The organism is Desulfobacterales bacterium, from assembly GCA_030066985.1.
Lineage (GTDB): Bacteria > Desulfobacterota > Desulfobacteria > Desulfobacterales > JAHEIW01 > JAHEIW01.
This window is the reverse complement of the sequence record JASJAN010000022.1, coordinates 1-57671: the sequence shown is the minus strand read 5'-3', so window position 1 is coordinate 57671 and position 57671 is coordinate 1. Positions and strand designations below refer to the sequence as shown.

The window sequence follows — 57671 nt, the reverse complement described above, 5'->3', positions numbered from 1 at the left end:
GATCGCTCCCACTGTGCCAGATATTCTATTCCGATCTGTGCGTGAGCATCAGGCGTATCCTGCAAACCCATTAGCTCTAATTGACCGCCGTGCCAGTGCAATAGTGTTTCGGCGATTTCAGCGGGAAATTCAGTCAGTCCATTTAACGAAATCCAGTTGCCATCCCATTGAAATAGATAATGGGCCACCCGTGGTGACAGGGCCTTGATTCCGTTCATGCAGATCCAGCTACCTTTCCACTGGCACAGTTGCCTGGCAGCGCCTGGAGAGATTTCGCTGATCTGATTCAAGAAAAGATCTGAACCCTGCATCTCTGTGATGCATTCTGCCGTTGCTGCTGAAATTACGGATAGCTCTCCGATACGAGAAAAATCACCTGCACAAATTTCGGCGGATATAATCTGGTTTTTAGAATAAACCGGTTGGGGTGACACTTTATCCTGCTTGTTTTGGATCTGCTCCCAAATCGTTTCAATGGATTCCAGGCGTGCGTCTGTTGGATCAATAGCAAGTTTGTCAGCAGTGGGCCGGTATTTCTGAAGCGCCCGATGCATCTCCTGTACGTGCTGATCCATATCAATGCCACTGGCAACTGCAGACAGCTGAAGATCCATCATCACGCGCCGTTTTATGAACAACAGGTCCTCACAGGCGCCTGATACCCATGCGAGAGGCCTTTCCAACTGGCCAATATAGGCTTGACGCCGCTGGATGGTCTTTAGACTGAAAACGATTCGATGATGAGCGGTGGCTTCAAGAAAGGTCTGTATATCGGTGTTATGTTGTGCATCTAAAATTTCTTTTTCCTGTTCCTCAATGCTTTGCTGATATCTTTTTTTAAGTGCCAGTATTTCAGCTTTTTTTTTGAGCAAGGTGTCTCTGAGGGTGCTGATCTCATTTATCGAGTCGTCGTATATACTGGGCGTTACCAGCGATTGAATTTCACGAATTTCTTTTCTTTCGACCTTTGCCGGCTGAGGGTGTATCGTTTGCATCTGTTGCGCATCTTTTGGGCTCGTTTTGGGTTTTGATTTATTATCGAAAATAAAAAAGCCTGAAAAAAGAGCAATAATTAAAACTGCGGATACCGCTATTTTCACCAATGATGTTCTGGCATCAGGTGTCTGCAGATCATTTTCTTCCGCGTCATCTTCAAGCGTTTCGTCATCAGTTGCGGATTGGTTTTCGGGTGCTGTTGCGGCTGTTTCCTCTTCAACGTTTTCGTCTGATGATTCCGTTTTCGTTTTTGGGTCGCCCCCCTCATCTTGCGCGGCTTCCTGTTCTGCTGCGACATCTTCCCCTTCTGTATCCAACATTGTAAGTTCATCAGCTGTTTCTGTAGGCGCTTTAATTGTATCATCCGTTTCGGGGATATTTTCTGCAGAATCCGGATCATTTTCTTTTTCATTTGTACCCGTTTGATGTTCTTCGTCATCTTTGGCCGGGTCGGCTGGGGCATCATCTGTGTTTTCGCTGGGTAACGGTTCAATTGGGTGGTCTGATTCTGTTTCTTCCGCCGACGATCCCTGCGCCTCATCGGTCTTATTCGCCTCCTGATCAACTGCTTCGGATGTTGCAGACACCGCTTCTTCAACATTACTGGTATCGGTTGCTTCAGCTTTTAATTCCGTATTTTCAACGTCCGCTTCTGGTGCGCTCTCATGTTTGACATCCGATTCTTCTTGATTGGGATCGTTGAGGTCATCGACACTGACCTGCTCTTCCGGCGCCTCAACGATATCGATCTCATCTGCTTTTTCGTCACCGGACGCTTCAGCCGGGGAGGCAGTGGCATCTTCTGGCGCTTGATCTGGAATGTCAGTCTTTTCAGGAACCGGGTCTGTTGCGATTGAATCGGCTGCATTGGCAACTGTTGCAGTCTCATTGGTTTGGTTGCTTGAATCGGTCGCGTCTTTTTCATGATCGTCTGCGGCCAACTCAGCGTTTTGACCTTCTGAACCGTCGCCAGTTTCTTGATTTGATTCAAGCGGCTGTTCTTGAACCAGAGTTTGGTCAGCGTTTTCAGCCGGATTTTTTGTGGTTGGTATTGGTTCAGAATCCGGCCCTGAATTATCTAAACCATTACTTTCATGATCTGCTGATTCATCATCAAATGGTTCAATTTTTCCATTATCAAAGTCTTGGACAGATTCCTCTGTTTTGGCCTCAGATGGGTCAGATTGTTGGATGTCTTCGGATGTTTTTTCAGTTCTATCCATTTTCATTTTCCTGTTTGCAGTCTGGTCTGCGGATTCCAAAAGGTATTATCGGCAATTTATGGATATTCTTAAGCCAATTTGCTGATATCACTTGATTTTGATAATGAAAAAAATCTTGCGCGATCCGGATCGATTCATACAAAAAAGTGCAGAGAAGCGTAAAGTGGGATTAATTACAGGGATCTAACTTGACATATACCACAATGTAGGATATTTTAAACGTGCGCAAGGAAGCCGGCTACCGCAAGGCGCCGGGGGGTGTTCCAGCCTTTCCATACTTCCTTGTGCGTTTCTGTTTTCGGTGATGCTTATTGACTGTTGACCGTTTTTTATATCTTCACCCTATTCCGCTTTCAAATTTTCGACCAAGCGATTAAATTGGGTAAAATACGCCTCCCAGTTCCGCCAGGCCGTAAAATCATAAATTTCATGGGTTTTTTGAAGATTTTCTAGCCATTCCTTTTCAGCATCCATGCGGCCATTATCCAAACGCAACGGAAATAAAACAGACCGGTTGCGATTGTGTTCTTCCTCGATGGCTGCTTCCACCTCTTTTTGAATCCACTGACTTTCGACTGAAAATTTTGAGAGTACCACTATCAGTTTATCCTGAATGCGGATTAACTGATCGACCTGTTGCCGAATGGCATCTCCCATCTTCATTTCTTCGGGCGCATACCAGCAGCGGATACCTTCGCGTTGCAAGTCGTCACCGATTTTATCGATAAAATTGCGATCGTTACCCGAAAAACTGATAAAACAGCTGTTATACTTAAAGGCTTTTTCATTCAAATAACTGGTATAGGAAATAAAATGTTCCGGCACACCGGCCCCCTGGAGAAATTCCTTAGGAATGTTACCTCGCGAACGATAAACCGTGTCGATTCCGATGGTTGAAGGCCCGAAATGCTTGACCGCATTCAGACCGATCGTCTCACTCAGATTGTTATCACCGAAACAGCTCCAAGCAACAAAAACTTCACTGAGGTTGCTGCGTTTTAGTTCAGCTTTCGTCAGATTGGCTTCGATCAAATTGGCACCCGTGAGATTGGCGTTGTTAAAAATGGCCTTAATAAGATAGGCCCATCTGAAGTCGGCCCGCTGGCAATCCGCGTTGCTGAGGTCTGCGCTGGCCAAATCCGAGCGTATAAATATCGCTCGTTTTAAGTCAGCCTCACTTAAGTCAGCCCCGCTGAGGTACGTTTCACTAAGGTTGGCTTCGCTCAAATTGGCCATATTAAAAATTGCACGACTGAGGTTTGCTCGCCGCAAGTCAGCACGATTGAGGTTGGCGCCACCCAAATTGGCCCAGGTCAAATCTGCCCACCTTAAATCGGTTTCGCTTAAATTGGCGCCTTTCAGATCCGCTTTGCTCAAGTTGGAACCCGCCAAATCGGGTTCGGTATCGGCATTTTCTGTGCGCCATTGATTCCAAGCTGAGACGCCCTTGTTGAGGACTTCCAGATGCTGGGGAATTGCCATTGCCGTTCTCCTTACGCAGCCTAATAGATTTAGCAGCCGTCACTCGGTTGATGAACTGTTTCATCTAGCACGAACATATAACTGCTGAATTGAATTATCGGTCATTTTGATCCATAGCTTTAGCCATGAAACTATTCATATTGAAATCTATATAACCCTTTAAAAATATGAAAAATCCTGCCCATTTTTATTTCGTTTAGTTCTCAAAATCATCTGAGTAAAAGGGTTCCTATTATTCGTAACAGCCCATGATCGCATCAGATATAATTTATTCGGGTATTGGCATGATTTCTGCAAAATTCAAATCTAGGGGAATTCAAACGCTAATCAATTCGTCAGAGGTGGGTCTCATGGAAGCCAAAAAATTAAAAACCGATGAGGCGTCGGTGCTGGATGTCGAACCCGGGGTGGCCTCAGAAGAGAGGTCTTTGATCCTTATAGAGGGTAAGCCTCAAAAAAAAATTGATCAAACCATCAGCACACCGCATCAATATGTCAGTCGATACCATTATGAAACCCGGGATCTGGGCAGCTTCCTGGAGTTATGCCCGCACTGCAGAAAACCATCCATTCTCGCGCTGCGCAAAACAGTGATCGATACCGCTATCGGTTATCTGAATGAGAAAGAGCAGATCAGGGAACGCCGCGCCAATCGTCGCCGCATTTTATCTCTCATAATAGGATTGATTGGTGTCGCCGGTGGTCTTTACTATGTATTTTTTCATTTAATCTCCGGTTTCAGATTCTAATCGGTTTCGTTCTACGCTCAAGCCATTCATCAACGCGTTCAATAGCGCCAGCGTGCAGCATTCTAAGGTGACGCGCCGTCATGGATAGGTGCGCAACAAAATTTTTGTTAGCTATACTCGCGCCGTTATCCGATTTTCCCACATTATGCAAAGAATATGATATGATTGAAAAAGGGTTTTGAGACCAACCATTTAGGATGGGATGCAGGGCTGGCACGCTGCCCTGTCTAACGCGCCGGGCTTTGCAACCGGATGGGATATGGGAAAATGGAATCTGTCAAAGACATCTGTGAGCGCATCGTCACCAATATTGAGAAAGTCATCCGCGGACAATCTGACGCCATTCGAATAATTATCAGTGCCTTTGCCAGTGGTGGTCATATCCTGATAGAAGACTATCCTGGAACCGGTAAAACAACACTGGCAAAAGCAATAGCGAAATCGATGGCGGTTAAGTTTAAGCGCATTCAGTTTACACCGGACTTGTTGCCGTCTGACATTCTGGGCGTTTCGATTTTTAATCAGAAAGATCAAAATTTTACTTTTCACGAGGGGCCTGTTTTTACCAATGTCTTGCTAGCCGATGAAATCAATCGTGCATCCCCACGCACCCAATCAGCGTTGCTTGAGGCAATGGCTGAATCTCAGGTCAGCATCGATGGACAACTCAAACCATTGGAAGAGCCTTTTTTTGTGATTGCCACCCAAAATCCGGTTGAAACCAGCGGAACCTACCCTTTGCCTGAAGCCCAGATGGATCGATTCGCGTTGCGGTTTTCTTTGGGCTATATCCCGCTGGAAGAAGAAATGGAAGTACTGTCAGATCAACGCCAAAGCCATCCCATTCATGACCTTGCGCCCTGTATATCCAAAGAAGACGTCGTGTTGTTAAGAAACCAGGTCAAGCAGGTTCGCATCAGCGATGAGCTTAGAGAATATGCCGTCAAAATTGTGCGCGCAACTCGATCGGCGGAGCATGTCGCCATGGGTGCCAGCCCACGGGCATCCTTGGCACTTATGAAAACCGCACAAGCGCTGGCTCTTTTCGATGGCAGCGAATTTGTCGTTCCGGAGCATATTCAGGAAATTGCAGTGCCGGTCATTGCTCACCGGATTGTGATGCATCCTCAGGCGCGCTTTGCTGGGTTGACCGCCGAGCAGCTAGTTGATGATACGGTTAAAAAAATCAACGTACCGGCTTAACTCTCAATATCGATTCGACATCAGAATGACGCCATAGCAGACGCTAAATGAAAAGAATCACATATTGGTTCTACCATTCACTCTTTAAAACGAAGCGGTACCTGTCAAAACGCTTTACCCGCGCCGGTATTTTTTTGCTTGCCCTGTTGGTGTTTGCAGCCATCTTGGGGGCCGACACCACCCTGTCCATGGTTTTTCAGATCTTTACGTTTATTGCGGTCTTAATTTTGATATCCTTTGTGCTGAGCCTTAAAATACGCACCCACTTTGACGCACAACGAAAATTACCACGTTTTGTCACAGCCGGCATACCCTTTGAGTATGACCTCAGCATCCAAAACCTCTACCGCCGGCACTATGACAAGTTATATCTAATTGATGAATTTGCCGGTTCAGCTCTCACATATCAGGAATTTCTTCAGATCAAGCCTTTCTTTCAGACTGGCAAACCCAATGCAGCGCGAAAAAAAAGAACTCAGCCTTGGTCTCAGCTGGTGGCCCACAAACAAGGGGCGCTCAAAGAGCCGCAAAGGCATCTTGCTTTGGCTCCCAATGAGGTTAAAAATCTGCGTCTGGAAGTGATGCCATTGCGCAGAGGCCGCATCCAGCTCGCCGGTATTTCAGTGGCCCGACCGGATCCTTTGGGGCTTTGTTATACGCGGCAATTTAAAAGACTGCCACAATCCATTCTGGTACTGCCCAAACGATATTCCCTACCACCGATCCAAATGCCTGGCGGTCGCAAACACCATTCCGGCGGTATTGCTTTAACAATGTCTGTGGGTGAATCTGAAGAATTTGTTTCGTTGCGTGATTACCGACCCGGGGATCCCTTACGAAAAATTCATTGGAAAAGCTGGGCCAGAACCGGCAAGCCGATTGTCAAAGAATACCAGGAAGAATATTATGTGCGGCATGTTTTAATTTTAGATACCTTTGTCGGACAGCGCTATGCAGAGGCTTTTGAAGAGGCGGTCTCGCTAGCGGCTTCGTTTGCCTGCACCGTCCAGAGTCAAGAGTCATTGCTTGATCTGATTTTTGTAGGACTTGAGGTATATTGTTTTACCGCTGGCCGAGGACTTGGACAAACCGATAAAATTCTAGAAGCACTGGCAGATGTCCAACCCTGTGAAAGCAAGCCCTTTGAAACGCTGTTGCCAAACGTCATGTCCAGAGCGGCGTTCTGTTCCGGCTGTATTTGCATTTTTCTCAACTGGGACGAGCAGCGGCAGCAGCTGGTGCAGCTTCTACGAAACTTGGATATACCTGTTTTCGTGTTGATCATTTTGCAACCCGATGACGCGGTCATCCCAGAACCCGGTCCCTTGAGCGATGTGGCTGATACTTTTCATGTGCTGCGGGCCGGTGAAATCGAAATGGGGCTCAGTCAGATATGAAAACACCTCCCCTGCTCATTGGTGCCGCTATTTTATTTTGGGGATTGACGATGCACCAACTCGTGCTGGCAGCGCTAATGGCGTTTGGTGTTGAAGCATCGCGATGGATTAAGCACCGCTGGGAGCTTAACGAATCTGACTTTAAAAGAGCTTCGACACTTTGTACAATGGCGCTCATCGGTCTGGCCTTTTATCAGTTTCTAACCGGCTGGCTTAATCATCCGGCCTGGATGGTGTTTCAATGGTTGCCCGCAGTCTTGCTGCCCTTGCTTCTGGCGCAGGTATACAGTACTGCCGGACGCATTGATCCGCGTGTTCTTTTTTTGCTTCGCAAAAAACAGATCTTGAGCGCGCACAGCAAAAATCAACCGATCGATTTTTCATTCATTTATCTGGCGGCTTGTGTCTTCAGTACCGGCTTTGTCAACCAACGCAGTGGGCTGTTTTATATCGGCCTGTTGGGCTTGAGCGTCTGGGCGTTGTGGTCATACCGACCCCGCCATTCACCTTGGGCATTTTGGATGATTCTGCTATTGATCGCTGGCGGTGCCGGTTATTTGGGGCAAATTGGTTTAGCAAAACTTCAAACCGTGGTGGAACAAAAAACCACTCATTTTTTTTCTCCCAGCGGTGATTCTTATCGAAAATACACCCAAATCGGCGACGTTCCGAATGAGAAATTGTCCAGTCGTATCGTTTTTCGTGCCCGGCCGGGTGGATCGGATCAACGTTCCCTGCTGCTGCGAGAAGCCACATATGATACCTTCAGGTCGTTTCCGTCCATCTGGAGCGTGTCTCGCAAGTATTTCAACCGGCTACACAAAAGCGCCGATTCGTATGACTGGCAACTGGCGACCCCAGCAGGGCCTGCAAGGTCCTGCACGATTGCACAGCAATTAAAGGGTAAAGACGCCTTGCTAAAAATACCTAGTGGTTCATTTCAGATCGACAATCTCAGGGCCGAACGGGCCGAAAAAAATGATTTTGGGGCCGTTAAAGTCCGCGGAGACGGCCTGATATCGTATACGGTCCAATATGGTCTGGGATCTTCTCTGATCTCTCCGCCTGGAAGCCGCGATTTAGCCATTCCCAAGCACGAACTAAAGGTCATTACGCAAATCGCCGAGCAATTGAATTTGCGGACATTGCCACCCGCAGAAATCCTGAAAACGATAAAAACTCATTTTGAAACCGAATTCACCTATTCCCTGAAAGCAAAATCGAAACATAAAAAATCAACCCCGATTAGCAATTTCTTAACCCAAACCCGATCGGGCCATTGTGAATATTTTGCGACGGCAACGGTGTTGTTACTGAGGCAGGCCGGCATTCCCGCACGTTATGTCCGCGGATATTCTGTCAATCCATCCGACACCATGGGGGGCTGGAGTCTGGTGCGTTCGCGCTATGCGCATGCCTGGACTGTGGCTTATGTTGACGGTAGGTGGATCAATTTGGATACAACGCCGGCAACCTGGCAGGAGACCGAAGGCCAACAGCTGCCCCGATGGCAGCATTACTGGCAAAAAATCAGGGATGTCACATCCGGGGTTATATTTTGGCTGTCCCAATGGCGCCTAAAGATACAGGGCAGTAGATATCTTAAATATTTTCCCCTGTTGCTGTTGCCGCTGTTTATCTGGGCGGGTTGGCGGATGATGGCTAGGTTCTTGAAAGGCCGCAAATTCAAAAGAACTGTTCGTTGTACGCCGAAAAAGGGATTACCGGTGGCTGGTGCTGATTCAGCCTTTTACCCTATCGAGCAAAGGTTAAACCAGCTGGGTTTCACGCGCTATCCGTGGGAAACCCTGTCAAAATGGCTGAAACGAATTGAGGGGGTTGTGGGTCAGCGGGTTTCACTAGACGTTCCCCGCCAAGTGTTGGCATTTCACTACCGCTACCGCTTTGACCCCCAGGGGCTGAGCGCTGCCGATAAATCGCATATGATTGCGCTGAGCGCAACCTGGTTGGATGAACATCAAGCAGATAGAGGATCCTAAAAATCAACCGTGAACACCAATGGTTTCAGTAGCCGGATCGTGCCAAGCCCGCTGCCAGAGAGCGTTTCTTTGTACCCAAATTTAATGCGCTGGCTTTAAAATAGGGTTATAGTTTATCGGCTCGGAATGTATTACAATCCAGAACACTACCACTTTTCAGACCCTGTTTAAACCATCTTACACGTTGGGCTGAGCTGCCGTGGGTAAAAGAATCCGGCGTCACATACCCTCTGGTTTTGCGTTGCAGACGATCATCACCGATGGCACTGGCTGCTCCCAGAGCCTCTTCGATATCCCCTTTTTCCAGAACCTGACGGGCCCGATCAGCATGATGGGCCCAGAGCCCTGCAAAACAATCCGCCTGCAATTCCTGCATGACGGAAAGCCTATTGCCTTCCACCTGACTGACGCGCATGCGGGCCGAGTGAACTTTTTCCGATATCCCCAGCAAGGTTTGAACATGGTGTCCAATTTCATGGGCGATGACATAGGCCTGGGCAAAATCACCCGGTGCACCGTGCCGATTTTTAAGATCTCGATAAAAACTCAGATCAATGTAGACTTTTTGATCAGCCGGGCAATAAAACGGCCCCATGGCCGCCTGGGCAAAGCCACAGGCGGATTGCACCGCACCGGAAAACAAAACCAGCTTGGGCTCCCGATAGGTTTTGCCCATCTGGCTGAACAAGCCCTTCCAGGTATCCTCGGTATCGGCCAATACCACAGATACGAATTCGGCCAGCTCGTTTTCAGCCGCGGGAATTTGTCGCGTGGTTTGCTGGGTGTTGATGCTGCTGGTGGGCCCCTGCTGGCTTAAAAAGATGCTGGGATCGATGCCAAAGTACATGGCGATCAGCGCGATCACAACAATCCCTATACCGCCCCCCGCGGCTTTGCGGCTCACACGTACCCGGCGTCGATCCTCTATATTGGTGCTTCTCCTGCCACTTCTCCATCGCATAGCGTACCTCCGGAATGTTGGGATATCTCGATAAAAGTTCTTTTATATTATTTGCACTTTTATACGGAAGACAAGTTCTGTGCCAAAATACGGATTCCATCCTGTTAGATAGTCAAACTATTTAAAATGATAAAGTATTTGAAATAGTTGGGTTAATTAACCGATATTTTGCCAAAAAAATTTGTCGGGAAATCCCCCAGAAGCAGGGCATTCAACCCAAAGGAAAAGGGGCGGCAAACCATTTTGGGTCAGCGCTGATGATACCTTTTTTAACGGCTTTTGGCTAAACGCCAATACCTAAGTGACCGATCTTTAATGACATGACGAAGAAAATGCCCCCCGACGGGATCATCAGCTTAAAAGATACTGCCAAAGACATTTGTCGAACCGTATTTCGCATCGCCTTTTGTGTTGGCGCCTTGTTTGGCATCACAGGTGGTATGTATGCCTATGTGGCCCATTCCGAGTCACAGAAATCGTTTGTCGCCTATGATACGGATAATTGGCCAAATTCATTTCCAATTTTGATCGAACGTGCTCAAGAGGACGGTCATCCGGCAGTTCAGATAGATTTTTGTTATCTAACAGAGGACGGGACTGTCGAACAAGAATTATATCAGATTCCCGGTAACGGTCAGGTGCAGATTGATGAATATGACAGCGGCTATTACACCGTCGAAGCGATCTCAGCTAGCCGCACACAGGTAACCCTGAATTTTTGGACGGGCGGTGGTGATGGAAAAGTCCGCTATATTTATGAAATTGAGAACAGTCGCGTCCATCCGCAATCCTATCAATTAATGGCGTATTTCGGTTGGATGTTTAAAGCGCTACCGCTGGGTTTTCTGGCGACTGGCGTTTTCATCTTTATTTGCAAACTAATTTATAATTTGATCAGCGCAAAAATGGCTGTTCGCAGGCTCGAACACCTGAACTAGCACGTTACCATTTCTTGGCCGTGTAATGCATCAGGTCTCACAAAATGGTGACCCCAACTATCCACCTTATTTGAGCGCCCGAATCAGCGCATCAGCAACGACATCCGGCTGAGTAAACAGGGCTTCATGACTGCCGTCAACTTCAATCAAATGCACATCCCCCAAGCCTTGCGCCATCTCCGTGTAAGCCCCCGGTGGCAAAGAAACATCGTCTTTGCACAAAACGACACTTATGGGTAATGTCAGGTTGTCAAAATCTTTGGTGTCAACCGGAGTTGTAAAAAGCGCCAGGGGTTGCGGCACCAATTGAGCGATCAACGCATCCTGCATGGCCCTGGACTCGCCGCCCATGAGTTGATAGCGAACAAAATCTTCCATAACCGGAACACAATTATCGGGCGAGGCTTTGGCGGCAGCTGCCATGCCTTCGGCGGCTTCCGGGGGCACCAAATCAAATTGCCGTTGCCCATCGGGTAGCACAAATGCATTCAGGAAAATGAGTTGTGCAATTTTATCAGGCGCCAGGGGCGCTGATGACTGCAGCAAAAAACCGGCACTGGAATGACCGACCAGCACCACCGGAGTGGGTTGCCGATTCAAGGTAGCGATGATTTTCTTGACATAATCATCAAATTTGATTTGAGAGCGTTTCTCCTCCGGGCGATGCCCTGGCATCGCAGGCGCTTCGGCCGTATGCCCCGCCTTCTCGAGTGCTTTGATAACGCCCTTCCAGCACCATGGTCCATGCCAAGCTCCATGAATCAATACAAAATGCTGTCCCACAGCCGACTCCTTTGACTAGCGGTAAAAACCAAAAACCCCATCTCTCACCTTGAGAAATGGGGTTTGATCATCAACTCATGATACCCTCCGCGGGTTATCCGTTGTCGTGACGCGGCATCGTAGGATTGAGCCACTCATTACTTATCAATCATCTGGTGTGCTGTCAAAAGTATTCTGTTGGCGTTGTATCACAGAGCATTGAATCGTGAATTCAACATCTAAAAAGACCCTCATTTTCCCAGACTGGGAATTGGCCCCAGTGTTCAAGCTCATTTTAAAGTGTGCCGAGGTGCGCAACAGAGCTGGCGGATTTCGCCTGCGACTTACCCGACATGCCAGTTCGCAAGGTATGATTTTAAGCAGGATCAGCTATGAATTGAAATTGGGCAAAAAGGAAGCGTGAATATTAAGGCAGGCTTTCTGTTCTATTTCTGCCATTTTTTTTCGCAAGATAAAGGGCCTGGTCAGCCTTGTCGATCAACTCATTTAGCATCGTCTCGGTATCACTTTTTCCAATCTCAATTATATGAAAACCAAGAGAGATGGTTATTCTGACAGATGCATCCTCAAAGCAGAACTCAAAATTTTTAATCGCCTTACGGATACGCTCGCACTGCTCAAGCATCCCTTCGTGGCCAATCTCACCGCGCGGTAAAATAATAAATTCATCGCCACCATAGCGGCCGAAAAGATCTTCAGTGCGTTTATTTTCAATGACAGTGTTGGCAAACTGCGCCAAGACGAAATCACCACTTTGATGACCGTATATGTCGTTTACCTGCTTAAAGTTGTCTACATCCATCAGGATAACGCCAACCGGCAGCTGGTGCCTTCTGGCATAAGCCATTTCCATTAAGGCAAGTTTGGTAAAGTGATAGCGGTTAAATATTTCCGTAAGCGCATCAAAAGAAGCTCGGTGTAAAAGGCTTTCCTCCGATCGGATTTCAGTTTCAGTCTTATATTCAATTTTCATTATTGAATAGCCCAGCTGAAGGGGAACACCGGGCGGCAGAGCAGCGCGACTTACTTTGCGAGCATCAACGTATGTACCGTTGGTTGAACCTTTATCCTCAATCGTAATCGTATCTCCGGTCCATTCGATGACGCAGTGAATACGGGATATCCGTTCATCTTCAATGCAAATATCCGCCTGCGACGATCGGCCAATTGTCGTAGAACCGTTTTTGAGCTTATAGCGGCTACCACTGTTGTTGCCAATGTAAATCACCAAATGGGGATGGCGGTCCTCAGCGTGAAGAAAAGATTTTTCTTCAAGCGTGGCTGTTTTAGCCAGATCTAAAATATGGCTCTTTTCCATAGACAATGACTACCGGCACAAAGTTATGCGCGTTGCCGCACAGCTGTTTATAAATTATTAGAGAATCAAAAATTGTTATAATTGTAATAACTTAAAGCAAGACTCGTTTTTTTATTTATCGGGATCTTGAAAGCAAACTTTAGAAATTGATGAATTAAATGAAGCTTTTAAGATGAAATTTAGTATATGGTGGAAATCCGGATACTTTCCCCATAGATGCTAAAATAAAAGCCTTCAGATGGATTTTCTGAAGGCTGTGGTATGTGGTGCCCGGGGCCGGAATCGAACCGGCACGGTACTTTGTACCGAGGGATTTTAAGTCCCTTGCGTCTACCATTTCCGCCACCCGGGCGCTTGAGCGCGTTTTCTTGTAAAACGCCAAAATGATAAAAGGTCTGATACCTGAATAAAGGCGGGTTTTCAAGATCTAATTGGGCGCAAGCGCTCATTTAGCGTTATTTCTTATTGGTTATTGGAATTTGGAATCTAAGATCCCATCAGAGCAGATCTTTTCCCGCTTAAACGATGCGTCGATATCGACAAAATAAGATTTTTTATAGAGACGGGATAATATTTTATGGATTTGGATTTAGTGCATGCTGGGGTTTGGAGAATTCGAAACCTTTTTCATTAAACAGCGTCAAACAGGCATTGACCACCTGTTCATCATAAAGCTTGCCCTTGTTCTTGAAAATTTCATCCAGGGCTTTATCCAATCCGATCGAGGGACGGTAGGGCCGGTGCGATGCCATGGTCTCAACCACATCGGATACCCCCACAATGCGTGCTCCAATCAAGATTTCTTTGTGCCCGAGCCCATGAGGGTAGCCAGAACCGTCCAAACGTTCATGGTGCTGTAAGAGGGTCTGGGCAATCGGCCACGAAAAATCGATGCCTTTTAAGATATCATAGCCCACTTTTGAATGCGCCTGTATCATTTTCCTTTCGATTTCTGTAAGCTGTACCGGCTTGCTCAGAATTTCAGCAGGAAGTGATATTTTACCGATATCATGGATTGATGCCGCCATGTATATCCCCTCAACATCACCACGGGGCAAATTGATCTCTTTAGCAATGGCCTGAGCCAGCTCGGCCACCCGGTGCTGGTGACCGGATGTGTAAGGATCCCGCATCTCAACTGCCAGGGCCATGGCTCGGATGGTTCCGTCCATTACTTTTTTGATATGATCCAGACTCAGCTGCAGTTGCTGCTGCATGCCTTTACGATTGGTAATATCCCTCAGGGAAGCCAGATAGGCTTTTTTCCCTTTCCACTCAGTCTCAATAACGCGCATTTCAGCCACCATGGTAGTGCCATCACCAATAGTGATATCCAGCTCGGTGGGTTCTTCAGGAGAAATCAAATGCTCGAAGGTCTGACCCACAAAGTGCTCTGCTTTGGTTCCGAAAATGGATTCCGCCGCCGGATTCATGAATCTCACAATTGCGTTCTCATCCAGGATTAAAATACCATCCGCATTGGCATAAATCATACTGCGGAAATTGATTTCGCTCGTATGCAAGGCTTTTTCAGTTTCGCGACGGCTGACAACTTCCTTACGCAGCTTTATATTGGTTTTAAACAAGGCATCCGTGCGCTCCTCCACCAAATTTTCCATTTCCAGGTGAAGTTTGCGCAAATCCAATTCTGCCTGCCATTTGGCGCTCAAGGCAGTTGCGAATTGTATAATTTCCTGGCGATGAAACGGTTTTTGCAAATACAGCAGCTTATCAGGCGCATCGGGTTGCTTTTCTGTTGAACCCGGATGGGTGCGGATAAAACCGCTAACCAGCACAATATTGGTATGCGGGTCCAGTTTGAGGATTTCTTTTGCCGCCCATTCTCCATCCCGGCCAGGAGGCATTTTTAAATCAAGAAAAACAACTGCATAAGACTGCTTGAATTCCATGGAAAGTCTGACAGCTTCCACCGCCTCTTCACCCTGAGAGCAGCAATCAAGTTCGAAAACAGCGGTGCTGTTATTTTTTTTGGCATCTGAGTTTAAGATTTGCTGATAGAGGTCCAAAATGGCCGGATCGTCGTCAACAGCCAGGATACGGTATTTTTTGGGGGGCATATCTGTCATGGCAACGGGTTGGCTTGGCGTTTAATGACATCAGATAATAACGGCCGAAACTGAGCGTAAATATATTTAATATCAAAAATAACTATTAATTACAATACCTTTTCCCTGGGTTGAACGTTTCAAATTTTAAAAGATGACATCATATAAAGGATTATGATCTTTCTTTTATTTAAAATTTGAAATCCTGCGGACATGCCCATCTTACCGCATCTACTGTGTCAAATGCCGTTTGGCATAGTCAACTATAGCCAAACAACATTTTCCTTGTATATGCGGCAACCTAAACAAGCGTTCAACCCAGGTTTCTTGGTTGAACGTTTCAAATTTTAAAAGATGACATTATATAAAGGAATACGATCTTTCTTATATTTAAAATTTGAAACCCTGTGGGCTTATCGATCTTTATCCTCCACCTGTATGGCGGACTAGCGCATCTGCAGTGTCAAATGCCATTCCGCATAGAAAACTATATTGGTCTTCGCTTTCAGCTACGCCCCAACAAGGCGGAACGACATCTGCAGTGTAGCTTTGGGCTTCGCTTTCAGCTTCGCCCCAACAGGGCGGCAATCCTCCAGAGGCGGATCTTCGACCTCGACAAGCGCTCAGCAATTGTACCATGGCTGAGCGTTTCAAAATTTTAATAAAGGGATGACGGGCAACAGCTTGTCAAAAATCAATGGATTTGTTAATCATCTGGGATGCATAAAGCGGTACAACATAACAAGCTAATTCTTGCTTCCAATTCTCCGCGGCGACGAGATCTATTAGCACAGGCGGGGCTTACTTTTTCTGTCATCCCCAGTGACGTCGACGAGCAACGGGTGACAATATCTGATCCGGATGATTTTGTCAGAACACTGGCTGAATCCAAAGCAACCGATATATCTGAAAAACACCCGGATAGCTGGATCATCGGGGCCGACACCATTGTGTGCACCGAGCAGCAGATTCTGGGCAAACCGGATTCTAAAGAAGCTGCCAGAGATATGCTCAGACGCCTGAGCGGCAAAACCCATCAAGTTTATACTGGATATTGTATTTGTTGCAAAAGCACCGGACGGCTTTTTACGGATGTCGTCAAAACGGACGTGCGCTTTAAAATTATCTGCGATGCGGAAATCGAATGGTATATTCAAACCGGTGAACCGTTTGACAAAGCCGGTGGCTATGGAATCCAGGGCATTGGGTCTGTTCTGGTAAAAAGTATCAATGGATCCTATACCAATGTGGTTGGACTGCCTGTTTGCGAGGTCATGAGCTTTCTGATTGAAGAAGGTGTGATTGCTTTAGATTTTTAACCTTCATGCTTATGTTTAGAATCTAAAATGAAAGAGAGACTGGATCAAATAATAGAGCGTATCCAACGAGCGGCGGAGGGCTGTGGACGGGATGCGGGGTCCGTGCAACTGGTTGCGGTCAGCAAAACCATTGCGCCTGACAGGGTTCGAGAGGCGCTGGAGGCCGGCGTCACTATTTTGGGCGAAAACTATGTCCAAGAAGCGCGCGATAAATTTCAGGCCCTGGTTCAATACCCTGTTTCATGGCATTTTATCGGTCATTTGCAATCCAACAAGGCCAAATATGCGGTGCGGCTTTTTGATCTGATTCATTCGGTGGATTCGCTTAAACTGGCTCGTGAACTCGACAAGCAGGCCGCTAAAGTGGATAAAATTCAACCGATCCTGATTCAGGTCAATATCAGCGGAGAAGATACAAAATCCGGAATTGCAACAGAAGAGACAGCTCATTTGATCACAGCGGTCAGCGAATTAAAAAACCTGTCCATCAGGGGGCTGATGACCATGCCGCCCTACTTTTACCAGCCGGAAAAAGTCCAGCCATTTTTTGCCGCCTTGCGCCGACTGCGCGATGACATCCAAGATCACTGCATCTCGAATGTGTCCATGGAAGAGCTGTCCATGGGGATGACAGGTGATTTTGAAGTAGCCATCCAAGAAGGCGCGACACTGGTGCGAATCGGCACGGCCATCTTTGGAGAAAGACAATGAAAGTTTTGTTGCATATCTGCTGCGCAAATTGCGCTGTATACCCTGTTAAAACAATGCGGAAAGAGGGCCTGGCGGTGATGGGTTTTTTTTACCGCCATAATATCCACCCTTATACCGAATGCCAGAAGCGTCAGGAGGCCCTGGAAGTCTTCGCCGAACAGATGGATGTGAAAGTCATTTATCAGGAAGGGTACGATCTGGAAGGGTTTATTCAAAATGTCGCTTTTCGGGAGTCCGAGCGCTGTCAGTATTGCTATCATGACCGCCTGCGCTCAACCGCCCTGGTCGCCAAGCGCGGGAAATTTGATTATTACTCATCCACATTGCTATACAGCAAAAAGCAGCAGCACGACTTGATTCGGTCGATGGGCGAATCCATCGGCAAATCGGTGGGGGTGCCCTTTCTTTATCAGGACTTTCGCGCCGGCTGGAAAGAAGGCATTGACTGTTCCAAGGAAATGGGGCTTTACCGCCAGCAGTACTGTGGGTGTATATATAGTGAAAAAGAACGGTATTACAGAGAATAAAAATGGATCTTTTTCCGCTGAGCTGCGTACTCCGCGGGTTTCTGCCTTCGACGTACTCAAAGTACGCCTCAGGCAAAAACCCTTGTGCGGCCTTGCTCAACGAAAAAATCTCTCATTTTAAAAATTGTTTTTTACCTTTATACAGACTTTAACAACTAATAAATTAAAAGACGCCATTCTATACCAGTCAAGATTATAATATAAACTTGCGGAATGCGAAATTAAAGTTTCAGAGTAGTTTCAAAGTCTGTTTCGTCTTATTGGTTTGATTGCTTGAATTGAGTCATATGTTTAATGACGAATCCAACCAATTAAACATACAAAACCAATCGAACGAATTGAGCAATTCTGAAAATATATGTTTGGAAATTTTCTATACTTCATCGTTGTCCTGCTGATTTATCTGACCTATCAACCGTCAGAAGAGACCAACTTTAGCGGCCTTGAAACCGTCACGCTTTTCATTGGTTTTATTGTCCTATTCTTTTATTTCACCACATTTTTGTTTCGCAGACTCGAAAAGCGAATTACGAGTAACGATTTTGCTGCGCTGGACGCGCAATTTCATTCTACTTTAATGCGGCAGTCCATCATGGCGGTTCTGATTTTCGCTGTTGATATTTACGGCCTCAGTCTGCCATCTTTTTTCATCGACATCCCCATATTTTCAACCATTCCAACCCTTGAAGCGTTGCTGTTTCTGGGTCTTTTTGTGTTTTATCTCGCGCTCGTTTGGACTTGCGCCTATGGACCTTACAAAAAGCTTTACCGCAGCGACATCTCCCAAAAATCATATGTTCTTTCCAATATTACCTTTTCCATACCGGTATTGCTGCCCTGGCTGATTCTTTCCGGCTTCGCTGACTTGATTAAGGCCCTGCCTTTTGAATGGCCGGCTCATTTTCTTGAGACTACCGAAGGTGAGATCATTTACTTTCTTCTTTTTCTAGTTGCAGTGGCGGTGGTCGGCCCGGCAATGATCCAAAAATTTTGGCGATGCAAACCGCTCGAAAGCGGCGAGCATCGCCAGCGCATTGAACGCCTATGTCGTAAAGCAGGCATTGCCTATGCTGACATTCTATACTGGCCAATATTCGGCGGTAAAATGATTACAGCCGGCGTAATGGGTTTAATCAAAAAGTTTCGCTACATCCTGGTTACCCCTTCCCTGCTGCGACTACTCGAACCCGAAGAAATTGACGCTGTCATCGCTCATGAAATCGGACATGTTAAAAGAAAACACCTCATGTTTTACCTGATGTTTTTTGTCGGCTATATGCTTTTGTCTTACGTGACCTTTGATATCATTCTTTTTGGTATGGTTTATGCTGAGCCCGTTTACTGGTTGATTAATAAAACCGGTTTTGACCAGACCACCATCTTCTCAGCCCTTTTCAGCCTTGTGATTATCGTTGTTTTTTTGGTTTATTTTCGCTTCATTTTCGGATTCTATATGCGCAATTTCGAACGCCAGGCAGATACGTATGTATATTCTCTTTTTGATTCAGCAAAACCGCTCATCTCTACACTTGAAAAAATTGTGACCACCAGCGGGCAATCTGCCGACCGACCCAACTGGCACCATTTCTCTATTCGGCAACGTATCCAGTATTTACAAAAATGCGAATTCGACAGACGCTGGATTCGACGCCACGATCAGAAGGTGAAAAAGAGTATAGGTGTTTACCTTGTCGCCATATTGCTGATTGGTCTTGTGGGATATCAACTCAATATGGGGGTTATCGGCAGCAAGATGAATCAAAATGTGTTGGAAAAAGTGATTGTCAGAGAATTGCAAAAGTCACCGGATAATCCAAATTTGTACCGGCTCATGGGAGATCTGCACTACGAGCGTGAAGATTACCAGGGTGTAAAAGAAGCTTACGAGAAATCCCTTGCGCTGCGATCAGATGATGCGCATGTGCTCAACAACCTGGCGTGGTTTTATGCGACCTGCGAAGATATATCGCTTCGCGATCCTGAAAGATCTTTGCTGCTGGCCAAAATGGCGATTGGGCTCAACCCATCATCCCATGTGTATGACACTTTGGCGGAAAGCTATTTTGTCAATGGATTGCACGCTGAAGCCATTGAAGCCGGTGAACAGGCGTTAAAGCTGGCGAAAGGAAATCGGTCTTACTACAGAAAACAACTTGAAAAGTTTCGAAGTAAATCTAAAACCCCTTAAATCGCATGTCAAAAGCACTTATTCTGTATTTTCTCCAGTGCTTTCTGCTTTTGTTGTTTTTAGATAATTAAATACTTTTTTCCCGCCGCCGACCACCAGCAGAATACCAACTAAATAAAAACAAAAATAGATAAAGACCATATAGGGGCCAAAGTGCTCAATCTTCTTTATTTCCGGCATAATCTGGGGAATCCGAAAGAAAACTCCGATACCGGCCATCAGCAGCAAAAGACCCCAGATCAATTGAAATGTGGATTTTTGTTTATTTTCCATGAGCAAATCTTCTGGTCACTGGCGACTGCCAGCAGCCGGGTTTGCTTAATCCTTCAAACTGCCTTTGAAATCTGCTTTGCGCTTTTCAAGAAATGCGGCTGTGCCCTCTTTGGCGTCGGCGCTGCCATAACACATGCCAAAGCCCTCGACCTCAATGTGAATGCCGGTGGCCAAATCCGTATTTAAACCGTGGTTAATGGCCTGTTTTGCAGCCCTTAGAGAGACTTTTCCTTTGGCGGCAATCTCCCTGGCGGTTTGCATGACTTCAGCCATCAATTGATCTGCAGGAACCACTTTATTGGCCAACCCGATTTTTTCGGCTTCGGCCGCAGAGATCATTTTACCGGTGAAGACCAACTCTTTGGCCCGATTGGCGCCAATTAAACGCGGCAGACGCTGCGTGCCGCCAAACCCCGGAATTAGCCCTAAATTGATTTCCGGTTGACCGAATTTAGCGTTTTCCGAGGCATAAATAAAATCACAGGCAATCGCGATTTCTGTGCCGCCACCCAAGGCAAACCCATTGACAGCTGCGATCACAGCGATTGGCAACGCCTGCAGTCTGGCGAAAATGGCATGCCCGTTTTGAGCAAAAAGCTTGGCTGTCAATGAATTATAAGTAGCCAGTTCGGAAATATCGGCCCCGGCCACAAACGCTTTGTCACCAGCACCGGTAAGGATCAAAACCCGAATCGTTTCATCAGTCTCAATGACGTCCAGGGCCTGTGATAATTCTTCCAAAAGGGCGGCATTCAAAGCATTGAGGGCTTTAGGTCGATTAAAGGTAATGGTCGCAATCCCTTCGTCAACCTGATAGATGATATTTTCGTATGCCATAAGATATCTCCTTCCCTTGCATTAATATAAGTAAGTCTCAGATAAAGTACTAAACAAACTTTGTCAAATTTTAAATCGAAAGGATTTATTTTTGGTTGCTGCGGCTTTCGCTGGAGGCTGCTATATAAATGGCTGATAGAATGATAACACCACCGACCACTTTATAAACCGTCAGGCCTTCGTCAAAAAGAAAATAAGCCATAATCGTGCTGCCGATGGGCTCGCCCAGCAGGCTGACGGCGATGAGGCCGGCACTGAGCCACCTCAAAGCCCAATTATAGGTGCTGTGCCCCATAATTTGGGCAATGAGCGCCATGCCCAAAAAAGCAGCTACTGTACCGTGACTAAAGCCGGTTATCGGCATTCTTAAAACCAGCACGATAGCCCACAGAATAACTGCTGCACTGCCATAACAAATGAAGATATAAGCCAACAAAGACAGCTTACGCCGCAAACTGCGGCCTAAAAGTAAATAAATGGCAGCACAGATACTGCCGGCCAGCGCAAGTCCGTCGCCCAATAGCGCTTTTCCGCCAGTGGCAAAATCACCGTAACCAATGATGGCGCCGCCGATCACACTGATGCAAATGCTGTACACTGCCGCCCGTTGAACCCGTTCTTTGGCAATAAGAGGCGTTAACAGGCCAACCCAGAGCGGGTTGGTATTGACCAGCACGACGCTGTTGGCCACCGATGTGTAATCCAGCGAGGATATCCAGGTTGCAAAATGAAGGGCCAGAAAAAAACCGGAGATGACTGCCAGTTTTAGATCCTGTTTTGATAGACTTTTAATTTCCTCACGGGCTTTCCACCAGGTAATGGGCGTTAGGATAAGCGTTGCCAGACCCACACGGTAGGCAGCGATGACCAGCGCGGGCGCATCTGCCAGGCGCGCGAAAATGGCGCCGGTAGACACAGCCAAAGTGCCCACGATCAGGGCCAGATAAGGATTAAAAGGCGGAGCCATATCGGATGGTTTGTCCGTCATTGAAGGCTATCCCCGGGGTTGGATCTGGTGAGATTGTTTTTGAAATGCAGTCGGGCTGGTGGCTTTGATATAGTTTCGAATTCCTTTAACGATACCTTCTGCGATGCGGTCTTGGTATTTGGGATTGACCAGACGTTTGCATTCGCGAGGGTTGCTGATAAAAGCCGTTTCAACTAGAATAGACGGCATCTGCGCACCTAAAAGGACATAAAAAGGTGCCTGTTTGACACCTTTGCTTTTTACACGCGTGTAGCGCTTGTTACGCAGATGTCCAACCATGGAAGTTTGCACAAATGAAGCCAGACGGCTGGATTCGTTAATTTTCGCGTTTTGCATCAGATCAAATAGTATCTTTTGCAGATCGCTAATATTCTTTGTGGATGTGGCGTTTTCCATGGCGGCCACCCGAATGGCCTCTTCATCCGTGGCCAGGTTCAAAAAGTAGGTTTCAAGACCGTAAGCTCTGCGGTCTCGCGATGCATTGGTATGAATTGATATAAACAGATCGGCATTTCTGGTATTGGCAAATGCCGTGCGTTCCTCCAAGGTTAAAAAACGATCAGAATTACGGGTGAGAATGACTTCCAAACCCAGTTCTGTTTTGATCTTTTTTGCCAGTCGTTTGGAAATCTGCAGGACCACGTTTTTTTCGTGAACGCCTCTAAGGTAACCGGGTGCGCCGTAATCTTTGCCGCCATGCCCCGGATCAATGACGACGCGTTGAACTCCCAGCGCCAGTTGTTTAGCCAGCGAGCCGGGTGGGATTTTGCCGCCCTTTTTAACAGTGGGCGCCAGGCCGGTTTTGGGTGATTTTTTGGCGGTTTTGGAGCCCCACACGTCAATGACGATGCGAAACGGGTCTTTGAGTGAAAAAATCTTATAGGTTTCAAAAGATTTAATATCAACCACTACCCTGACAGAGTCTTTTGAATACTGACCAGCACGCGCATCACTCAGCAAATTGTCATGAATCCGAATGCTTTTGCGGATATCTTTGCTCAGTCGGCTGTTGCTTAAATCAACATAAAGACGCTGGGGCTTGTTGATGGAAGGATCTTTCTTAAGCAAATGGTGGTAATAAGTGGTTTCTCTATCAACATCAACCACAACCCGGGTATAGTTGGGATTTGACCAGTGACGCAGGTTGGTGACTGTCACCATTCCGCCGGGCGCAGCCCGGACTGCAGGCTTGCGCTCAGCCGGGGGAGCTGTCTTGCGCGCCTCACTGGTCTTGATTTTTTCCCCAATGGGATCTGATGGGCCTCTTGGCGACTTTTTTGCAACGTACGGCATTTTCTTGATTTCAGCACGGGCTTTGGCTTTATAGCGGCTTTCAGGAAATTGCGAGATAATCTGATGGTATGTATCGGATGCGGTCGCAAGGTCATTTGAAGATTTTGAATAGGAATATAGCCGCTGATGAAGGGTCGCCACCATAAAAAGGCCGGCTGCTGCCCAGGGACCTTGCGGATCCTGATTGAAAACGGACTGGAATTGATCGATGCAGCGCTGCCAGTTGCTGCGGTATTTCATTTTCTGATTGCTTTTTCGCAGGTTACGGTAGCAAGCCTCGGCGCTGATATAGGTATCTTTTGGCGTTGTCTTTTTTACTGTTGTCGCTTTTTGGGGTGCTGGCGCTTTTTTCGCAACGACGGGTTTGCCCATCTGGCGCAGCTCAAAGCTGGCTTTTTGCCGGTAACGGCTTTTTGGATAGCGCTGGACCACTCTTTCAAAAAGGTCCCGGGCTTCAGTCAAATCTGATGCTTGCCCTGAATATTTGGCCAGACCCTGATACAGCTTGGCCGACATGTAAAGACCGGCTGCTGCCCATGGCCCGTCAGGATCCTGTTTATAGACTGATTGAAATTTTTTAATGCACCGCATCCAGTTGTGGCGGTATTTTATTTTTTTAGGATCCTGACGCAAACTGCGGTAGCAAGTTTCGGCTTCATAATACACGTCGCGCGGGGCCGCCAACGAAATACCGGAATAAAGCACCACAGCAGCCAGAAACCACAGAGCAATAAAGCGTGTGCCACATTTTGCAGTAAGCAGATCGGATTTTCGGTGTGCATTCAGCAGCATTGCATCATTCCATCAAGTCAGAAACATGGTGCACTTTCGATTTAGGCGCGATCCATACACGATTTGTTCACTGGTTCTATTCCGCAACATCTTTGGCTTTTTGCTGGAGCTCGTTGAGGTAGTTGAGTGCCTCCAGCGGTGTCATTTTGCCAATATCCACCTTGGCCAGCTTATCCACAAACCAATTTTTTTTATGGTGAAACAAGTCCATCTGTACCGAACCTTGCGAGGGTTCTTTTAGATCAGAAAAGGAGTCGGCCATTTCCTGTTCCTGGTTCTCGATGCGGTATAGAATTTTTTTGGATCGGTTGATGACCTTTTCCGGTATACCAGCCAAACGGGCCACCTGAATACCATAGCTGCGATTGGTGGCGCCTTCTACCAATTTTCGCAAGAAGATAATTTCGTCGTTCCATTCCTTCACTGCGATGTTATAGTTTTTAACCCGCGGTTTTTGCTGGGCCAGCTCCGTTAATTCATGATAGTGGGTCGCAAACAGGGTTTTCACGCCGGTCTTATGCAAATCGTGTAGATACTCGACAACAGCCCAGGCAATACTGAGCCCATCATAGGTGCTGGTTCCACGGCCGATTTCATCCATTATAATCAAACTGCGCTCACCGGCATTGTTGAGAATGTTGGCTGTTTCCTGCATCTCAACCATAAAGGTGCTCTGTCCGTGGGACAGATTGTCCAACGCGCCGACTCTTGTGAAAATCCGATCAACGACACCGATCGTCGCCTTGCGGGCCGGAATAAACGATCCCATTTGGGCCATAATGACCAACAGGGCCACCTGTCTCAGCACTGTTGATTTTCCAGCCATATTGGGCCCTGTGATCAGCAGGATCTGGTTGGTTTCATTGTCCAGCGAAACCGTATTGGGTACAAACCGTTCGGCGGTGATCATTTTTTCAATCACCGGATGCCGCCCGTCCTCGATATCGATTAGACCATCAAGGGTCATTTCTGGTTGACAATAATCATTTTGATCGGCAACCTCAGCCAGATTTAGCAAGCAATCCAAGCGCGCCAAAAATTGAGCCGCGCTTTCAAGATGTTTATACTGCTGAACCACTTCCTGTCTGATTTGATTGAAAATCTCAAGCTCAAGGGCGGCGCGCTGATCTTCTGCATTTATAACCTTTGTTTCAAAGGTTTTCAACTCGTCAGTGATATAGCGCTCGGCATTGACCAGGGTTTGCTTGCGCACATAGTTGGCCGGCACTTCAGAGGAGCGACTTTTGGGCACTTCGATATAGTAACCGAAAACCTTGTTATACCGTACCTTTAAGGCAGTGATCCCGGTCGCTTTGCGTTCCTGGATTTCCAGATTGGCCAGCCAGCCTTTTCCATCCTGACTGATTTTAACAAGTTCATCCAGAGCATCATCATAGCCCGCTTTGATCATACCGCCTTCGCTGGTGGTCGGCGGCGCATCCTCCCGGATCGCCTTTTCGATTAAATCTGACAATTGATATAAGGGGTTGAGATTATCGTCCCAGCTGAAAAGGGCCGATGCCAGCTTTGACACTAGGGTGTGAATGTGCGGCAGGGTCATCAGTGATCGTTTAAGCGCAATTAAATCCCGGGCATTGGCGTGCCCCATAACGATTTTGGTACTAACCCGTTCGATATCAAACACTGATTTTAACAGATCACGCAGGCTCTGACGGCTGTGGATATTTTCTTTTGCTTCAGCAACCGCTTGGTGTCGGGCCCGGATGTCGTTGATGTCAATGAGCGGATATCGCAGCCATGTTTTTAGCAAACGCGCGCCCATGGCTGATCGCGTATGGTCAATAACCCCCATTAATGTGCCGCGTCGCTTATTGGTATGCAGGTTCTTTTCAAGTTCCAGATTGCGGCAACTGGCGTCATCCACCAGCAAATAATGGCCCAGAGAGTAAGTTTCCAGATGGGTCAGATGCTCAATTGTTTGTTTCTGGGTCTCGCGGACATAGAAAACAAGCGCGCCGGCAGCCTGTATCCCGGCAGACATTCCTTCACATCCGAAACCCTCTAACGAAATCGTTTTAAACTGTTCGGTGAGTCGGTTGTAGCATCGTTTGGTGTCAAATGCCCGATCCTCCAGATAGGTCAGCGCACGGTCCATTTGAGCAGTCCGAACGGTGGCCATATAGGGGTCGTTTTTGACCGATTCGGCCAGTAAAATTTCACGAGCGGATAATCGCAACGATTCATCCACAATGGCCGCTTGATCATCAGACTCCACCAGACGGAAAAGACCGGTGGAGATATCCAAGTAGGACAACCCGAAATTTCCGCCATGACGTGACAGTGCCATAACAAAATTATGTGAACGTTTGTCCAAAAAGGCGTCATCGATAATCATTCCTGGTGTAATGACGCGCACAACATCCCGCTTAACCAGCCCTTTGGCGCTGGCGGGATCTTCAATCTGATCACAAACAGCCACTTTGTACCCGTGGTCGATCATTCGGGCGATATAGCCGGAAACTGCTCGGTGGGGCACACCACACATGGGCACCGGAGATTCATCTTTTTTATTTCTGGAGGTCAGTGTGATATCCAGTACGCGTGAAGCCACCTGGGCATCCTCAAAAAACATCTCGTAAAAATCACCCATGCGATAAAAAAGGATCGTATCTGGATACGCCTCTTTTATCGAGAGGTATTGCTTTAGCATGGGGGTTAATTTGGGTGGGCTCATCAGTCCATCAAAACGGCACAGCTTGTTCGCTTTTATTTTTATGGCCAGTATTGCACCAAAGTGGGGACTATGACAAACTTTTGACTCAAGTGCAAGTCGTGGGCTTTTATTCCAAATAATATAAATTTATAAATATATTATTTTTTATTGCTTATACTTAATTTATCAAAGTGTGGCTTTAAGTTTTTAAAAGTGGCTTTAATGTGCTCTGGAATTACCCGCACTTCACCAAATACTGTTAAGGCATTGGTGTCTCCAAACCAGCGCGGCACGATGTGAAAATGCAGATGTTCCTCGACCCCGGCCCCGGCCACTTTGCCCAGGTTAAGGCCGACATTGAACCCATCGGGTTGCATGCTGGTTTTCAAGATCGCAACCGATTGTTCAACGGTTGCCAGCAAATCGCCCATTTCTGACTTAGCGAGCTGATCGAGGCTGGCAACATGCCTCACGGGTGCAACCAGAAGGTGTCCGTTTATGTACGGGAATTTATTCATCGTCACCATGGTCACCTGGCCTTTATAAAGTGTCAATTCATCCTGATCCGCCAATGCGGCACAGAAGATACACTGTTTTTCTTTGTCACCTAAAATATACTCGATCCGCCAGGGAGCCCACATGGTTTTCATGATACAAACCTCAATTTGTTTGTTATATCGAGCAATTATATTTATATCTAATTTACGGGTTTTGGGTTTGAAACTCAAGCGCTTTTTCTAAAATTTACATGTGCTGGATGGATGGGCGCATGTCAATCGGGCACTGGTTTAGGAAATACGCATCTGTCATACCGGCGATAAAATCGCGCACAATTTCTGCGCTGCTGTGGGTTTCTGTGTACGCCTCTGACATGCCATTGAGGAATTGCCGAAAAATAACAGATGCCATGTCTTTGTGTTTGAGATCGGACAGATATTTCTCAAAAAGGAAACCAAAGAGTTTCTTGAGCTTTTCGGAATGCGCCTTTATTTTGGGATTAAGATAGATGCGCTCCAGATTGAAATTTTTCAAGCGCTGTAATGCCTGCGATACATCTGAACTAAAGGCCACAACATCTTTTTGGAAGCTGGTTTGGATGATATCGGTCACCAGGTTAAAAACAATCGTGCCATTGGTGTTGCCCAGGCATTCGACACTGGTACGCGGCAAATCAGAGCGATCAATTAGATCCAGCCGAATGGCATCTTCAATATCACGGCCAATATAGGCAATGGTGTCAGCAATTCGAACCACACATCCTTCATATGTCATTGGAACCAGACCGGTTGCGGGGTCTTTTATTTTGCACGCCATTTCACGATCCAGCGTGTCAAAGTCTTTTTCGGATTTGGGTTGCAGCATTTGATTGTGCACCTCGCCATCGTGACACAAAATGCCATCGAGTGTCTGTAGGCATAGATTCCAGCCGAGGCCCTTGCGTTCAACCTTGTCTAAAAACTGTACACTTTGCACATTGTGTTGAAATGTGCCGATTCCATAGTTTTGACACAAATCGGAAAGGTAACGTTCACCATCGTGGCCAAAAGGTGCATGACCGATGTCATGCCCAAGGGCAACCGCCTCAATTAAATCCTCGTTTAAGCTTAAATATCGCCCGATGGTGCGTGCAATTTTAGAAACCAACTGGACATGCAGCACCCGGTGCGTAATATGATCATTTTGAACCAAGGAAAACACCTGGGTTTTGTCAATATAACGTGCATAAGCGTGGGCGTGTAAAATACGATCAACGTCTATCGAAAAAGCCTGTCGATAATCGGTATCCCGGTGTTTTTCCGGAGCACGCCTAAGGGCCTCGGTATTGCGAGCGGCCCGATCAGACAATCTTTTGGCTTCCGATTCATCCAGAACGCAACGGGCAAATCCCATTATATCATCATCATATTTCTTCATTGGCTATCATGGTTTCCATTAATCGATGGTAATCAAGACCTGCTTCCCTGAAGCCCTCTCTACCATATTTCATATTGGCTTCCAAAATGTAAAACTGGTCGTTGTGTTCACAGATATCAATGCCCACATCGTCCCAGCGACAGGCCCGGGCCACGCGCAGCGCCAAATCCAGGGCTCCTTTGGGAATGGACTCCAGACTGATTCGGCCGCCAAGTGCCAGATTGCTGCGAAATTCATTTGGCGGTGCGATACGCCAGTAAGCGTGCACAATGTGGCTGCCAATGACCACAACACGAATATCGCGATCAATGGGCAGATATTCCTGGACGTAGGCGGGGCTCACTTGTTCAAGGTAGTCGCGAAGATCTGCATCGTTGTGGATCAGGTAAACACCGCGCCCAAGGGCAGAGCCCCGCGGAACTTTTGCAATAAACGGAAAGGTGAAATGATGGGGTATCGATTTTTTCTGGCGCTTTCCGTAAAATACGCGCGTGCGCGGGTGTGGCACATCCAGCAGTTGGAATAATGCCGTTTGTTTAATTTTATCCTGGACGCATTTGTAGGTATGATAGCTTGGAAATGTCGCTTTGCCGATGCTATCGAATAAGTCGGCATAAAATGGGGTCGGGTAATAGATTTTTTTGGCCTCTCGGATAAGGGCGGCTTCCTGCGGGCTGTAATCGGAAAAATTTGATCGTACCCCTAACGTGCGAACATTCTTACAGTTTTTTAATCGTGCCTCGAGGGCGATAACTTTTTTTGGCATTTAGGATCGCTCGGTCGCTAAAAGTTGACGTATTGTTTCAAGACTTCTGCGGGTGTGGCTACCGGGCCAGTAAATGCGTTCGCATTGGGGGCATTGATTAAATTGCTCTTGGGTTTCATAAATAAAATCCGGCACGCGGCCCCACAGCTCGGTCTTGGCAACAGATACAATCAGCACATTGCACTGCAGACATCTTGTAAATGGCCGTGTTTGCTTTGCCGTCAAACCCAGCTCATGGAAAACTTGCCTGAGTTGCTGCTCAAAGTGGTCTGATTCAATGAAAATCAGTTTGCGATCTGCGAATTGATTGCGCATTTTACGGGTGCGGGTCAGCAGGATACGATCCTTTTCCAGCGTGTCGATGAATTTATCCCCCGCCGGTGCAGATTCATACACGGTATCAAAGCCCAGCATGCGCAACCATTTGGTCAGTTTGCCGAGTGTTTTTTCAGCTGCAAAGCGAGGGATCATCGATGTTCATTCCCTGTTTTTTGCATTTACCCCCTCTTGGCCGTCAACTCCTGGTAGGCTTGCTGAATTTCTTTAAAGCGGTTTTCGGCAAGGGTTTTAAAATCATCACCCAGATGTTCGAGTTTGTCCGGATGGTATTTATTTGCAAGTTTGCGGTAAGCGCGCTTGATTTCCTCTATGGAGGCGTCGGGCGCTACCCCTAAAACGCGGTGCGGATCCCATGCAGGGGTATGGTCAGTGTTGGCATCATGTGAACCGGACTGGTGCTGGCCAGAATCACCTGCCCTATCGCCGCCATTGAAGCCACTGTGGCGATGATCGTAGAAGCGCTGGTCGCGAGCGAGCTTTTTTTGGCCGGCGACTAGAAAACGCCACAACAGCACCCAGATAATGATATCGTCCAGCCAGCCCCAGCCAACAATCAAATCCGGTACAATATCAAACGGATTGAGGGTGTATAGCCCGGCCAGTATCAATAGAATCAGTTTCCACATTATCAACCATCGACTTCGTATCGATTGAATGGATTTGGTCGTCCGGCTTAAAGGTAATACCGCCAGGATAGATTGCCAGCCGATTCCCACAATTAAATCGTCGCTCACATGGCATTACTTAATTTCTTGCGCAGCGTGCGGTTGGGTCTGATCACATAACTGCCGATTGCATCTCCGATATGCTGTGCAACCACCGGGCATTTGACCTTGAGCATAAAAAATATCGGTCGGTCGATGCCATGCAATGTTTCGTAGTTACCCTGCCCTTTGGCAATGATTAAGCCTGCTTTATCAAAAGCCTTTTTAAATTCCGCTGAACACTCTGCCAGCAGAGTACCCGGGGCGTCTGAGCCGTTATCGATGACCGGCACCTGATTGGTCATACCGGTCGAGCGAGCATCCTCGAAGGTCACATCATTGATGATCGGTGCGGCCCTGACCACATAGGTAACCCGTTCGAGGAAGAATTGTTCGATAAATAAACGGTCGAAAACGATTTCTCCACAATTGTCCCCCAGATACAAAATCGAACGCGCTGCGTTAAGCGCCTCATGTAAAGACGCAATGTCCCCTTTCAAATCTGCTGACAAAGCCATTTCGATGGTTGTGGTGACCTCAGCGGGATTCAGCATCAGACCGGTTCCAAAATCGATCATATTACCGGCCAGGGCCAGACGGGCAGCAACTTCAAAAGGATTCTCAGCATCAGCGACACGCTCTTTTAGCCGGGGGTAAAGATCAAGTGCCATTTGATTGAATTGCTGTTTGAGGTCCCGGTAGGGATCTGGATTGCCACTCAAGCGCTGGGCGAGACGCTGAATCTCACGCCCCATGATGACGGGTTCTTTTTCAACATCCATCTGACTGAGAAGTGACAAAATTTCCCGCAGGGCTTTTTTATGCAAAACGGGATCATTCGATGTCAATTTGATGGTTTCCAATGTCTGACGGACAAAACAAGGGATACAGTCGGGATGCGTCATCATTTCTCAAAGCCACCTGAAGAAAAATTTCAATAAATGTCAGACCAGTATACGGAATCCGCGTTCGGGGGTCAATCAAAAGCGGAAATACTGTCTCTGTCTGCGACAACTGGCCTGATATAAACGATTTGTTTTCAAGCCGTTAGCATGAAGCTCAGCAAACCTGAAAGCCCGAAATAACATTCAAGAAAATCGCTCGATTTCCGATAAAACAATCATGGACAGGGTCTGTTCTATTGCACAGGCATACATGAGCTAACATTATATTTAATTAAATTATTTCAATATGTTATATGGCAATTGCAGCATAAAGAGCTTCGCCCGCAGCGCAGAATGTGATACGATAATGGGGATACGGGGATAACCGAATATGAAAATGCGTCAGGTGATATTATTTCTTTTGCTGGGCATCGGCGGTGCCGGCGCTATTTTTTTTAACGGCTACATGGAACATGATGTGGTCGTCATGGAAACCGGTGCCGTGCTCAGCGTAAACAGAACCTGGGACTCGGGCAATGTCATTTTTTATCAGATTGACAGCGACACCTTTGTCGCCAACAAAGATGAAATTGACTATTACGGCAGACCGAATTTAAACGCCATCATTAAACACGCTAAATTTGAAATATCCCGCCAATTCCGCAACAGCAATGATGATTTCAAAAATTTTGCCGACGATACCAGCCATTCCTTCAGTCAAAAATCTTTCTGGGTAATTGCCATTCTGGCAAGCACGTTTGGCTGCATCATGATCCTGATGGTGATTCATTTGATTCTTAACAATCGCCAACACGGAGGCACACCTGAACCACCTGCCAGAATTAAGCGACAAACGCGGGCGGCGGAAGACATACCGGATCATGAAACTGCCGTTGAAATCACGCGATCCGATATTCTGAAATACTTTTTGAACTTGTTCCGGCTCCAGATTGGGGCTGATCCCGGCGCCCCCATGAAAATCAAATCGCTGTCAGACAATGCTGCGGGGCCCAATACGGTCTATGAATTGCAGATCAAACATCGCGGTGATTGGATGCGACGCCGCATGAGTATCGGGCCGCTGGGTGAAGATGTCGGCAGTAAAAGCAAATGTTATTATGTCATCTATGATGTTCATCTGGTGCTGAAGATACCGGCAAAACCGATCTCTGAATTTGATCATTATATTGAAAGTATCAAAAAGGAAGGCGAAATCGTTGACAAACTGGCCCCTAAAGAATGCATCATCCCGCGGGTGTCCGTCTTGTTGAGTTTAATTCACAAACTGCCCAACAGCAGTCATTTATCAGCAGAAAAACTCGAGGATAAATATGTCGCCTGGTTGCGTGCCAACACCGCTTACCAGAAGAATCTTAAAATAAAAAACACCTTTGTCTTTTTCATGGATTTTTCACAATACTATTTTCTGGGCCACATCGTTGATGATCTGCACAATGTCAAAGATGCCATCGCCGAGGAAGTTATTGAGAACGCGGAGACTATCTTTGACAACCAGAAGTTCCGTGGTCGCTATGGCAAGCACAAAGAATCCATTGGCCTTGAGGTTCGACAGGTGTATGATAAGGGCCAGGAAGCCATTCGTCAGTTCCTGACAGATTCTGGTGTGTCAGCGGACATATCGCTGTTTCGCATACAAAGCTGGTTTCTGACACATCTGGCCGGCAAGGCGGTGTCCAGCAAAGAAAGTGGCCTGTCCGAAAACCTGGTGCACGAATTGAATTTGCTCATAGAGCTTAATTTTAGCAAGAATATGGATGCGGTTACGGCCTATCGCGATATCATTACCGCTTACACCCATCGAATCCGATTTGAACAGAACAAACCCCAAATGGCCAGTATCATCACAAATCTGCTGGACCTGCTGGCCTGGTTGCGCACCAAGAAAATCGCTATGCGCGATCTGAAACCCGATAACCTGCTGGTCGCCGGCAACCCCTCAAAATACCCGTTATTTTTAATGAATGCCGATGAATATGAGCTGGGCATCATTGATGTTGAGACGGCCGTAGATTTTGAACCCAGAAAGGATCGCAAGATCAAACAACCGCTGCTCGGAGGTACGCCTTTTTATGCAACCCCATCTCATTTTTTCAGCAACATGGTCCTGCACAAGTCATTTCATGATTTAAACAAGATATTGCATCTGCAGGATTGGTACGCCACGCTGGTGATGATCTTTAAGACCGTTACCGGTGAATTGATGTTCCAGAACACCGCCCGTTTGTTTGCTGATATTCGCAACAAAATAAAATTCGGGCAAATGCAAGGCATGCTTGAAAAAGAAATCGTTGCCGACGTTAGCCGCGCATTCTGGCGCAGTGCGTTGCTGGAGTTTCGGACCAAAATTAATCAACAGGAAAGCATGCTGAAATCGATTGTTTTTACTATTCCGGAAACCGCCAAACACATGTTTCGCGATGTGCTGCATCAGGATCTCAAAGCCACGGCAGAAAAGATAAAACTTTGTGTCAGCAACCAGACCGTTTTTGAGAGCCCCCAAAGCCAGAAACGTCTGATCGGCTCCAGCCCCGCAAAAATCGAACAGCTGCGCGTGGAATTTGAAAACAAAGTTAAATCCATGGGCCATGCCGCCAAGGACAATGCCAGCGCGGTTGTGTTTCTTAAATACCTGTGCACCCTCAAGCTGCATGCTGAGCAACAGAAACAATTAGTAAAAAGGCTTAAACAGCCGAGTTCGAAATTAACGGCTTACACCCTGCTGGCGTTTATGTTCAATAATCTTTACAAATCCATGTTTCGCGAAGAATGGTGGGTAAAACCGGGTGCAGAGGACAAAATGTCCGATGCAGATGTTGATGAAGCAACACTCGAGGCAACCATTTAACAGACCTTACCCTAAAAACGAACAAATCCCACACTGATTTCTATTTGACAGGGAACTTGCACCCGGTGTAGTCTTAGGCGGTCAGACCGGCACTCCGTCTGACAATGCCTGTCATCGTTTAGCAAACTTATATTTGTGCTAACCCCAAATGAAAAGCCATTCAGACAGCCATAATTTAAGCCCCCAACAAGGGCAATTGCTGGTTAAACTGGCCCGTCAGACCCTATCCGAGCATTTTGCCAAAAAGGCATCGCAACAGGATATCGATGCCCTCGAAAGCGCCCTGAAGGATTCTTGCTTTCAGACGAAAAGCGGGACCTTTGTCACCCTAACTCTCAACCAACAACTTCGCGGATGCATCGGCAGCCTCACTTCCAACGAACCCATAAATGCCGGCGTGCGCCGCAATGCGATTAATGCGGCTTTTCATGACCCCCGTTTTGCACCTCTAAGCGCTGTTGATTTTGAAAAGGTTGAAATTGAAGTCAGTATTCTTTCCGAACCCCAGCCCCTTCATTACAGTGATAGCACTGACCTGCTAAATAAGCTGCGTCCTAATGTGGATGGGGTTATCCTTAGTAAAGACCATGCCAGTGCCACCTTCTTGCCACAGGTCTGGCAACAACTTCCGCAAGCAGCTGATTTTCTCTGCCACCTGTGCACCAAAGCCGGCCTGGCGTCAGATGCCTGGAAAACCACTCGTCTCGACATCTCTGTCTATCAGGTGCAATATTTTCATGAATAAGGCTGATGATCTGATTTATTTTCCTCATCGTCATAGGTCTTTCTGCGCAGCGCCCGTCGAACGTATGCCAGGATTGTCAGCAGGGCGGCTGAAACAAACAAGATCTCATACAGGTGAATGGAAAGATAGGTAAACCAGTTGGTATTTTTTTTCTGCTGATCCCGCCACTGAGTTTCGAGCTCGTCAAATGACATCCCGAAGCGCGCCTCAACTGCAGAACCAAGGGTTGCGCCCTGACGCAGCAGTGCCAAAAGATCCAGCACACCTTCTGGGCCATAGGTGCGACTGATATATTCCACCATACTTTTGCTTTGTTCATAGGCCAAGATCAGTGAATTATTATCTGGCGGGAAACGTTGATCTAAGCTGGCAAATTTAAAATATCGACCTGACAGGATGGCAGCCGGTAACAGCGCCCTTTGCGGGTCCATGATGATATCGGCCAGACCGTCGCTGGCCCACTGGCAAACACCCTCGTCCAACCAGCGGGGAAGTCGCTCAGCGCTGATGGCATGGTGAAGCATCAAATGGCATAGCTCGTGCTGGATGGTTGCCCGCAGGTTAAAGGGGGCAGTCGCCATGCGGGTGTAATCGACCACCATCACATTTTCAGCTGGCAGCGCATAGGCAACAACGAGCGCATGACCGGCCATTTGCTGAAACTTTTGCCGGTCATTGATCAGCACAAGGGTTGGCCGAAATTCCAGCGGCCATTGCAAAAGGCTCTGCAGCTCCTTTTTGGCATCGGTATACAGCCCCACAACTTGCTGCGCCGAAGGTTCAAGACCTGCGTCATAATAAATTATCAGCTCCGGAGATTCGACAACAGATGGCTCGACGGCTCGCAGCTCAGCTGCACTCAATACCAATATTAGAATGGATAAGATGAATCGACCGGTCATGGGTTTTTCAACGGGGATATTCAATTCCTGGTTATGATGCCTTTTGCATTCTTGGACATTAGCCCAAAATGTGGTAAAAGCCAAACGCAATATCAAACGCATGCAATCCACAGCCAACCTTTGGCTGTCCATAGCACAGGTATTCAACCGGGTAGAAAACTAAATCGTCATTTCACCTAATGCGACCCAGGAGCTGCCATGTCAGAAATCCGACAAAAAACGATTCAGGGCCTGCAGGTGGGAGACACATTTACCGTTTCCCGTCAATTTACCAAAGCAGATATGAAAGCATTTGCTGACATTACACGCGACTATAATGCCGTTCATTTTGATTCGCGGTTTGCAAAAGCCAAAAAATTTTGCGGTCGCATCTGCCATGGATTGCTGGTGGGCAGTCTGTTAACTGAAATCGGCGGACAAATCGGCTGGCTGGCTTCGCTGATGAACTTTAAATTCAGGCAACCGGTATATTTTGAGGACACCATTACCTGCAAACTGACCATCACCCAGATTGACGCCCGCCGCCGCGCCAAAGCAAAGGCGCTTTTTTATAATCCGGATGATAATCTGGTTCTGGAAGCTGAATTAGAGGGTATTTTGCCGGATAAAACCGAGCGCCAGATACTGGCTGACATGGTCGCCGCAGGTGATCCCACCAATAAACTGCGATAATAACGGTTACGGTTGACTGTCTGCAAGGAAAAAGAGAGTTGTGGGATTTTACCGTATATCAATGATCAACGATTCTTAAATCATTCATCGCTTTTAATGCCAGCGCGTTGGCCGACAATTTAGGACTGGTGGCGGGAGTATCGAGTTGAAATAAACGGAATGGTGCGCCGATGCCGTTTGCAGTGGTCGTTGTTGTGATTGATGCTATTTGCCGGGACTGCCGCTGGTTTTGGTTTGTGGTGGCACAGAAGCCGCCTTTTTTTTCATCATGCTTGAACGTCCTTCAAACACCGCGCCTTCTTTGATGTCAATCGAGGTTGCCATACAATCACCGATGAGTCTGCCGGAAGGATGAATTTCCAATTGCTTGAGCGCTGTGATGTTGCCGTTGACCTTACCCTGGATAACGATGTTTTTGGCCTCCACATCGGCCTCAACGATGCCCGTATTGCCGACAAATATGTCACCTGAGAGCGCAATTGCGCCTTTAATATAACCTTCCACATGCAAGTTTTCAGGTCCTTCAATCTCTCCTTCAATTCGTACATCTTTGCTGACCAGAGAGGTGGAGTCCGCAGTCTTTTCTTTTTGCATTGAAATTACTCCTTATACAGTTGATCAATACCGGCAGTAAGCTCGAGTGGGATGCAATCAACCCAACGCTGCCAGCATACGCGTTAACTGGTTTCGGTTACTTTCTGCTTTTGGGATGCTTTTGCTGTATTCACCGTTTGTGGTTTGGATGGCTTGTGAACACGACCGCTCATGGTAACTTCACCGTCAAATGAAGCACCTTCAGCAATCGATAATTTGGGCGCGGTCAACTGCCCCTCAATACGAGCAGTTTGGTCCAGATGCAGGCGCTGCCTAGCAGCCAACTTCCCCTGCACATGCCCGTTGACAGATATGACATCTGCTTTGATTTCGCCTTTGATCTTAGCTGGCTGCGCAATTTTAACGCGACCGCGCAGATCGAATTCCCCGTCGAAACCGCCCATAATAATGATGTTGCCATTACCGCTGACACGGCCTTTAATCTTCAAATTTTTGCCAAAATAAGAGGTTTCGTTCTGCGTTAAAACCTTTTGGACGCTTTCGGGTTTGATTTCCTTTTTCTTCTTTCCAAAGAAAGGCATCGATGTGCTCCTTTTTGCCATTGGTTTGTTTGAATGCCCAACTTAAGGGTACCTGTTTATTATATATCAAATTACAAAAAATCTACAGCTAGTCTTTAAAATTATTATTTTTTCGTTTACACCTCATACGGCATATGGGTTTATTCGACAACAATCAACTGCAAGGTGTTCTTTTTGCGCATATCGATAATGGTTTCAAAAACAATTTCTTTTTAATCGCTCAGCGCCAATATTTTCTTGAGACCAAAGAAGTGATGTTGTTTCCTGACATTGGTATCGTTTTATGCTATATCCTAATTGGTCGTGATCCCAGTTCAAGAGTTGCGCTATATGACAATTGTCTCTGTTTGCTGGTTGCAAGCGTCTGGTTTGAAACAACTTGCATCGAATGTGTTGCAAGACTGGTTATTAACAACTCGGTTTTCCCAAACACATTTTGGTTGTGGAGCGCAGTATGAAAAAATTCATCATATGCCTAACGGGATTTACCCTCATCGCTGCTGGCGGATATGCCGATCGGATTTCTGAGACTCACGAAATTAAACAAGCCAGACTGCAGATGGTCAAAAAGACCATCCAAGACCGAGGCATTTCCGATAACCAGGTCCTGGCAGCCATACAAACTGTCCCGCGTCATCGTTTTGTGCCGGAAAAACTCCAATCTGTGGCCTATGATGATCGGCCGTTGCCCATAGGTGAGGGACAGACGATCTCCCAGCCTTATGTGGTAGCGCTGATGACAGAAATTTTAGCGCTAGACCGAGATCAGCGCGTGCTTGAAATCGGTACCGGTTCCGGTTATCAAGCAGCCGTCCTGGGTGAAATAAGCGATTTTGTTCACACCATAGAAATTAAGCAAAAACTTTATAAACAAGCAAGTAATACGCTGAAATCACTTGGATATAAAAAAATAAAAACCCGACATAGTGATGGGTATTTTGGCTGGCCGGAAGCGGCCCCCTTTGATGCCATCATGATCACCGCAGCCATCGATCATATTCCGCCGCCGTTGCTCAAGCAACTCAAAGACGGTGGCCGGCTGACATTGCCTTTGGGCAATCCGTTTAGCTATCAAAATCTGGTTCTGGTCACCAAAAAAGGCGACGATCTGATGGTCCAGCAAATTACCGGTGTTTTATTTGTGCCCATGACCGGACATGCCTTAAAAGAACCCGCACCCTGAATGCCCATGATATTGTGTGCCGTTTTCCTGATCGGTTTTTCAACTCTGGCCTTTGAGGTTCTGCTGGCGCGGATTTTTTCGATCACCCAGTGGAATCACCTGTCATTTATGGTGATCAGCATCGCCCTTTTCGGCTTTGCGGCCAGCGGAACCTTTGTGAGTATCCTCAATTCCCGCCGCAATAACCGTCAGCAGCGATCAATGACAGTTGAATTCGCTACCACTGCCTGGCTTGTCCTCTATTCTGCCGCCACCCTGCTGGCTTTTGCGGCGGTCAACCAACTGCCGCTCGACTATTTTCGCCTGCCTGTGGAGCCGGTTCAGAGCATTTACGTATTGGCGGCATTTATATTGCTGGCGCTACCGTTCTTTTTTTCAGGCGGCATGGTGGTGTTTGCCTATGTGCGCAGGCCGCAACATACGGGTCTGATATATTTTGCGACAATGGCTGGATCCGCCTGCGGCGCTGTTGCCCCAGCGCTGCTGCTGCCAGTTTTCAGCGAGGGGCAGCTGGTTGTTTTTTTTGCCCTTCTGCCATTGATGGGTGTTACGACCAGTCTTTTTAGCAGGTCACGCAACACAGTCGCTAAAAAACGACGGGTAGCCCATCAAATGGGCGTTTTTGTTTTTGTGGCCTTGATCATCTGCGGTGGCTTTTTTTTGTGGTCTCCATATGGCCATTGGCTGATAAGCGTTAAACCATCAGCGTACAAAAACTTATCCCAGGTATTGCAATATCCTCAAACGCGTATCGAACAAACCCGTAACAACATCAGGGGTCGCACCGACCGTGTCAGCAGCCCTCACATCCGTTTTGCGCCTGGCCTGAGTCTTAAGTACATGGACAGTCTGGCATCCCAGACAGCGGCTTTTAGAGATGGCGATCATCAGCTGGTTTTATATTCGCCACCGGTGCGCCACAGCATTCAATTTGCGCCCTATACGCTGAGCTACGGCGGTTATGCGCTACATCCCAAGGCACAAAATGCTTTGGTCATCTTGCAAAACGGCGGAGCGGCGGTGGCATCGGTTTTGGCTGCCGGCATCGCAGATGTGACGCTCATATCAGATCATCCGGCTTTTGCTGATATCATCGGCACCCACTATCGACGACAAGTTGTGGCACAGCCGGCCCGCGTTTATTTGTCGGTAACCGACGAGCTTTTTGATGTGATTCAAATCGAAAACTGGGGCACATCTATTCCGGGGTCCGCGGCTCTGAATCAGGATCACCTGTTTACCAGCGATGCCTTTGCGCAATACCTGCAGCATCTGACGCCAGAGGGCCTGATCATCGTCTCCCGACGATTGCTGCTGCCGCCGGCTGACAGTTTGCGGTTATGGGCAACCGCCTATGAAGGATTGAAAAAAATGGATGTCAAAAACCCGGCACAGCATCTGGCCCTGATACGCAATTGGGATACCTTCACCCTGCTCATATCGCGAGCGCCGCTGCACAATTTAGGCCATCTGCAGACATTTGCCACAGAACGCAATTTTGACATGGTCTTTTTCCCGGGTATGACAGCAGCACAGGCCAATCGGTTCAACCAATTCAAAGCACCGTACCACTTTAGTGAAATCAAACGACTGGCTGATGCCTACCACCATGGAAAAGAAAACAACTATTTCCGTTCCTATCTTTTGGATGTGCAACCCCAATCGGACAATCGGCCCTTTCCGGGACGCTACCTGAAATGGCGAAAAGTCAAAACCCTTTACCAGACCTTGGGCAGCCGTTTATATGCATTGTTGTTATCCGGTGAGATTGTGGTGATGGTGGTTTTTGGTGAGGCCCTGCTGGTCAGCGCTTTGCTGCTATTTTTGCCACTGGTATTTATTCGTCGGGATATCCCGAGGCCATCCTGGACACAGGTGCTCTATTTTTTCGGTGTGGGAACCGGTTTTATGTTGGTTGAACTCTTTTTTATCAAAAAATATATTCTTCTTTTTGGCGATCCGATCATCAGCTTTAGCGTTGTGGTCGCCGGTGTGCTTATCTTTTCAAGTTTAGGCGGCGCTTGGTCCCAGAGCCAGACAAAAACTGTGTTAAAACCGGCGCTTTGGGGGTTAGTCGGTTTGCTCATCATCGCCTTTATGTTGCTGAATCCGCTCGTGCATTTTCTGATGGCGCGCCCCGCTATATGGCAATATCTGGGCGCCTTGCTGCTTTTAGGCCCGATCGGTTTTCTAATGGGCCTGCCGTTTACGATCGGCATGCGCGATATGCTGTCTTCTGCGGCCCAGCGCGCCTATGCCTGGTCGGTCAACGGTTGTGCGTCGGTTCTGGCATCAATTGTTGCCGCCCAGATCGCTTTGATGTTCGGGATTGCCTTCATCCTGGGCAGTGCTATTGTTGCCTATGGGATCGTCCTATTAAGTTGGCAGCACCTGAGCAAAACCTGAACGGGAAAGGAGCTAACCCTGACCAGTGAACAAGATACCCATCCATGTGGAATGCTACGCCGGCTATCGAGCCGAAGAGACCCCGCGCAGCATCGCGTTTAAAACTCGCAAAATCCGTGTTAAACGATTGATTGATCGCTGGCTAGATCCCGATCACCGCTACTTTAAAGTGCTCGGAGAAGATGACGGTGTGTATATCGTTCGTCATGACCCCCGTAGCGGAAATTGGGAGCTGACCTATTACAGCACATCAACAAGCTCTCTTTAACAAGATGCCAAAACAGAAATGGTCAATGTCGACAATTAAACCCTATCGCGCACCGCTGTGGTTAAAAAACCCCCATCTGCAGACAATTCTTGCCAGCAGCAAAATCCGTATGATCGGTGCCAATCACATGCGAGATGTGGCCTGCGAAAAAATCATTCAAACCGATGTCGGCACAAAATTACTGGGCTATTATTCCAAACAAAACAGGGATGCATCCAAGGGACTGGTTGTCTTGTTGTCTGGATGGGAAGGCAGTGCCGATTCGACCTACATCTTGCGGTGCGCCAAGATTCTCTATCAAAATGGCTATGACATTTTCAGGCTGAACTATCGTGATCATGGCCCCAGTCACCATCTGAATCCCGGTATCTTTTATGCGGTTCTTTTAGATGAGGTGCACCAGGCCATATTACAGATTGCCGATACTGCCGGAAATCAACCCATGTTTTTAATTGGATTTTCTTTGGGCGGCAATTTCGTTTTACGTCTCCTCAAAAAATGTGTTTCTGTCCCTATCAACAATCTACGCCATGCGGTCAGTATCAGTCCGGTACTGAATCCACAAAAATCTACGCAGACGATTGATCGCATTGCGTATATCCGTAAATATTTTTTGGTCAAATGGCGACGCTCGTTAATGAAAAAACAGACCCTTTTTCCGGATCTGTATGATTTTAGTGAGGTGATGGGTTTAAAGACGATCCAGGCGGTGACCGATTTTCTGTTGGATAAATACAGCGATTTTGAATCTGCCCAAGATTATTTCGATGCCTATGCCGTTATGGGATCGGCCATTGCAGAAGTCAACATACCCGCCACCATTATCACGGCAGCCGATGATCCGATTATCCCGGCAAGCGATTTTTATGACCTGGCCGTCAATGAAACGGTTCAGTTGGTAATTCTTCCCCACGGGGGTCATAACGGTTTTATTATTGGATTTCACCTGGGAAGCTGGTATGAAGCACAACTTGTATTGTTATTTGACCATATCATCAAGCATTCATAAAAAGCGTAAAATTGTGACTTGCTTTTCGCCACTGTGCGACCTAAGTTATTTGGCATAAGTTTAAAACAATTCGGGGGACAATTATGGATGACAAGACAACTGAAATTTTAAAATGCGCCCTTTTGATGGAAAAGCGCGGGCAGGCATTTTACACCAAGGTGGCCCAACAAGCATCCGGCGAGGTCGTCAAACGATTCTTTGAAATGATGGCTGAAGAAGAAAAGAATCACATCAAGATTTTATCTGAGCAATATAAAGCCTATCAAGACAAGCAAGCGTTTAATATCAGTGATATGGCAGATCAGTGCGAATCGGATATCTCCAGCCAAATACTGTCAAAGCATATCAAATCTGAAATTTCTGCGGCTGATTATGAAGCCGCCGCCATTGCGGCCGCGATGTCCATGGAAGAAAATGCCATCAAATTGTATTCAGAACGGGCTGCGGCGGCAACAGACCCCAATGAAAAAGCGCTCTATGATTGGCTGGCAAATTGGGAAACCCAGCATCTGAGCTTTCTGGCCGACATCGACCGCGACCTGACCGAAGACATTTGGTATGATCAACAATTTTGGCCTTTCTAAATTCCGGCCTCATAGGGATATCGGGCGATATATTAACCGACCCACGGTTAATGGGTTGGTTGTCCTTATTTGGGGGTTGATCTTTCCGCTGACGGTAATCGGTGGCGGTAATTGGACGTTAGTGGCGGATGATGACGGGTTGCGCTTGTATTCCCGTTTGCACACCGACAATGCCCAGCGAGAATTCAAGGGTGTATCTGTCGTCGATCACCCCATTGAAGCAGTGGGATCTGTTTTATCCGACATAGCCGCTTATCCCAAGTGGTTTTTCAGATGCCTTCAGGCCCAAAAAATTCCAACAAAAGATGCATCTGACTATAATTTTTTGCTGTATGTCGTCATTGACACACCATGGCCGTTTAGTGACCGGGATGCTGTCTACAGAGCGGTTACATCCATCGATTGTACAGCAGGGAAAATCGTCGTGCGTATCAAGGCCATAAAAACGCATCTGATGGCAGAGAGAAAAGCCTATGTTCGTATTACCGATTCCGATCTTCAATGGATTCTGGAGCGACTCACCCCCAGACAAACTCGAATCACGTTTATCAATCGCACCCACGCAGCAGGCCCCTGGGGTGATATCATCTCCGGTTCCGGAACCCGCGCCACGACGTTGCATTCACTTAAAAATTTAAAAATCCAACTGCGTCAGACTCATTCACACAGAGGAACCAGCAAAACGGGGCATGGTGCCTTTTCAAGAATCGTCATTCCAATATAGTCGACACGTCCGAGGCACATTTTTTCCGGCAGCTGGTGGCAGCCTAAAATAATCAAATCCACTGCCATGTCGCGCGCCATTTTGCACGTCATCAGGGCCGGATCCGCCGGTAAACACCTGAAAGTGACATTGTCATAATCGCCCAGCAGCGGCATGACCTTAGCTGTGTATTGCTCTTTGGCGTCGGCAATGGAGTCAAGCCGCCTGGGGTTATCTTCAGGCAGCTCACCCAAAGTAAAATCTAGGGCATGGAAAATGAGCAGCTCAGCGCCGTGTGCCTGGGCAAGTTCGACGCCTTTTAACAGCGCAAATTCAGACGCCGGCCCGAATTTTAATGCCATCAGGATTTGGTTAAACATGGCAGCCTCCTTTATGAATGGTCCATTCAGCCGAACTCAATCTAACGAAACCGGCAGGTTTACGCCCACATCTATTGCCGTTGAGTTGAACATGGTGATCTATAATTGCCAGAAACCGTCTGGGAACAAAAAAGGTGAAAAAGTACTGTCGATAGGATAATGTAATGAAAAAATGACGCTCGGGGCTGATTGAAATCTGCGATCCGTCGTGGGGTGAGGCTTAGAATGAAAATGTCAGTAAGCTCAATCTGGCGTTGCGAGACGTCCACGCATTCGATGGTCAGGCAGCGATGGGATCAGAATTTTTCTATCTGGCATTTAGCCCAACTTGTAACTTTTTTCATCATTTTTTGCAAGTCCAATATTGCTGGTCAAAAAATAGGGTTGAATAAATCAAATAAGCGATATAAATATAAATTCTGATGCCTTAGCAGAATTTGGCAAAAGGCATATATCGCAGACGGAGTGTATTGCCGGCGCAACTGAGGTATGCTTTATGCCATCGTTTTGGATTTAGCGTTCGCATTCGTTTAACAAACGCTGCTGCGGCTTTTCTCAGGCCCGTATGACAATTACCGCTTCCCAGGCATCATATCACCTCAAAGGGGGGATCGATCACATTGCAGGAACTCAAAACGCTCCAGAAAAAGCTGTCTCAATTGAGAAGTGAAAAAGCAGCCTTTCAAGCGCAAAGCCGGCTTTTGGAAAATTTTGTCTCTTTGGCACGCTCTTCCGGTAAAGAAGAAAAACTTATATCGATATTGCAGCAAACACTGGAAGTCTTCGTTGGTTTGACGGGCGCTGAAAAAGGGAGCCTTTTCTTGCTCAATCGCAATGGCATGGTCATCGAAAGCATTCTAACCCGTGCGGATGCAACACCGGAACAGCGTTCTCAACTCATCGGCCGCGTACTGGATAAAGGTCTTGCCGGTTGGGTTCGTCGGCATCGCCAGTTGGGGTTGATCGAGGATACCCAAGCAGATGATCGCTGGCTGGATCTGCCCGATCAGCCTTATTCGGTTCGATCTGCGTTGGCAGTCCCTATCCTCAGAGACGAAAAACTGCTGGGATTGTTGACCTTGCTGCATGCCCAAAAAGGTCATTTCAACCAGGAAACCGCAGAGTTGATGGAAATGACGGCCGGGCAAATTGCCATCGCTCTTGAAAATGCCAGGCTATACGCCAAATTGGAAAAATCCTATCATTCCCTCGAACGGGCTAAGGCGGCTATCGAAAGTTATTCAGATGCATTGGATGCCGAGCTTGAAAAAGGCAAAAAAATTCAGCGTGATTTTCTGCCAAATCAAATTCCGCAGGTGCCGGGCTGGGAAATCGGCACCTGTTTTAACCCGGCCAGGCAGGTCTCGGGTGATTTCTACGATGCTTTTTTACTTCCCGGAAACTTTCTTGGATTGGTAATTGCTGATGTGTGTGACAAAGGCGTGGGGTCGGCGCTGTACATGGCACTTTTTCGAAGTTTGATGCGGGTATTTTCGGGGCAAATCCGTCTGAGCGGCTGGTCTTCAGCTCAAAGCATTAAAACCGATCTTAACGGCAGTCAGGCTGATCTCAATCAGATGCTGCAAGCCGTATCCCTAACCAATGACTACATCTCATCAGAGCATGGACATGAGAACATGTTTGCCACCCTGTTCTTCGGCGTACTGAATCCAACATCCGGGGAGCTGTTATATATCAATGGCGGTCACGAGCCGCTATACATTATTGGACCGTCTGGTATCAAAGAAACCTTGAGCCCGGCAGGTCCCGCTATCGGTATTATGCCAGGAATACAATATAAGATCCGGCATTCCAAAATTGAGCCCGGCGATATTCTGATCGGTTATACCGATGGCGTGACCGAGGCACTCTCGCCCCGCAAGACCATGTTTTCCAAAGAAAGATTTCTGGCGCTTCTGGAACCCTGCCCCCCATCAGCCAGTGAACTGATTGATCGAATCAAAAGCGATTTATTCGATCACATCGATAATGCACCTCAATTTGATGACATCACCATGATCGCTGTCCATCGTCAGCCCATTTAACAGTTTTGCCAAGTTGGTTTTTCTTTGTTCAAAAAGGCATTGATTCCGTTTTGGGCATCAACCGCCTCTAAATTCATGGTGATGGTGTGTTTGGCATAATGCAGGGCATTGTTGTCAGCCTGGTCGACCTGCGCATAAAATCCCTGTTTGCCTATCGACAGCACAAAGCGACTGGCTTCTGCGATTTGATTGGCCAGTTCTTCTGTTTCGGCCGTTAAATTCTCTTTTGTGACCACATGATTCACCAACCCCAGGTCTTTGGCCTCAGTGGCTGAAAAAAAACGTCCGGTCAGCAGCATTTCCATTGCGGCCTTGCGTCCAATTGCCCGGGTAATGGCCACCATCGGAGTGGTGCAAAACAGCCCGATTTTAACACCTGGAGTGGCAAACTGCGCATCTTCAGAGACAACTGCCAGGTCACACCAGGCTACCAGCTGACATCCGGCTGCAGTGGCAATGCCATGGACTTGGGCAATCACCGGCTGGGGTACTTCATGAATCATTTGCATCATTCGGCTGCATTCGTCAAAAATAGATTTATACTCTTTGATTCCCTTACCGACCATTTCTTCAAGGTAATGACCGGCACAGAAATTTTTACCGGCTGCACGAATGATGATCACTTTAATGGACTCATCCTCGGAAAAAGCCTGCAGCACCGCCATAATTTCGCCAATCATCTGGCGTGATAACGCATTAATCTTTTTTGGATTGTTTAATGTCAAGATGCCCAGCGGTCCTTTGGTTGCGGTCAACACCTGTGGTTGTGTCATGCCTTTGCTCCTTTACTTTTAGATATGTTGGTATGCTCTAGTTCATATTCAAGCGTACTGCTGGCGTTAAGGTCAATATTATTCGCAATAAAAAATATCGATTTTCATATAAATATTAATAAAATAGTAAAATTTATTAAACTAATAGATTAATTATTTGGGAGGCTTTTGAAATGCATGAATGACAACTTAGCACTCTACACAAACAACTGTCTAAGGTTGTGCCTTAAATACCTGGGTTTGGGGATGAAACGCCTGCCAGGCAAACCAATAGGCATAGGTTGCCACAATCGGATCACCGCGTTGGTTGAGAACGGACACCACTTCACCAGTCGAATGGACGTGGATTTCAATGGTTTCACCAGCCAGTTGATCTTTATACGTTCCAGGGTTGTTGCGCAACCACTTTAGGAGATAGGCCTTGGCCACTTGATTGATTTGGATGCCGAGAACGAGTTCCTTAGCTGGCAAATCCTTGCGCACATTTCCCACCGGAAACATCACGCCGGCGACGCGGTAGTAGCCTTTATACGGATCAATGGTATAATTGCGATCGTAGCCCGTATCGTCTGAAAGCACAAGCGTATCTGTATTTCGCTTGCGCCAGGTTTGCCAGCTGACCCGGGTGGACGGTATCTTTTCCAGTTTTTGGCCGGCCAGCGTACCGGAGACGGCTTTTTGCATCAGCTGAGACCAGAGACTTTCGGTCTGATGATCGTAAAGCAGGACGTTGCTTTTGTACAATCGGCCGGATACGCCAAAGGTATATTCCCGGTCTTGAACTGTGCGGGAGTACACGACTCCCGTTTGGGTGAGCGGTCAGAAGGTCACTGCAATGGGCTTGCCATTAATGGTGTCATTGACGACTTCATGCCAATTGAGGATGTTGATGGGATAAGCCCGCGCTTGACCATCAATCCTGACACCGATGACCTGATCCGTATGCTGAAGATAGGTGGCTTTATCCGGCGGGATAAAATGCGGCTTCAAAATAGCCGGGATGCCATCTTTGGGTGGACCACCGGCTAATATCTCTTCTTGCGGCACAATTGCATTATCCAGCTTAAATCCCGTCAGAGCAACGAATGCGAACACCAAACCGATGCCTACCCATGTTGTTTTCATAACAGCAGCTCCTCTCGCTTAATCGCCAACAGCGTGTTCGTGCAGAATGGGTAAGATAATAGCGACTTCTGATTAATTTTTATGCAAGATTCAGGTAATCAGTCGGTGAGATGTCTGACTCCTTACACGTGATGCGTTGAGGCCGTATCGGGAATTGCGAAACCGGATGGTTGGCAGCTCAGCACATGATATCAGAACGCGGTGCGAAAACGGCGAATGCTGGATGGATGCAAAAAAATCACCTCAAGCCTTTGCGCCAACTTGAGGTGACGTTTAATGCATTAATCAGTAAAACGTTTCAAGGCTGATGGGCTGTCAGATACGCATTGCGCCAGACGGCATCTGAAGTCGATCGACTTAAATCTTGCCGGAACGACCGTCATCGCAGGGTTCATCAAAATCATCAAAGCGGGAATGCTCTGCGGTAGAGCTCAATCCACAGGCTTTCAATTCTTCGGCAGTTTTCATGGCACTGCCACAGCATTCAGGTGTTTCGGACGCCTCTGCTTTGACTTCCATCGTATTTCCACAATTTTCACATTCATAAACTTGCATGTCTGCCATAGAATCCTCCATGTATTTCAGATAAGGTCATCGGTTTTTTTATAATGTCACCCGTAAAATAATGGATATAACCGTTAGTGTCAACCCGGGCATTATTGGAAGTGAATCTTTGGGTGTCAACCGATAATGCCGACAACCGCTCCGGTCATAGACGTTGCCAAGGTACCGGCAATGATAGATCGCAGGCCTAACGCAACGATTTCAGAACGTCGATCAGGGGCCATGGTCCCCAGACCACCGATCATAATCCCTAGGCTGCCCGGATTGGCAAATCCGCACATGGCGTAAGTCATAATTAACAGGCTTTTGGGGCTTAATGCCTCTGGCGAAAGACGACTCAGATCGATATAGGCCAACAATTCGTTTAAGATTGTTTTGGTTCCCATTAACGCCCCGGCTGTAGTGGCTTCACTCCAGGGAATCCCCATCAACCAGACCATCGGTGCCATGATGATACCCATTATGCGTTGTAGGGTAACCGGTGCGCCGCCCATATCGGGCAAAAGCCCTAAAATCAAATTGACCAGATAGACCAGCGCCACCAATACCACGAGCATGGCAATGATATTCAGCAGCAAGTCGATTCCCTGCAATGTTCCTTGGGTGACGGCATCCATTGGGCTGGATGCCGGTTCCGGAGCGCTTAATTGGCCAGCGGTAGGCGTTTTGGTTTCCGGTACCATGATTTTAGAGATCGTCACCGCAGCCGGCACACTGATAATGGAGGCTGTCAGAATATGCCCCATCACATCCGGGATTTTGTCGCTTAAAATACTGGCGTATAATACCATGACGGTTCCGGCAATGGTGGCCATGCCGCAGGTCATCAAAGTGAAGATTTCGCTGCGGGTCATCTCTTTTAAATACGGCCGAATAAAAAGTGGCGATTCGATCATCCCGACAAAGATGTTGGCCGAAACCCCCACCCCTTCGGCCCCCCCTACCCGCATTGTTTTTTGTAACGCCCAGGAGAATGCTTTAACGACGACCGGCAAGACTTTCCAATAAAACAACAAAGCCGATAACGCACTCATCAACAGAATGAGCGGTAGGGCTCGAAATGCTAAAATAAAGCTCGCACCTGGAAACTTTTCAGCAAAGGGTAAATCGGCGCCTCCCAGGTAGCCGAAAACAAAAGATGTTCCTTCTGTTGTGGCGGCTTGCAAGGACAACACCAACCGATTCAACACTAGAAAAAATTCCCTGAAGATCGGCAACTTCAGTAGAATAATCCCAACAGCCAATTGTATGATGATGCCAACGATTGGAATCTTGATGCTCACCTGCTTACGGTTTTCACTCAAACACCAGGCAATGCCGGCAAAAACCAATAATCCTGCGATACTCTGGATGACCATAGGTTCAGTTAATCCTTTCGATAAGATATCACAGAAAAAAACCTATAATTGCGAAACTTGCTGGGTTGCGTATTATGTTGAGAATCTAAGTGAGGGCACCGGATGAGTGTTGTCGATGATCTTCGGTTGGCAACATAACAAAACGGTCAGGGGTTGTCCATACCGAAAGACACTGTGATGACAGTCGCTTATACGCTTGCAGGCCTTTAGGCCTTGACAACCGCCAGCACTTCACCCATAAGAGCCTTATGTCCATTTTTGTCAAAACAGTCGCCGGAATCATTGCCTGTTACGGGGTGTATTGTGTTTTGCTTTTCCTGCTGCAGCGGTCGATACTATTCCCACGCAACCAGATACCGACGCCCCCCCATACCGATATAGAGCGCGTTTTGCCGGGTACAAAAAAATTATGGTTGCATACCGACAGGGCCCGTGCGGAAGCATGGTTTTTACCGCCCCGTGCTAATCCAGAGTCATCGCCGGCTCCGGCTGTCATCTTTGCCCATGGCAATGGTGAGCTGATTGATTACTGGCCGCAGATGCTGCAAGAATTCAGTCGGATGGGCGTTGGTCTGTTTTTGGTGGAATATCCGGGATACGGGCGCTCCAGTGGTGTGCCAACGCAAAAAAGCATCACTGAAACTTTTGTAGCGGCTTATGACATGTTGATCACCCAAAAAGGGGTGGACCCCAAGCGCATTTTATTATTGGGCCGGTCTGTCGGCTGCGGTGCGATTTGCGCTTTGGCTCTCAAAAGGCCTGCTGCGGCGCTTATATTGATGTCGACCTTTACGAGCGTTCAATCCATGGCGTCAAAATTTTTAGTGCCACCTTTTCTGGTACGGGATCCGTTTGATAATCTTACCGTTATTCAACAATACCAAGGGCCGGTGATGTTGATCCACGGTCGTCATGACAGTATTATCCCCTTTGACCATAGCGCACGTTTACACAAAGCCGCTACCAACAGTATCCTGATACCCTATGACGCCGGGCATAATGATTGCCCGCCGGATTGGCATCAATTCTGGAAGGATGTCACTGTATTTCTGGTGGAAAACAACCTGCTCAAGAATACAGTTGGCATTTGGAAAAGCGTCCGTTAAGGTGTCGGCGTCAAACGATTATTTCTGACCGATGGCAATCATGCGATTGTTCATAAATCCGTAATCACCATCGGCTTCATAGGGTGAAAAATCGGTATGAATGCGAATGTGGCCAAACCCGCTTCCTGACAACAAATCGGATAAAGCGGTGGCATCATACATTCGAATGGCATAATTTTGATCGCGAATAAGCCCTTCTGTCTTACTCAGAACAATTTCACGGGCACAAATGAAGGGTGCTTGTATTTCCCGCTGGCGACAGACCACGACATTGTCATCGATTTCATGCCAGGCATTAGGCGTGAAAGAGGATTGCACCGCATCGCCATTGGCCACATCTACTAGAATCCAGCCACCCCTTCGAAGCACCCGATAGGCTTCGGAGATGATTTTGGCATCTGCCCCTTCTTCCTGAATGTATCCCAATGAGTTGCCCATGATGATGACATGGTTATACTGTTCCGATGCGATATCCATCTGACGCGCATCACCGCAGATAAACTCCATCTCCAGATTATTTTGACTAGCATTGTCTTGGGCGATATGGATCAATTTTTCAGAATAGTCCAGAAGCGTACAAGCCGTATTTCCCCGGCGGCTGAGCTCCAAGCTGTGACGTCCGTGACCCCCACACAAATCCAATAATTTATGGCCGTCTTGAATGGGTAACAACTGGCAAATAAGATCCACTTCCCGCTGAGTCACCTTACGGTCACACACTGAGCGCGCATCTGTTAACAGATAAACCTCGTCGAAGAGGGTCTTCCACCATCCTGGATCAACCGTTATGCTCATGTGTTCCTTTTCAGACGGTTATTGCGATCATAATGTGGTTGCAAACTATGGCTTGTCATAGGTTTCAGTGTTATGGCCTCTGGCTTCTTGCTTCTAGCGTCTCGCGAGAAACTGGGAATCGGCTGCCAGCCTGCGACGAGCTCAGCCGAGTCGAGGCCAGTAGCCAGCAGCGAGAGGCCAGAGGCTTGACAGCTATGAACTTTAAACCTTGGAACCACAAATTTGACACGACTTATGAAGATTATTTACGAGCATCCGGTGCGGACCCAAAATTAAACAAGCCATCAGAGGCAATGATGGCCGCCGAGCCTTTCCATGGCTGTAAACTTGCAATATCGAGTTCCTCTCTTTCAATTTTGACCAGATCGTCCAACTGCCCAGCCAACCACATCTTTTCCAGCAACAGGCAATCGGCCCACAATTTTTTACCGTATGCCTGCAGGGCCTGTAGTTGCGCCTCAGTGATCAGGCGCGGCCTGAGTGCCACCCGTATGGGGCCCAGCAGATAAGTAAACGCCATGTCGGTTGCCATTTGATTCCGGTCTTCGATAATGGACAGCAGTTCAGCCGGATCCATTTGCAAAATGGCTTCATTGATGTGGGCAACTGCATCCTGCACGCTGGTTTGCGAACGAAGTAGTGCCAAGGGTTGAAATCCGCCGCCACTGCCCACATTGGTGGGCACCCCTCCAAAGCGACCCACAAATCCGAACATTCCCTGAGGTCCCACCAGACAGCGAAAGTCGGTTTGAACCCGTTCCAGAGAGACGGCATCGTTATCCAGATAGGGGATATCCTCTGCCCAAAGGTTCAGCGGAATTTTATGCTGGACGATATAGTTGCCCTCACTTAGCGCCAGATCGATGGCCGCTTCGACATCGGTATTCACTGCACCCACCCGGACGCCGTGTCCGGAATAGCCCCTCTCGGGTTTGAGCACCAGCTGGTCCCAATTATGACGGGTCCAGGAAATCAGATCGTCGATGGCGCTGCCATCAGGCCCATCGGTGCTGCGGGGGTAAAACTGACGGGTCCATGGCGTGCGCGCCACGATTTCTTGGTGGAAATCTTGCGCATGCCGGCCGGTGACGAGTTCAAACATACTTTTGACGTTAAAGGGTTCAGTACCACGCGGGTTGATCACACGATGCTCTTTGACCGCCTGCAACACCGGGGTTAAATCGTGTTGGCGGTGTAAGGCCAGCAAAACATCGGTATTAAAATCCATAAATATAATGGATACCGGCTGTCCCTGCCAGCAAACAGCGCCTTTTTTGATTTCAAGCTCTTCAGGTGCCATCAACGCAGCAGTGATGCCATCGACGGCACTGAGGCCATCGGCCAGGTTACGATTTTCGGTGACATCTTCAAGTGTCTCCGCTTCTGCAACCACGGCGATCAAACCCGGATTTTGTCCGGCACGGGCAGTGTGCGCAGCTATCAACATTTTGGCAAAACCGTCTACCGGGCAAAAAAGTGGATGGTCAAAATCCAGTTCAACTTCAAATTTTAAAATTCGGGTAAGCTTCTGCCAGACGGCTTTGCCGATAATTTGGGTGGTTTTCTGATAATCCCAGCCGCCGGGGCTCCCGAGATTCCATTCCGAGTGATATCCTTGAAATAGGTCCAAACCAGATTCCTTTTTGTTTAATGTAATGATGTGCCCCTGCACCCTGGGAAAGATCCGGGCCAAAAACGATTGAGTCGCTTAACAAGATTTAATGGCGACCAGGGAAGCCAGACAAGTGGCGCCATCATCAGTTTGTTTATCAGCTTCACGATACAGTAAGATATTCAGTGATAGAAATGCATGCAACAATTCATTTGGACGTAAATAATAATCCGCATGATCTTTTGGGTTTGTAATGTTTTTTTCCAGAAAGGTTTCAAAAATAAGAACCCCTCCTGGGGCAAGCCCCGCTTTGATATATGGAAATAATCGTCGGTTGAGGAATTTAATATTGACGATTAGATCGTAGTGATTGGAGCGAATGTCATATGTGTCAAGATCAGCACAAATGCTGTTGATGCGTCGGTGCTGACCGGAAAACAAAGACAGCCCCGCATCTGCGATGTCAATCGCATCGACCATGAATCCTAGATCGGCAAGAAAAATGGCGTTGCGGCCATTGCCGGCAGCAATATCCAAGGCTTTTTTGCCGCGGGCCAGTATTGCATATTTTTTAACGATCGCTGATGGCACCTGGGGGTATTGTTCAATTTGATAACGCGCATTCCATTTTAAGCGGTCCTTAAGCATGGGTCTGCCATTATGGGTATGGTATTTAAAAAGCTGTCAGCCTTGATCGTCGAATGCCGTGATTCATAAATTGAAATGTTGGTTTTCGTCAAGAAAAGATTCTCTTATCAGAAAGCCAAGTGCACAGCGCCGATGTGTTTTCCATTCTTGACCCTGATGTGGCTGAATGTTATTCACATCCAACGAATCGCTTTTTGCGAAAATAGACTCACATGACAAAAAGCCTCCAGGAAACCTTCCTGAAGGCTTTGGGGGTGGTGCGCCCGGCAGGATTCGAACCTGCGACCTACGGATTCGTAGTCCGGCGCTCTATCCGGACTGAGCTACGGGCGCATTTTTAGTTGAATAAATGTGAGCTTGTTAATAGGCCATACACTGCCGATTGTCAATCCATTAATGTGTCTGGGGACTGAACGCACTCGGCATTCGCTACAGGATGTATGATAGATGGACAATAAACATCTTGCCTGGATGAAAATGGCGCTTGGCGAGGCGCATAAGGCCCGCCAAAAGCAGGAGGTTCCAATTGGTGCAGTGCTGGTATCTGAAAATAGTGAACTCCTCTCAGCGGCGCACAACCAAACCATTACGCGCCAAGATCCAACCGCCCACGCTGAAATACTGGCTCTGCGTCAAGCGGCAGCTAAGGTCGGCAATTACAGATTGTTAAATACAACACTTTATGTTACGGTCGAGCCCTGTCCGATGTGCATGGGTGCCGCTATCCATGCCAGAGTTTCCCAGGTTGTATTCGGTACCCGTGATCCGAAATGGGGAGCGGCTGGATCATTGTATCACTTCGGTGCTGACCAGCGCTTTAATCACCAACTGGCCGTTATCAGCGGCATCTACGAAGATGAATGCACACAATTGATGCATGACTTTTTTCGAGCAAAGCGTAAATAATGCTTGTTCACAATTCTTACACAGCGTAAAAAAGCTAAACATTGCGCTTTTCGATGATATTAATCTGGCATGGATGGTTCAACAATATTCAATTTTGTTATGGGTCAAGCAAGACTCAGAGACTGGACAAAAGTGGAAATATTTAAAGCTTTCAAAGGAGAAACTTGTGGCTAATGTTGTGATCGTCGGAACCCAATGGGGGGATGAAGGCAAAGGAAAAATAGTTGATCTTTTGGCCGAATATGCTGATGTTGTTGTTCGATTTCAGGGCGGCAACAATGCGGGACACACCATGGTCGTTGGTGATGAGCAACTGATCACGCATCTGGTGCCATCCGGCATCCTGCAGCAAAAGGTCTGTGTGATCGGCAATGGTGTTGTGGTGGATCCATCAGTGCTGATTGAAGAACTGGATCATCTAGAAAGCCGCAATGTTGATGTTGGCCCAGAGCGATTAAAAATCAGCGAAAGAGCTCATCTGATTATGCCCTATCACAAAGCGGTCGACCATGCCCGCGAAAAATTTAAAGGCGATAAAAAAATCGGCACAACTGGCCGCGGCATCGGGCCAGCTTATGAAGATAAATCCACACGCAGGGGTATCCGCTTTGTTGATTTACTGGACACAGATGAGTTTACCGACAAAGTCAAAACCATCCTTGATGAGAAAAATTTTTATTTGAAACGCTATCTATCTGCCGATCCACTGGACGAGGCCCAGATTATCGATGAATACGCATCCTATTCACAAAAATTAGCCCCCTATGTCACCAACATTTCAATCGTCATCGATACAGCTGTCAAAAGTGGACAGCAAGTCCTTTTTGAGGGGGCCCAGGGCACTCACCTGGATATCGATCACGGCACCTATCCTTTTGTCACCTCTTCCAACACGCTGGCCGGCAATGCCTGCTGCGGAGCCGGTATTGGCCCGCGGGCGATTACCGATGTCATCGGTATTGTCAAAGCCTATACAACCCGAGTCGGCAAAGGACCTTTTCCAGCTGAGTTATTCGACGACGTCGGTGATCGGATTCAGGAAATCGGTGCGGAATTTGGCGCAACGACCGGTCGACGACGCCGGTGTGGATGGCTTGACACTGTCATCCTCAGAAACTCGGTGCGTCTGAATGGCCTCACCGGCCTAACGGTAACCAAACTGGATGTCCTCGGCGGGCTGGATAAATTGAAAATATGTACCGGCTATGAATATCAGAATGAAATACTCAAAGATTTTCCGGCCAGCCTCAAGATTCTGGCCGAATGTAAACCGGTGTACGAAACTTTGCCGGGCTGGCAAGAGGACATATCCGAAATCAAGGAGATAAACGGGCTGCCCGTTAATGTCAGAAATTATCTCAACCGGATTGAAGAGCTGACGGAAACCCCCATCCAAATCGTATCCGTGGGCCCGGAAAGATATCAGACCATCGTGCGCACAAATCCCTTTATTTAGCGCATAAGCTCTTGGGGAAGGATTCAGGGGCGCTTAAAGCGGGTTGCTTGCGACAGTCTGTGCCGGCACATCAGGGACTAGTTGGACGATCCGATCCAGCGTCTTGCCCATCGCTTTTTATTTTTTTCTTTCTCCTGCTGATTCCCAGCGCACCCGCAATGCCCACGGCCAGCAACACTAGAAGGGTTTCCGTTGAAATAGGGGCAGCAGTCCACCAATTTCGGTTATTTGGGGACTCCTGTGTATCATTAGTCGATGAAAGCATTGTGCCCTGGTTGGAGAACGGTCCAAACACCAAAAAGACAATGCTAATCAAACCCGCGGCTGTCACTATGATCGTGTTTTTATAGTTCATTGCCTTATGGTTTGTGTAAGGCAGCCAATCAAAGAAAATGGAACCTATCCTTTATTCTGTTTATGCCTGCTCAGGCTGGAAATTCTGGCCGCAGAACTTGATTTTGCTCTTCCGCTATCTTTTTTTGCTTTTGTGCTGATGATGGTACTTTTGAAATCACCAAAGCTGTCTATCAACTGCCAGCGTTTATCCAGATTGTCCTTGAGCATCTGAAAAAGTTCTACGACAATATCGTCTCTTTCTGTTCGTTTTTGACTGTAGAAATCCAATCTCTTGTTAAAGTCACCTATTTTATCTTCCAGACGCTCGATCTTTTCTTCCAGCAGGGCCATATACTCATGGGCGATCGGTGGTCCAGGAGTTGATCCTGCCGTAGGAACAGGCGATACCGGAGAAGCGCTCGGTTTGGCATCATAACCTGTAAAAGTGCCAAGCGTTTTAAGCTCTTCATAGACGTTGTCCAATATGGAAATTGAGATGGTTTTAAGCTCATCTGCGAAACCATACACCAAGGTTGAGTCGCATAAGACATTAATCAATCTGGGGATACCGCGGGCATAGACGGCTATTCTATCAATCGTATCTGCAGGAAAAATGTCAAAACGACTGCCGCCGCCGATTTCCAATCGGTGATTGATATATTGTTTGACTTCATTTTTTTTAAGGCCTTTAAGATGGCACTGGACGGTGACACGCTGCACGATTTGTTTAAGATTGCCCTGCTGTAATTTAAAGCGTAATTCGGGCTG

General features: G+C 47.4%; 51 protein-coding genes and 2 tRNA genes (1 of these 53 running past the window's edge). 22 read left to right on the top strand and 31 right to left on the bottom strand.

The annotated features are described in order from the left end of the window. A protein-coding gene (locus QNJ26_12525) for a hypothetical protein (GenBank protein ID MDJ0986360.1) crosses the window boundary here: on the bottom strand, positions 1–2219 show its 5' portion. It extends 70 nt beyond the left edge of the window; only the first 2219 of its 2289 coding nucleotides appear in the window; the start codon lies at positions 2217–2219; the stop codon falls past the left edge of the window. 342 nt (positions 2220–2561) lie between these two features. After that, entirely contained in the window at positions 2562–3701 is a 1140-nt protein-coding gene (locus tag QNJ26_12520; GenBank protein ID MDJ0986359.1) for a toll/interleukin-1 receptor domain-containing protein, read from the bottom strand. Between the two features lie 350 nt (positions 3702–4051). On the opposite strand from QNJ26_12520, the gene QNJ26_12515 reads away from it, so the two are divergent. The 4 genes from QNJ26_12515 to QNJ26_12500 all read left to right on the top strand — a co-directional run bounded on the left by QNJ26_12515 (position 4052) and on the right by QNJ26_12500 (position 9050). After that, a complete protein-coding gene (locus tag QNJ26_12515) occupies positions 4052–4450 on the top strand; it encodes a hypothetical protein (GenBank protein MDJ0986358.1) in 399 nt (132 codons plus the stop codon). Between the two features lie 267 nt (positions 4451–4717). Then, positions 4718–5653 (top strand): MoxR family ATPase, encoded by a 936-nt coding sequence (locus QNJ26_12510; protein ID MDJ0986357.1) that lies wholly within the window; start codon positions 4718–4720, stop codon positions 5651–5653. Between the two features lie 47 nt (positions 5654–5700). Next, entirely contained in the window at positions 5701–7050 is a 1350-nt protein-coding gene (locus QNJ26_12505) for a DUF58 domain-containing protein (GenBank protein MDJ0986356.1), read from the top strand. After that, complete coding sequence (locus QNJ26_12500) at positions 7047–9050, top strand: transglutaminase domain-containing protein (protein MDJ0986355.1); 2004 nt, start codon at positions 7047–7049, stop codon at positions 9048–9050. The genes QNJ26_12505 and QNJ26_12500 overlap by 4 nt, the downstream gene beginning before the upstream one ends. A gap of 106 nt (positions 9051–9156) precedes the next feature. Here QNJ26_12500 and QNJ26_12495 read toward each other — a convergent pair whose 3' ends face one another. Beyond that, positions 9157–10011, bottom strand: a complete 855-nt coding sequence (locus QNJ26_12495; protein ID MDJ0986354.1) for a neutral zinc metallopeptidase — start codon at positions 10009–10011, stop codon at positions 9157–9159. 332 nt (positions 10012–10343) lie between these two features. Between QNJ26_12495 and QNJ26_12490 the strand changes: the two genes are divergently transcribed. Next, positions 10344–10949 (top strand): hypothetical protein, encoded by a 606-nt coding sequence (locus QNJ26_12490; GenBank protein ID MDJ0986353.1) that lies wholly within the window; start codon positions 10344–10346, stop codon positions 10947–10949. 66 nt (positions 10950–11015) lie between these two features. Here the strand turns inward: QNJ26_12490 and QNJ26_12485 are convergent, their stop codons facing one another. The 4 genes from QNJ26_12485 to QNJ26_12470 all read right to left on the bottom strand — a co-directional run bounded on the left by QNJ26_12485 (position 11016) and on the right by QNJ26_12470 (position 15137). Then, complete coding sequence (locus QNJ26_12485) at positions 11016–11732, bottom strand: alpha/beta fold hydrolase (protein MDJ0986352.1); 717 nt, start codon at positions 11730–11732, stop codon at positions 11016–11018. 406 nt (positions 11733–12138) lie between these two features. Then, positions 12139–13050: a GGDEF domain-containing protein gene (locus tag QNJ26_12480; GenBank protein MDJ0986351.1), complete on the bottom strand. Its 912-nt coding sequence runs from the start codon at positions 13048–13050 to the stop codon at positions 12139–12141. A 264-nt stretch (positions 13051–13314) separates the two neighbouring features. Further along, a tRNA-Leu gene (locus QNJ26_12475) sits at positions 13315–13402 on the bottom strand. A gap of 223 nt (positions 13403–13625) precedes the next feature. After that, positions 13626–15137, bottom strand: coding sequence for an HD domain-containing protein (locus QNJ26_12470; GenBank protein MDJ0986350.1), 1512 nt, complete (start codon positions 15135–15137; stop codon positions 13626–13628). A gap of 698 nt (positions 15138–15835) precedes the next feature. Here QNJ26_12470 and QNJ26_12465 point away from each other — a divergent pair. The 4 genes from QNJ26_12465 (at position 15836) to QNJ26_12450 (ending at position 19861) form a co-directional block, all read left to right on the top strand. Continuing rightward, positions 15836–16435, top strand: coding sequence for a Maf family protein (locus tag QNJ26_12465; protein ID MDJ0986349.1), 600 nt, complete (start codon positions 15836–15838; stop codon positions 16433–16435). Positions 16436–16462: 27 nt separating this feature from the next. Beyond that, on the top strand, positions 16463–17146 hold the full coding sequence (locus QNJ26_12460; protein MDJ0986348.1) for a YggS family pyridoxal phosphate-dependent enzyme: 684 nt from the start codon (positions 16463–16465) through the stop codon (positions 17144–17146). Continuing rightward, the gene (locus QNJ26_12455; protein MDJ0986347.1) at positions 17143–17673 is read left to right on the top strand and encodes an epoxyqueuosine reductase QueH; all 531 of its coding nucleotides are present in this window, start codon (positions 17143–17145) and stop codon (positions 17671–17673) included. The genes QNJ26_12460 and QNJ26_12455 overlap by 4 nt, the downstream gene beginning before the upstream one ends. 358 nt (positions 17674–18031) lie before the next feature. Beyond that, complete coding sequence (locus QNJ26_12450; GenBank protein MDJ0986346.1) at positions 18032–19861, top strand: M48 family metalloprotease; 1830 nt, start codon at positions 18032–18034, stop codon at positions 19859–19861. Between the two features lie 18 nt (positions 19862–19879). Here QNJ26_12450 and QNJ26_12445 read toward each other — a convergent pair whose 3' ends face one another. The 11 genes from QNJ26_12445 to QNJ26_12395 form a co-directional block, all read right to left on the bottom strand. Continuing rightward, positions 19880–20134 (bottom strand): hypothetical protein, encoded by a 255-nt coding sequence (locus QNJ26_12445; GenBank protein MDJ0986345.1) that lies wholly within the window; start codon positions 20132–20134, stop codon positions 19880–19882. Between the two features lie 45 nt (positions 20135–20179). Further along, complete coding sequence (locus tag QNJ26_12440; protein MDJ0986344.1) at positions 20180–20971, bottom strand: enoyl-CoA hydratase-related protein; 792 nt, start codon at positions 20969–20971, stop codon at positions 20180–20182. A gap of 85 nt (positions 20972–21056) precedes the next feature. Beyond that, positions 21057–21959: a DMT family transporter gene (locus tag QNJ26_12435; protein ID MDJ0986343.1), complete on the bottom strand. Its 903-nt coding sequence runs from the start codon at positions 21957–21959 to the stop codon at positions 21057–21059. Between the two features lie 6 nt (positions 21960–21965). After that, positions 21966–24044, bottom strand: a complete 2079-nt coding sequence (locus tag QNJ26_12430; GenBank protein MDJ0986342.1) for an N-acetylmuramoyl-L-alanine amidase — start codon at positions 24042–24044, stop codon at positions 21966–21968. Between the two features lie 76 nt (positions 24045–24120). Further along, entirely contained in the window at positions 24121–26739 is a 2619-nt protein-coding gene (gene mutS, locus QNJ26_12425; protein ID MDJ0986341.1) for a DNA mismatch repair protein MutS, read from the bottom strand. A 137-nt stretch (positions 26740–26876) separates the two neighbouring features. After that, positions 26877–27368: an HIT domain-containing protein gene (locus QNJ26_12420; GenBank protein ID MDJ0986340.1), complete on the bottom strand. Its 492-nt coding sequence runs from the start codon at positions 27366–27368 to the stop codon at positions 26877–26879. A gap of 94 nt (positions 27369–27462) precedes the next feature. After that, positions 27463–28632 (bottom strand): HD domain-containing protein, encoded by a 1170-nt coding sequence (locus QNJ26_12415; GenBank protein MDJ0986339.1) that lies wholly within the window; start codon positions 28630–28632, stop codon positions 27463–27465. Continuing rightward, positions 28619–29398, bottom strand: a complete 780-nt coding sequence (locus tag QNJ26_12410; GenBank protein ID MDJ0986338.1) for an ATP-grasp domain-containing protein — start codon at positions 29396–29398, stop codon at positions 28619–28621. The genes QNJ26_12415 and QNJ26_12410 overlap by 14 nt, the downstream gene beginning before the upstream one ends. After that, complete coding sequence (locus tag QNJ26_12405) at positions 29399–29869, bottom strand: Mut7-C RNAse domain-containing protein (GenBank protein MDJ0986337.1); 471 nt, start codon at positions 29867–29869, stop codon at positions 29399–29401. It lies immediately after the preceding gene. A gap of 26 nt (positions 29870–29895) precedes the next feature. Continuing rightward, complete coding sequence (locus tag QNJ26_12400; protein ID MDJ0986336.1) at positions 29896–30471, bottom strand: DnaJ domain-containing protein; 576 nt, start codon at positions 30469–30471, stop codon at positions 29896–29898. After that, positions 30468–31349, bottom strand: a complete 882-nt coding sequence (locus tag QNJ26_12395) for an ARMT1-like domain-containing protein (GenBank protein ID MDJ0986335.1) — start codon at positions 31347–31349, stop codon at positions 30468–30470. Before QNJ26_12395 ends, QNJ26_12400 begins: the two co-directional genes overlap by 4 nt. A 367-nt stretch (positions 31350–31716) precedes the next feature. Here QNJ26_12395 and QNJ26_12390 point away from each other — a divergent pair, with 367 nt between their 5' ends. Together QNJ26_12390 and amrA are read left to right on the top strand one after the other, a co-directional pair. Continuing rightward, positions 31717–34191: a serine/threonine-protein kinase gene (locus QNJ26_12390; GenBank protein MDJ0986334.1), complete on the top strand. Its 2475-nt coding sequence runs from the start codon at positions 31717–31719 to the stop codon at positions 34189–34191. Between the two features lie 148 nt (positions 34192–34339). Beyond that, positions 34340–34936: an AmmeMemoRadiSam system protein A gene (amrA, locus tag QNJ26_12385; GenBank protein MDJ0986333.1), complete on the top strand. Its 597-nt coding sequence runs from the start codon at positions 34340–34342 to the stop codon at positions 34934–34936. Here amrA and QNJ26_12380 read toward each other — a convergent pair. Then, positions 34927–35838: a peptidase MA family metallohydrolase gene (locus QNJ26_12380; protein ID MDJ0986332.1), complete on the bottom strand. Its 912-nt coding sequence runs from the start codon at positions 35836–35838 to the stop codon at positions 34927–34929. The two genes, amrA and QNJ26_12380, sit on opposite strands and share 10 nt — an antisense overlap. Before the next feature lie 198 nt (positions 35839–36036). On the opposite strand from QNJ26_12380, the gene QNJ26_12375 reads away from it, so the two are divergent. After that, on the top strand, positions 36037–36510 hold the full coding sequence (locus tag QNJ26_12375; protein MDJ0986331.1) for a MaoC family dehydratase: 474 nt from the start codon (positions 36037–36039) through the stop codon (positions 36508–36510). 204 nt (positions 36511–36714) lie between these two features. On the opposite strand, the gene QNJ26_12370 is transcribed toward QNJ26_12375, so the two are convergent. Both QNJ26_12370 and QNJ26_12365 read right to left on the bottom strand, forming a co-directional pair. Next, positions 36715–37104 carry a polymer-forming cytoskeletal protein gene (locus QNJ26_12370; GenBank protein MDJ0986330.1) on the bottom strand — a complete coding sequence of 130 codons (390 nt, stop codon included), beginning with the start codon at positions 37102–37104 and terminating at the stop codon, positions 36715–36717. A gap of 83 nt (positions 37105–37187) precedes the next feature. Further along, entirely contained in the window at positions 37188–37646 is a 459-nt protein-coding gene (locus tag QNJ26_12365; GenBank protein MDJ0986329.1) for a polymer-forming cytoskeletal protein, read from the bottom strand. Positions 37647–38100: 454 nt separating this feature from the next. On the opposite strand from QNJ26_12365, the gene QNJ26_12360 reads away from it, so the two are divergent. From QNJ26_12360 to QNJ26_12335, 6 genes are all read left to right on the top strand, one after another. Then, on the top strand, positions 38101–38829 hold the full coding sequence (locus QNJ26_12360; GenBank protein ID MDJ0986328.1) for a protein-L-isoaspartate(D-aspartate) O-methyltransferase: 729 nt from the start codon (positions 38101–38103) through the stop codon (positions 38827–38829). Beyond that, positions 38830–41235 carry a hypothetical protein gene (locus QNJ26_12355; GenBank protein MDJ0986327.1) on the top strand — a complete coding sequence of 802 codons (2406 nt, stop codon included), beginning with the start codon at positions 38830–38832 and terminating at the stop codon, positions 41233–41235. It abuts the gene before it with no gap. Positions 41236–41260: 25 nt separating this feature from the next. Continuing rightward, entirely contained in the window at positions 41261–41503 is a 243-nt protein-coding gene (locus tag QNJ26_12350; GenBank protein ID MDJ0986326.1) for a hypothetical protein, read from the top strand. A gap of 25 nt (positions 41504–41528) precedes the next feature. Continuing rightward, positions 41529–42512, top strand: a complete 984-nt coding sequence (locus tag QNJ26_12345) for an alpha/beta fold hydrolase (protein MDJ0986325.1) — start codon at positions 41529–41531, stop codon at positions 42510–42512. 83 nt (positions 42513–42595) lie between these two features. Continuing rightward, positions 42596–43096: a ferritin family protein gene (locus QNJ26_12340; GenBank protein MDJ0986324.1), complete on the top strand. Its 501-nt coding sequence runs from the start codon at positions 42596–42598 to the stop codon at positions 43094–43096. 55 nt (positions 43097–43151) lie between these two features. Continuing rightward, positions 43152–43820: a hypothetical protein gene (locus QNJ26_12335; GenBank protein ID MDJ0986323.1), complete on the top strand. Its 669-nt coding sequence runs from the start codon at positions 43152–43154 to the stop codon at positions 43818–43820. On the opposite strand, the gene QNJ26_12330 is transcribed toward QNJ26_12335, so the two are convergent. Next, on the bottom strand, positions 43754–44179 hold the full coding sequence (locus QNJ26_12330; protein ID MDJ0986322.1) for a universal stress protein: 426 nt from the start codon (positions 44177–44179) through the stop codon (positions 43754–43756). The two genes, QNJ26_12335 and QNJ26_12330, sit on opposite strands and share 67 nt — an antisense overlap. A 620-nt stretch (positions 44180–44799) precedes the next feature. On the opposite strand from QNJ26_12330, the gene QNJ26_12325 reads away from it, so the two are divergent. After that, complete coding sequence (locus tag QNJ26_12325) at positions 44800–46224, top strand: SpoIIE family protein phosphatase (protein MDJ0986321.1); 1425 nt, start codon at positions 44800–44802, stop codon at positions 46222–46224. Here QNJ26_12325 and QNJ26_12320 read toward each other — a convergent pair. From QNJ26_12320 to QNJ26_12305, 4 genes are all read right to left on the bottom strand, one after another. Then, a complete protein-coding gene (locus tag QNJ26_12320) occupies positions 46221–46997 on the bottom strand; it encodes an enoyl-CoA hydratase (protein ID MDJ0986320.1) in 777 nt (258 codons plus the stop codon). The two genes, QNJ26_12325 and QNJ26_12320, sit on opposite strands and share 4 nt — an antisense overlap. 213 nt (positions 46998–47210) lie before the next feature. Further along, complete coding sequence (locus QNJ26_12315; GenBank protein ID MDJ0986319.1) at positions 47211–48122, bottom strand: DUF3179 domain-containing protein; 912 nt, start codon at positions 48120–48122, stop codon at positions 47211–47213. Positions 48123–48479: 357 nt separating this feature from the next. Next, a complete protein-coding gene (locus tag QNJ26_12310; GenBank protein ID MDJ0986318.1) occupies positions 48480–48686 on the bottom strand; it encodes a hypothetical protein in 207 nt (68 codons plus the stop codon). A gap of 116 nt (positions 48687–48802) precedes the next feature. Continuing rightward, the gene (locus tag QNJ26_12305; protein MDJ0986317.1) at positions 48803–50044 is read right to left on the bottom strand and encodes a nucleoside transporter C-terminal domain-containing protein; all 1242 of its coding nucleotides are present in this window, start codon (positions 50042–50044) and stop codon (positions 48803–48805) included. Positions 50045–50292: 248 nt separating this feature from the next. On the opposite strand from QNJ26_12305, the gene QNJ26_12300 reads away from it, so the two are divergent. Next, positions 50293–51150 carry an alpha/beta hydrolase gene (locus tag QNJ26_12300; protein MDJ0986316.1) on the top strand — a complete coding sequence of 286 codons (858 nt, stop codon included), beginning with the start codon at positions 50293–50295 and terminating at the stop codon, positions 51148–51150. Positions 51151–51168: 18 nt separating this feature from the next. Here QNJ26_12300 and QNJ26_12295 read toward each other — a convergent pair whose 3' ends face one another. The 4 genes from QNJ26_12295 to QNJ26_12280 all read right to left on the bottom strand — a co-directional run bounded on the left by QNJ26_12295 (position 51169) and on the right by QNJ26_12280 (position 54538). Then, positions 51169–51945 carry a methyltransferase domain-containing protein gene (locus QNJ26_12295; GenBank protein MDJ0986315.1) on the bottom strand — a complete coding sequence of 259 codons (777 nt, stop codon included), beginning with the start codon at positions 51943–51945 and terminating at the stop codon, positions 51169–51171. Positions 51946–52186: 241 nt separating this feature from the next. Beyond that, the gene (locus QNJ26_12290) at positions 52187–53575 is read right to left on the bottom strand and encodes a hypothetical protein (protein MDJ0986314.1); all 1389 of its coding nucleotides are present in this window, start codon (positions 53573–53575) and stop codon (positions 52187–52189) included. A gap of 78 nt (positions 53576–53653) precedes the next feature. After that, positions 53654–54205, bottom strand: coding sequence for a class I SAM-dependent methyltransferase (locus QNJ26_12285; protein ID MDJ0986313.1), 552 nt, complete (start codon positions 54203–54205; stop codon positions 53654–53656). Positions 54206–54460: 255 nt separating this feature from the next. After that, a tRNA-Arg gene (locus tag QNJ26_12280) sits at positions 54461–54538 on the bottom strand. A gap of 114 nt (positions 54539–54652) precedes the next feature. On the opposite strand from QNJ26_12280, the gene tadA reads away from it, so the two are divergent. Continuing rightward, complete coding sequence (gene tadA / locus QNJ26_12275; GenBank protein ID MDJ0986312.1) at positions 54653–55111, top strand: tRNA adenosine(34) deaminase TadA; 459 nt, start codon at positions 54653–54655, stop codon at positions 55109–55111. Between the two features lie 166 nt (positions 55112–55277). Then, positions 55278–56567, top strand: coding sequence for an adenylosuccinate synthase (locus QNJ26_12270; protein MDJ0986311.1), 1290 nt, complete (start codon positions 55278–55280; stop codon positions 56565–56567). A gap of 399 nt (positions 56568–56966) precedes the next feature. Here QNJ26_12270 and QNJ26_12265 read toward each other — a convergent pair. Continuing rightward, positions 56967–57671: hypothetical protein (locus QNJ26_12265; protein MDJ0986310.1), on the bottom strand; the 705-nt coding region annotated here is incomplete at its 5' end.

Excerpts from the sequence above, each read along its gene's own strand:
- QNJ26_12415 (MDJ0986339.1), bottom strand. The coding sequence starts at position 28,632 with ATGAAGAAATATGATGATGATATAATGGGATTTGCCCGTTGCGTTCTG.
- QNJ26_12470 (MDJ0986350.1), bottom strand. The coding sequence starts at position 15,137 with ATGACAGATATGCCCCCCAAAAAATACCGTATCCTGGCTGTTGACGAC.
- QNJ26_12515 (MDJ0986358.1), top strand. The coding sequence starts at position 4,052 with ATGGAAGCCAAAAAATTAAAAACCGATGAGGCGTCGGTGCTGGATGTC.
- QNJ26_12420 (MDJ0986340.1), bottom strand. The coding sequence starts at position 27,368 with ATGAAAACCATGTGGGCTCCCTGGCGGATCGAGTATATTTTAGGTGAC.
- QNJ26_12310 (MDJ0986318.1), bottom strand. The coding sequence starts at position 48,686 with ATGGCAGACATGCAAGTTTATGAATGTGAAAATTGTGGAAATACGATG.
- QNJ26_12505 (MDJ0986356.1), top strand. The coding sequence starts at position 5,701 with ATGAAAAGAATCACATATTGGTTCTACCATTCACTCTTTAAAACGAAG.
- QNJ26_12375 (MDJ0986331.1), top strand. The coding sequence starts at position 36,037 with ATGTCAGAAATCCGACAAAAAACGATTCAGGGCCTGCAGGTGGGAGAC.
- QNJ26_12520 (MDJ0986359.1), bottom strand. The coding sequence starts at position 3,701 with ATGGCAATTCCCCAGCATCTGGAAGTCCTCAACAAGGGCGTCTCAGCT.
- mutS (MDJ0986341.1), bottom strand. The coding sequence starts at position 26,739 with ATGAGCCCACCCAAATTAACCCCCATGCTAAAGCAATACCTCTCGATA.
- QNJ26_12380 (MDJ0986332.1), bottom strand. The coding sequence starts at position 35,838 with ATGACCGGTCGATTCATCTTATCCATTCTAATATTGGTATTGAGTGCA.
- QNJ26_12340 (MDJ0986324.1), top strand. The coding sequence starts at position 42,596 with ATGGATGACAAGACAACTGAAATTTTAAAATGCGCCCTTTTGATGGAA.
- QNJ26_12355 (MDJ0986327.1), top strand. The coding sequence starts at position 38,830 with ATGCCCATGATATTGTGTGCCGTTTTCCTGATCGGTTTTTCAACTCTG.
- QNJ26_12410 (MDJ0986338.1), bottom strand. The coding sequence starts at position 29,398 with ATGCCAAAAAAAGTTATCGCCCTCGAGGCACGATTAAAAAACTGTAAG.
- QNJ26_12370 (MDJ0986330.1), bottom strand. The coding sequence starts at position 37,104 with ATGCAAAAAGAAAAGACTGCGGACTCCACCTCTCTGGTCAGCAAAGAT.
- QNJ26_12460 (MDJ0986348.1), top strand. The coding sequence starts at position 16,463 with ATGAAAGAGAGACTGGATCAAATAATAGAGCGTATCCAACGAGCGGCG.
- QNJ26_12395 (MDJ0986335.1), bottom strand. The coding sequence starts at position 31,349 with ATGATGACGCATCCCGACTGTATCCCTTGTTTTGTCCGTCAGACATTG.
- QNJ26_12430 (MDJ0986342.1), bottom strand. The coding sequence starts at position 24,044 with ATGCTGCTGAATGCACACCGAAAATCCGATCTGCTTACTGCAAAATGT.
- QNJ26_12450 (MDJ0986346.1), top strand. The coding sequence starts at position 18,032 with ATGTTTGGAAATTTTCTATACTTCATCGTTGTCCTGCTGATTTATCTG.
- QNJ26_12490 (MDJ0986353.1), top strand. The coding sequence starts at position 10,344 with ATGCCCCCCGACGGGATCATCAGCTTAAAAGATACTGCCAAAGACATT.
- QNJ26_12295 (MDJ0986315.1), bottom strand. The coding sequence starts at position 51,945 with ATGAGCATAACGGTTGATCCAGGATGGTGGAAGACCCTCTTCGACGAG.
- QNJ26_12495 (MDJ0986354.1), bottom strand. The coding sequence starts at position 10,011 with ATGCGATGGAGAAGTGGCAGGAGAAGCACCAATATAGAGGATCGACGC.
- QNJ26_12360 (MDJ0986328.1), top strand. The coding sequence starts at position 38,101 with ATGAAAAAATTCATCATATGCCTAACGGGATTTACCCTCATCGCTGCT.
- QNJ26_12510 (MDJ0986357.1), top strand. The coding sequence starts at position 4,718 with ATGGAATCTGTCAAAGACATCTGTGAGCGCATCGTCACCAATATTGAG.
- QNJ26_12390 (MDJ0986334.1), top strand. The coding sequence starts at position 31,717 with ATGAAAATGCGTCAGGTGATATTATTTCTTTTGCTGGGCATCGGCGGT.
- QNJ26_12455 (MDJ0986347.1), top strand. The coding sequence starts at position 17,143 with ATGAAAGTTTTGTTGCATATCTGCTGCGCAAATTGCGCTGTATACCCT.
- QNJ26_12330 (MDJ0986322.1), bottom strand. The coding sequence starts at position 44,179 with ATGTTTAACCAAATCCTGATGGCATTAAAATTCGGGCCGGCGTCTGAA.
- amrA (MDJ0986333.1), top strand. The coding sequence starts at position 34,340 with ATGAAAAGCCATTCAGACAGCCATAATTTAAGCCCCCAACAAGGGCAA.
- QNJ26_12445 (MDJ0986345.1), bottom strand. The coding sequence starts at position 20,134 with ATGGAAAATAAACAAAAATCCACATTTCAATTGATCTGGGGTCTTTTG.
- QNJ26_12405 (MDJ0986337.1), bottom strand. The coding sequence starts at position 29,869 with ATGATCCCTCGCTTTGCAGCTGAAAAAACACTCGGCAAACTGACCAAA.
- QNJ26_12300 (MDJ0986316.1), top strand. The coding sequence starts at position 50,293 with ATGTCCATTTTTGTCAAAACAGTCGCCGGAATCATTGCCTGTTACGGG.
- QNJ26_12435 (MDJ0986343.1), bottom strand. The coding sequence starts at position 21,959 with ATGACGGACAAACCATCCGATATGGCTCCGCCTTTTAATCCTTATCTG.
- QNJ26_12365 (MDJ0986329.1), bottom strand. The coding sequence starts at position 37,646 with ATGCCTTTCTTTGGAAAGAAGAAAAAGGAAATCAAACCCGAAAGCGTC.
- QNJ26_12500 (MDJ0986355.1), top strand. The coding sequence starts at position 7,047 with ATGAAAACACCTCCCCTGCTCATTGGTGCCGCTATTTTATTTTGGGGA.
- tadA (MDJ0986312.1), top strand. The coding sequence starts at position 54,653 with ATGGACAATAAACATCTTGCCTGGATGAAAATGGCGCTTGGCGAGGCG.
- QNJ26_12305 (MDJ0986317.1), bottom strand. The coding sequence starts at position 50,044 with ATGGTCATCCAGAGTATCGCAGGATTATTGGTTTTTGCCGGCATTGCC.
- QNJ26_12440 (MDJ0986344.1), bottom strand. The coding sequence starts at position 20,971 with ATGGCATACGAAAATATCATCTATCAGGTTGACGAAGGGATTGCGACC.
- QNJ26_12465 (MDJ0986349.1), top strand. The coding sequence starts at position 15,836 with ATGCATAAAGCGGTACAACATAACAAGCTAATTCTTGCTTCCAATTCT.
- QNJ26_12320 (MDJ0986320.1), bottom strand. The coding sequence starts at position 46,997 with ATGACACAACCACAGGTGTTGACCGCAACCAAAGGACCGCTGGGCATC.
- QNJ26_12345 (MDJ0986325.1), top strand. The coding sequence starts at position 41,529 with ATGTCGACAATTAAACCCTATCGCGCACCGCTGTGGTTAAAAAACCCC.
- QNJ26_12285 (MDJ0986313.1), bottom strand. The coding sequence starts at position 54,205 with ATGCTTAAGGACCGCTTAAAATGGAATGCGCGTTATCAAATTGAACAA.
- QNJ26_12480 (MDJ0986351.1), bottom strand. The coding sequence starts at position 13,050 with ATGGAAAAGAGCCATATTTTAGATCTGGCTAAAACAGCCACGCTTGAA.